Source organism: Paenibacillus oryziterrae (genome assembly GCF_042610485.1).
In the GTDB taxonomy this organism is placed as follows: domain Bacteria; phylum Bacillota; class Bacilli; order Paenibacillales; family Paenibacillaceae; genus Paenibacillus_AQ.
This window is the reverse complement of sequence record NZ_JBGJZO010000003.1, coordinates 227,951-285,621: the sequence shown is the minus strand read 5'-3', so window position 1 is coordinate 285,621 and position 57,671 is coordinate 227,951. Positions and strand designations below refer to the sequence as shown.

Sequence of the window (57,671 nt, the reverse complement as noted above, 5' to 3'; positions counted from 1 at the left end):
ATAATGGATACAGTGGTCCCCTCACCCTGCAGGCTGCTCATTTCAAGCTTCATCTGATCCCCGTAATAAGTCTTTAGCATCCGGTTCACATAGGAAAATCCGATGCCCAACCCCCGTTTCTTAGCTCCGTCATCATCAGAGAGCAACTGTTCCATAAGCGCCGGTTCAATCCCGGTCCCGTTATCCTTCACACATAACAGTACTTCGTGAGTGCCATGCTCTGTAATCAGCACATCAACCCTCCCGTTATCGCTCAGACCGTGATAGATGGAGTTCTCCACCAGCGGCTGAAGCAGAAATCGCGGGACGGCTGCAGACAGCACTTTGTCATCAACCTGCACATTGAATTCGAACTCATAATCATAACGGATCCGCTGCAGCTCCATGTAATTGCGTATCGCTTCAATCTCCTCACCAATTGTGACAATGATGTTGTTCTTGCCCAGGTTATAATGCAACACCTTCACGAGCAGCGTGACCAGCTTATCAATCTCTTTCTGACCATTTAGCCGGGCCAGCCACTGCACAGTATTTAAGGTATTATGCAAAAAATGCGGGTTAATCTGGCTGAGCAGCTTCTCGATCTCAAATTGGCTTTTCTGCTTCTCGTTATGGGCAACCGCCTGAATCAATTCATTGACCTGGTCCTTCATTTGCTGAAAATTACTGAGCACAAGGTCAAATTCCGCTACATTCGTGTATGACACCGGGACTGTAACATTTTCAGCCATCCGGATAATTTCAATGTTTACTTTTCTTAAAGGGCCATAGATCCGCTTCCAGATCAGAAACGCCAGAAAGCCGGCGAAGAGGAGCGTGGAGAGGATAAGCAGAATCATTTTGTAGACCCAGGCGTAAATTTCACTGTTAAAAACCGACTTCTTGACCACGGCAACAAGCTGCCAGCCTTGAGGACTTTCGTAGCGGAACAGATGGTAACCACTGATCTCCTCGTGTGCAAGCTGCGAACGTTCTGCTGCGGCCTTAACAATCGGGGTAGGTAGTTTACCGTCAATTTCGTAGGAAGTGCTGCCCTCCTGGTTCACAAGCAGGTGATTCACTTTCATTCCATAGGATTCCTGACTAAATATTTTGCGGAACAGGCTATAATTCGTCTCCAGATAAATATAAAGTTGCTGCTGCCCGGTTACCCTTACAATCCGCTGCTCGGAAAAAACGAGATTATCGCCTACAGCATACATCGTTCCATGGGGTCCGTAATAATCCGCTCCGTTATACCGCATAAAGGACGGCAGCGTCTGAATATCGAAATTCCGCCTTGTACTCATGTTCGTGAATAGGACCGGATCTTCAGCATCCGGCATGATATAGGCAGTTAATCCAATATAAGGATTCGTGAAGTTCACCAGATTGATCTTCTCATTAATAGAGTTCATGATTTGAGATTTACGGTAAATTTGCTTCTCCTCCAGAAAAGAGGACATCTCTTCGACGATTTGTCCATCCAGCGCGAACTGCTTGGAAGCGAAATCGAGGTTATCGATCGCATTCTCCAGACTGAACGCTTCCTGCTTCAAGCTGGCACTAATCCCATTCGCTATTTTACCGGTAAGAATAGAATAAATAGAGGTGTACGTCACGATCCCGACAAGCAGAAGCGGCAGTAGACTGCCCAGAATCAGATAGATAACCAGTGTTGTTCTCAAAGATGCTTTCGCCCGGGGTTTCCCCCGCAGTGCCGCTCGTACCATCTGTCTATCCTTCTCCCTTTCCTGTAACCGCTTTTATACCATATCTTAATTTTAACATGATCAGATTTATCCTGCCCGGAAAATAAGGAGGCAGAACAGCCTCTCGCCGCCCTGCCTACTCATCTATTACATGTTATTGAACGCTCTTTCTCGCTTCGAACAGCTCTTCTGCTTTTTTAATAGAGAAGTCCATAACATCCGAATAACCGAGACCGTTCACCTTATCATGCATCTCTTTATTCAGCTTGTCATATTGGGCCTGATCTTTAGCAAAGACCATTTTCCAGGAATATTGCTGAATAACCGTACCGATTTGCTTATTTTTTTGTTCCAGTGTTTTGTCCATCATCAGCGGCTCTTTGCCAGTGAAGCCTTGCGGCGCTACAGCCAGGAGATTGTTTTTCTCAAAATACTCTTTAGGTGTCAGCACGCCCATCGCTGCTCTCCAGTCACTGTCAAGCTTCGACGGATTGCGCTGCAGTGTCGTCGTCCACAGATTGTGATCATAAGGTTCATTGGTCTCAGGATTAACCATGGCCGGAACGACAAAGGAGAAATTCATCTGGTTCGAACCATAGTAGTAATCACCGCCACCGTATTCTGCAGGGACTTGAGTGTTCTGCTGATCTGTGAAAGCCTGCCAGCCAAAGTCGGTGACAATCGGTTTCCCGCTGCTGTCAATATCCCAAGTAAGACCCTTAGGACCGTTCGGTACTGCCGTACCGCTTCCTGCCGAGATCATCGCACCTTCCGGAGTATACATCCAGTTGATAAATTCCATAATCCGTGCCGGTTCTTTCGCTTTAGCGCCGATGGAGATAATACCGTTACCGCCGTATACGTTGAAGCCAGTGGAATACATCAGCTCATCCTTGAAAGGTACAAGCGCGAAGCCTTTACCTTCAGCGGTTCTCTCCGGCGTATTGTAGTTCGCAGCCCCAAGCCAAGGGAACCAGGAGAACAGAAGACGGCCGTCTTTATATTTAGCCACGACATCATCAAACTTCTGAGTCAGCGAATCCGGGTCCAAGAGCCCCATTTGATTCGCATCATAATAAAGCTTCAGCGATTTCATATACCAGCTGTCATCGGAGAGGAAATCGTAATATTTCTCCTCATCAGCCTTCACATAAAGCGCTGTATCCGGGATTTCGTCATAACCCAGCATGTTCGCGAACTGCTTGGCAAGCGTCATTTTATAGTTGCCGTCCCAGTCAGACCAGAGTGAGAATGCATAAGTTTTCTTGCCTTGTTCATTCTTAGGCTCCAGCTCCTGCATTTGCTTCAAGACCGGCAGATAATCTTCAATCTTAGTAATCTCGGGAGATCCGATTTGTTTGTACAAATCCCAGCGCAGATCCGGTCCCCAGGTCATATCTTTACCCTCTGAAGGTCCTGTAGGGTTCGTGGCTACACTATTCCCCATACCGAAGACCGACTGGCCTCCGCCGAAAGCAACCTTCGCTTTCTCAACGGCTTTAGGGAAGCTCGCAGTAATATCTTTACCGTATTTGTCTAACAGACCGTCCTTGTTCCAGTCCAGCAGCAGATTACCTTTAATCGCATTCGGATAATGGTTCTTGTCATCTCCGAAGATGATAATATCTCCAAGGTCGCCTGAGGCCATCATTGCGGAGATTTTGGTATCTCCCCCGGTCAAGTTGGATGCGACGATGTCGAGCTCAATATTGAACTTATCCTTAATAATCTTTGCGAACCAGCCGGTTTGCGGCCCCGCATAGTTGGCTGTTGTAGAGAAAACAGTTAACTTCAGCGGTTGGGAATGATCCAGCGCACCGTCATCCGCAGTACCTTCTGCTGCATCTGTAGCCGCTGCCGTAGGCGTGCCGGCATTGTTATCCTTGCCCGAATTAGCGGAGTTTCCATTATTCCCCCCGCCACATGAAGCCAGAACGAAGACCATAATTGCAGTTAACATGAGCAGCGATATTTTTTTTATTCTCATTGCTGTGTGCCCCTCCCTTAATATCTTGCTATAGTCCAACCCCGCTTCCCGCGGAGATAAACCCGATCTCACACCTGCCTGCATTAACTCGTAGAGAACTCAGCCCTTGACAGCGCCGATCATAATCCCTTTGACAAAGAAACGCTGGAAGAACGGATACACAATCAGAATCGGCAGAACGACAATCATCGTCACTGTCATCCGCACAGAGGTTGGTGTCTGCATGTTCTGGATGCTGGCTGCCATGTCCGGTGAATTCCGGATCAGCGCCGCCAGTGAACTGGACTCGTTCAAGTAACGCCATAACAGAAACTGCAGTGTGTAATACTTGGTATCTGTCATCAGAAATGCCGTATCAATGAAGGAGTTCCACTGCGTTACCGCAGAGAATATCGTTATGGTAGCCAGAATGGGCGTAGTCAGCGGAACAATGATACTCCAGAACACTCTCAGGTACCCCGCACCATCCATGGATGCCGACTCCTCCAGAGAGGGCGGTATCGCCTCGACGAAGGTTTTTACAAGAATGATGTTAAAAGGCGTTATAATACTCGGCAAAATATAAGCGAGATAGTTATTGGTCAAATGCAGATTATGCATGGTGATATACCACGGAATCAGGCCTGCGCTGAAATACATGGTCACAACTACGCTGCGGTACCATATTTGACGGCCCCACATCTCTTTTTTAGTGAACAGATAGCCCAGAAATGCAGATGCCCCTACGGTAAGAAGTGTTCCCACGAGCGTTCTGTAGACGGAGACGAGTGCCGCATGGCTTAATCCGCTGATCCGGAGTACTTTGAAATAATTATCAAAATGAATCTCCCTCGGGTAATACTTGATATACCCCGCCGCACTAAGATCATTGGAGCTGATGGTATTAATGAACAGATAATAGAACGGATAAATACAGCTCAGCGTAAACAATCCAAAGAGCACGTAATTAATGGTTTGGAATGCTAGACCGCCGGGTTTTATTCTTTTGCTTCTCAATTTGGATCACCCCGCTTAAATAATGGATTCGTCACGGACCAATTTAGATAACGTGTTAGCCGCGAACAGTAAGGCAACGCTGACAACCGACTTCAGCATGCTGACAGCTGTTGCGAACGGGAAGTTGTTGGCGAACGCGATATTGTACACATAGAGGTCCAGCACTTCAATCGAATCCTTGTTCATCGCATTTTGAAAAGCGAAGTATTGCTCCATCCCGTTATTGACAAAGTTACCGATCGAAAGAATCAGCAGAACGAAGAAGGTCGGGATGATTCCGGGAACGGTGATGTGCCATATTTTGCGGAAGCGGCTCGCTCCATCCACTTCTGCGGCTTCATATAATTCCTGATCAATCCCCGCGATGGCAGCCAGATATAAAATTGCCCCCCACCCCAGCGACTTCCACCAGTACCAGGCGATCATCGTGACCCACACATGCGAGCTGGACGCCAGGAAGTTGAATTCCTCATTCACCAGGCCAAGCTGTATGAGAATATGATTGATGACTCCGTTGTCTACGGAGAATAAGGAGAACGCGAGCGCATATACCAGAATCCAGCTGATAAAATTAGGAATTGTGGTCAGCGTCTGCACCAGCTTACGATACCAGCCCGTTCTAACTTCAGAGAGCAGAATGGCAAAAATAACCGGAAATACAGAAGTAATTAAGCCCAGCGAACTCATGGCAACGGTATTCTTCAGGACCCGCATGACCTCGGCGGTCTGTGTTGGATTAGATACAATCGTCCTGAACCATTTCAGGCCCACATAAGGAGTATCCGAGAGCGGTATGCCGGGAATAAAGTCGTAGAAGGCATAAATCCATCCGCTGATCGGCAAATAATAGAAAATAAAGGTTATAACAAGAAAAGGAAGCGCCATAAAAAACAGCTTATACTTGTTCTGCATCTTCCTGCGCGGACGCTGAGCCGGCTGTACTTTATGAACAAGCTCACCAGATGATAGCCCCATATTGGAATCTCCTATACCCAGATTTTGATTACGCTTTCATCGTATCAGATCATGAATAGCGGGCGAGAGAGACTGGCGGACTCCCTTGGGGGATGACTGTTCGCTCCTCGTTGACCGATTTCACAGAGAAACGGACCATTTTCTACCCTGACACACACTTGTCCAGTTCCTTGTGGTAATCTTGCCGTATAAGAGGAGGTTAACCCATGAAATATGAATGGAAGAAACAAGACAAGCACCTGTACCTACCTAAAGCGAAGCCAGAATTCATCACGGTTCCCAGCTATAACTACTTTATGCTTCGCGGTCAAGGCAACCCTAATCATGAGGATTTCGCCAATGCTGTTGGCACTTTGTATTCTCTATCCTATGGGGTTAAGATGCTGCCGAAAAAGGGAGTCATGCCGGAAGGCTATTATGAATATTCCATTTTCCCGCTGGAGGGGGTGTGGGATTTAACCGAGGATGGCAGAAAGAAAGAAGTTCTGGATAAAGATGAGCTGGTGTACACCATCATGATCCGTCAGCCTGATTTTGTAACCGCTGAATTAGCATCAGAGGTTCTGGAGGCTGTTAAACGCAAAAAACCGAATCCGCTTCTCGATCAAGCAGTCTTCGGTATTTGGGAAGATGGCCTCAGCGTCCAAATGCTGCACAACGGCCCTTTTGATGATGAACCGGCGAGCTTCGCACTCATGGAGCAATTCTGCCTTGATAATTATCTGCTGAGAGCATCGAAGATTCATAGAGAAATCTACATTTCGGATGCCCGCAGAACGCAGCCCGCAGAGTTAAAAACGGTTCTGCGGTTTGCGGTTACGGTGAACAATTAGTTGCTTAATGACCTGCAGGCTGGCTCTGAGCTTCCATCGTCTCATCCAGCTTCTGCCGTCCCATGAAGAACGAGAACAGGAAGGCAAGTCCTGCCGGAATAAGCGCCCATCCAAAAGTATGGACGATGGAAGATGATAAGCCTTCCGTTATTTTCCCCAATATTTCAGGCGGTATCATGGCTCTGGCATCCTGTGACAGCAAGGAACGCGGATCCTTGAAATCAAATCCTCCCGCAGCCCCCGAACCTCCGCCAGAAGCAAACAGCTCACCGAGTTTATTGGTGAAATAATGGCTTTGGATAATGCCAAATATGGTAATTCCCAGTGTCATTCCAAGTGAGCGGGTAAAATTAAGCGTAGCACTGGCTGAACCGCGCTGATTCGCGGACAATCCGTGAATCGCCGCATTGCCTAACACGGAGAAGGAAGCCCCAATGCCAAGACCCATGAGAATCATATATAGCGTGACCTCCAGCCTTGATGAATCCGGGCTTAGTGTAGAGGCAAGCCCCACTCCAACCACCAGCAGCGCCAGCGTAGGGATCATAAGATTGCGGTAGCTGATCTTGTTCATCAGGAAACCGCCTGCGGTAGCCGTGACCACAGAACCGAGCATCATCGGCAGTAGTACCAGCCCGGAGTTGGTGGCCGAGCCGCCCAGTACTCCCTGAATGAAGATCGGAATGTAGACAGACGCGACGATAAAGGAAGCCCCGCTGAACATGGCACAGAGGATGCTGAAGGCATATAAATTTTGATGGAACAGCTTAAATGATATAATCGGCTCCGTCGCCTTGGTTTCTACAAAGAAGAAAGCTGCTGTAAGTACGGCAAAAACCGCGAATAATCCAAGAATGACTGAAGAATCCCAGGCATATTCCTTACCGCCCAGTTCCAGTGCGAACATCAGGGAGATTACAGCGCCAATCAGCGTGCCGGCACCCAGCCAATCAATCCGCTGTTTGGAATGCTCATGTGATTCCTTGTAGAAGAAGACAACCATTGCAAAAGCCAGCACTCCTAGCGGCAGATTAATGTAGAACACCCACTGCCAGGCGATATGATCCGTAATATACGCTCCCAAAAGCGGACCAAAGATACTGGATAAGCCGAACACCGCACCGAATGCGCCGCCAAGCTTACCCCGGGCTTCCAGCGGTACCGCGTCAAACATAATAGCAAATGCGATTGGAACCAGTGCTCCGCCGCCGACTCCCTGAATGGCCCGGTAGGTTGCCAATTGAATAATATTGTCTGCTGTACCGCATAGCGCCGATCCAGCCATAAACACAATAAGACCAAAGATAAAAAATTTCTTGCGCCCGAACATATCTGACAGCTTGCCGAAGATCGGCATACCCGCCATTTCCGCCACTAGGTACGCAGAAGTAACCCAGACGAATTTGTCCATACCTCCCAGTTCACCCACGATATTGCCCATTGCTGTTGCGACAATCGTACTGTCCATGGAGGCCATAAGGATTCCAAGCAGCAGACCGGCTATAACAATGCCCAGACGGGACGATTTAGCTGAACTCATGATCTCCACCCCTTTGATACACTCATATTTTTATTTGCTGTTTCACGACTGCACTCTTATGAATCTCCAGAGAATCCCGGTATTCCACAAGCCCAATCTCCGACTCTGCACCTATAATAACACGCCCGCCCCGTACAATAGCAGCCTTTGTATGATACAGGTTAAGATTATCGCCTTCAATCAGATCCGCTTCAAAATACACATTTGTGATGTCTGAAACCCAGCCCTTGAGCTTGGCAGCCGTGCTGCGCTTGATCTCAATGGTTCCGCCTCCCACTTCCTTCGCCCGGGAAGGACCATATAAACTGAGCTCCAGCTGATCAGCACTCAGCAGGCCATCCACCTCCAGCGCACCGAAAATATGCAGTTTCTCCGCTTCACAGCCGCTGGTTGAGATCACGGAACCTTTAAGATTGATATCCTCGATTCTAATACCGGAGAATGCCCGGATTTCACCCGTACCACGTAAGACACGGCCCTCAACCCTGCCGGCAATGTCGCATTTGCCTGCCAGTTTCAATGTATCTGCCTTTAAGTCGCCATTTATATTCAGTTCCCCGGTCAGGCTCAGCTTCTGGCATTCGACGTCTCCTGTGAATTTGGCTTCACCGACAACATTCACATTACGGAAGTATCCTCCGACTGAGGTAGTCGTCCCCAGAATCTTCAGGTTGTTGCGTGACGTTTCATTCACCGGTCTTCTCCTCCTGTCCAATCACCGCATCACGGTGCACGGTCAGCTCCGAGCGATATTCCACCCGCCCAATAGTGCACCCCTTGCCGACAATAACAGCATTGCCCCTGACAACCTCGGCTTTCGTATACTCCAGATCCAGCGTATCCCCTTCGATCACTGCTGCTGAGAGCTCCGGTTTCAGCTTTGGAAATATCGAGCCGAGCATCCTGTTCCAGCGCCCTTGGGGAATCTGGCGGACCACAAGGCTCTCCACTCCGATCTCCTTGGCGATTCCGGCCCCATGCAGCTTGATGTCCACATGTCCTGCGCTCAGTAAGCCGCCAATCACGAATCCTCCCACACCGGTAAAGTTCTCCAGTTCACAATCACCTTTGACCCTCAGCAACCCATTAAGCACACAAACCTCACCCCTGGCTGCCCCTCCGATCCCGAGCATACCATCTGCTTTCATGTTGCCAAAACGGAGGTCACCGTTCACATTCACCATGCCGTTGCATTCCAGCTCTCCTGCTGCAAGATCACCCTTCACCCGTATATTCCCGTTGCCCTTAAAAGTATTTGCAATCACACTGCCAGTGGCTGTGCCTACTCCCTCTATCTTCACCTGGTCATACGTGCCGCCTGCGGCGCTGCTGACACCTTCGCAGATCAAATCAGGCAATTTCGCCATTTCCATCATCCTATCCTCCTCATGAAAGCTTTCCTTTCAACTTCTCGACAAGATCATCCAGATTAACCCTTGCAACAAGCCGCACCCCTTCATCAAACAGCAGCTCCGCAGGAGAAAGGGCCAGAAGGAAAGAAGACACACCCATTTTCCGGATAAAAAACAGCTCGCAGCTTTTGCCCTCCAGACGTGGAATCCTTGTTCTCAGCGTACGGTACAACAGTCCCGCCTCTTCCAGATTCAATTCACCCTTCCCTAGCAGAACATCCACTGTGTATAAATGCAGCAACTGGTCAAAATCGTAATCTACTCTCCCGGCAGGAAGTTCACCGAACTTATCCATCGTCACATTCGAAACAATGTTACGTTTCACCAATTCATCCCTATACCATGTCATTGTGTATAATGCTGACGAATCTGATAGTTTACCTGCCAGTTCATCCAGCGAAAGATCATCCTTCATATTCACAATGTTATGAATCCGGGCCAAAATCATTTCCTTCGGAAAAAAGGTTTCCTGTCCTGTAAAGGTTGATTTACGGATAAACCACTCTTCAGGTATTAGCTGTTTCCGCTTCCAGCGGTACAATTGTCCATAGGATATGCCGGTTACATCCAACAGATCTTTCTTGGAAATCAAATCCTGTTCCATCATCTCACCTCTTGAATGGATTGTAACATAACACTGTTACGCTGTAAACCTCTCCATCTCATCCCTATGTAAAACAAAGAAGCAGACATCCTCCCCGGGGAAGATGCTGCTTCTCGAACTAGAAATCGTATAGTCTGCTTGCTCTTATGCTTTAGCCCGCATCGCTTCCAGCGGCTGCTCCAGCAGCAGACGCTGCCGAATCCGCTTCATCAGCTTCAGGCTCATCCTGATTAACTGGAGCTGCAATCCGGACGATAAGCGTATCTTCCGGAGTTAATATCGTCCAGCCTTCATGCTTCGGAAGGTCGGATACCATCAATTGGTCGCCAATATTGAGGCTGCTAATATCGACATCAAAGGTTGCCGTCAGCTTGTCCGGCAACGTACGGATGTCCAGTTCGTATAGCTCAACTTGCTGGGCACCGCCAGCCTTTACACCAACGGGTTCTCCAGTAAAGTGAAAAGCTACCTTAGTGTCTAACTCGGCTTTCATATCAATCTGCTGAAAATCTACATGCAGCAGTTGTTTAGACAGCGGCTGACGCTGTATATCCTGAATCACAACATTTTTCACCCCAGAACCTGGAAGCTCCACCTTTAGGATTGCATGCGGGTTTCTTCCGAGAATCTCATTGACTGTCTTCGCATCCGCTGCAAAGGACTTCGTATCTGAACCTGCACCGTACACAACAACCGGCACATAACCTTTTCTCCGCTGGGAAGAAGACGTTCCCGATCTTTCAGTCAAACGTACTGTCGTATTCATGAACATTCCTCCTATTAGTATGCAAGATTTACAGACAACCCCGTTAGGGCTGAAACTCCAATCAGTCTCTTATTAACCATGTTAGCGTGACATGGAATCACTATAGCACTGTCCCATTACCAAGTCAAAAAAGGCATAAATACAAATATAATCCATTTAGAGTTAATGACATCCATTTTTTAAATCGATTTATTGTGGCTTGATAGCAGTATGTACAGGTATCTTTGTGACCTTTCTCGCTTTTTACTGTTAAGGGTAGTAAAATAAAGGAAATATTCTGCCGGGAGTGATGAACATGGTTCAAATCAATAGTGAAAATGGACGTTTTTATGTTGCTGGTGACGGTAAGGACCTTGCCGAGATTACGTTTAAGTTGGATAAAACCTCAGGAGTGCTGGTAATTGATCATACCTTCGTCTCTGAGGATCTCCGGGGGCAAGGTACAGGCGAAGAATTAGTTCGGGCTGTTGTAGATAAGGCACGCTTAGAGAAATTGACCATTGTACCCGTGTGCCCTTATGCGGCGCATCAATTCAAGAAGCATCCGGAATATGCAGATGTGCTTAGCGGCCAATAATGTATTCATAACTATTCCGCTTTAGCAAGAATTCTATATTGCCGGTATTACCATTTAGGAGGAATTCGGGTTTGAGCACAATAGACACCTTAAAGGAAATTGAAGAACTGCAGCAGCGCTGCGAGCAATATGAAGGCATTACACTAAAATTGAACTGGGATATGCTGCGGCAGCCGCAGTCTCCTGGCGGCACCGAGTGGCTGGTTACGTACGAGGACGAGCTTCTGGTCGGCTTCATCGGACTGTACGGCTTTGGGAGCAGCATGGAGGTATGCGGGATGGTTCGGCCAGGGTATCGGCGCAGAGGCATCTTCACCTCTCTTTGGAAACGCGCATTGCCCATTATTGCCCGTAATAACATCACCGATCTGCTGCTTAATGCGCCTGCAGCATCAGCTTCAGCCAAAGGGTTCATTTCAACCCTTCCCCTGGCATTTAATCATGCCGAATATCAGATGAAATGGGACGGAACTGCCGTTACCTCCGATGCAAGCTCAGCTTCCAGCACCATCATCATGCGCCCCGCCCGTGAGGATGAAGCTCAGATTCTAATAGAGCTGGACCGTGAGGGATTCGGTATTTCGCAAGAGGATGCCGCCGATGTATTCGAGCTGCAGAAGCAGGAAGGCTTGCAGGAACATATCATTATCGAAATGGACGGGCGGCCTGCAGGCAAAATGCGCTTGTGGACCGAAGATAATGAAACTTGGATCTACGGGTTCACCGTGGACAAGTCCTTGCGCGGACTTGGAATCGGACGAAGTGCGCTCCTGCAGACCATTGAACGGGAGAAACGAAATTACAACGGCATCAATCTAGAGGTCGCCCTTGATAATCCGGGCGCTCTCAAACTATACGAGAGCTGCGGATTTGTTGTGTTGAACAAACAAGATTACTACAAATATAACGGAATTATCTAGCACCGGAATGATTTTGTCTATACAAGCCAAATCCCCCTTACTTGCCCTAGAAATGGGCCGAGAAAGGGGGATTTATTATTGCAGCCTTATCACATCACAGTTCCGTCATAGTGTTGCTCTCTGCGCTCTTTATATCCCAATATTGCAGAAACGAATGAAAGGCTTCATCCCGCTGCGGCCACCTGCGCTCCACGAGAGATTGAATTGGAGTCTCCCGGCGAACTTCAGGTGATAAGCTGTAGAAATCGTTAAGTGTGTGACCCACTGTATATTGCACCTGCTGTTGCCAGCGGGGAAGTCCCGTTGCCGGGTTATCCTTGCCAGGTACGGCTGCACCACCCATCAGGATGTGCTCAACCCGGTAATCCAGCAGCCTTTTTGCATTCCCCGCCAAGGGTGCAGCCTTTCTGCACATAAAGTTCGTTCCGGTTGGCCCGCCCATATCTTAAGAAACCGCCATACAGGCTTCAATAAACTGGCGTCCAAACCGGCGGCATTCTTCTTTTTCCGGGGCGGTTGGGCCATATTCGATCTTCAGACTTTCCTGCGTAATAACCGCACCGCGCTCCTTCAATTTCTGTTCAATAAGGTCCACGGCACCGCAGTAGATTTCATATCCTGTATCCCCGCTGCCAAAAACTGCGGATGGTACCGAACCCAGTTCCAACTCATCCATCTCTTCGTAGAAATCAAGAAACTCATCCGGAAGCTCACCATCTCCCCAGGTATAAGCCCCGAGAAGCACACCATCATATCCTTTTATCTCAGACGCATTGCAGTCAGTTACCGATCTTAGAACAGCCTCTCCGCCTGCATGGCGCACTCCTTCTGCAATAAGTTCTGCAATTTCCTCTGTGTTGCCGGTTAAACTGGCATATGCCACGAGCACTTTAGCCATGAATCTGTACCTCCCTAAATTTAAGCATATATAGCATACCCATATACTCATTCATTTTATTTAATAATGATTTTCATTGTCAATACAATCTAAAAACACCCGGGACCACCGTCCTTCACGGCTTTCCCATGGTGTTCTTAAAAGTGATTTATTCCATTGGCAGACCGTTAATAGGCACCCTGAAGCAAGGTAATTCTATTACCGTCAGGGTCAGAGAAATTCAGCTCCTTACCTCCATATTCCATCATGGCCGGAGGCTCGCAATCAAGCCCCCTAAGTCGGAGTTCTGCATATGTCTCATCCAGGCTGCTGCAGGAAAAAACCAGGTTGACTTCACCAGTGGTAAGCTTGTCCCATTTGTTCTCATCCCAAATAATAATCCCGGGTATACCCCGTTCAAATCCGATCTTTGCCCCGTCAAAATTACCAAACCTCTCAAAAGCAATAGGGATAGACAGCACTTCAGAATAAAATGCCGCAAGTACGGCGGTATTTCTGCTGTAAAGATTGATGCCTTCAAATGATGAAATCATCGGTAAATCCCCTCCCGATACAGATATAGTAACAGCAGGCAGCGCCTGTCCTGAGAATATTGTAACGGAATATAGAAGCTACGTATTGCAAAAAAACGACATCTAAAGCCTTGCATGTGCAAGAGCTACAAGCGGAGTTCTACCCGCATATTTCCTGAAACTGTTTATAAAGTGAGACTGGTGGCTGAAACGGTAATCAAAGATTATATCCTGAATGTCCAAGTTGGACTCCGACTGATAATGAATATAGATGTCCCTCCAAACATTCTGGAAACGGACCAAATCGGAAATTTTCTTAGGGGAAAGCCCAATGTACTCCTGAAAAAGCCTCTCAAGCTGGCGGCTGCTAAGCCCGGAGCTGATCTGCAGCTCTGCCGCACTAACTACACCCTTGCTCCTCACCAGGGTATAGACGGCATTCATTAGGCTGTCGCTCGAATACCGGGATCGTTCCAAACGCCTCAGTAAATAGGATTCGGCTGCGCAGATCCGTTCCTCCATAGAGTTCATTTGAGCCAGTAAACCTCCGAGTTCGTTACGGAACGAACCGAAATACACATCCACATCAGAATTGCTATTCAGGACATCTCTCATGTGGTTATCAGCAAAATAATGCACGGCCCAAAAATGAAACCGGATGCCAAAACGGATGGTTCCATGACTTTTGGGATGACTTGGCACTTCAAACGGCGCATCATTGATCCCGCAAAAATAAATCCGGGGTTCTGCCTTACCTTTCTCCAGCTCCCATATGATATCCATGCATGTGTCGGGAATAATAGTTTCTCTCTCAGCCTGCTGGCTATCGCGTATAAGTATTCCTTCTGCCGCTGAGTTCCCAGAATCTGAACCCCAATAACAGCGGATGTAAGGCCGTAAGAATTGGGACGGCGGATACTCACAGGTTGTGCCGGGACTTGCCGTTATCGGCTTATACATTTGTGAGAGATTGAACATACGGCACAACCTTTCCGTTCCTGAGCATTATTGTGGCATCGTTGTCCTTCTGGGAACCAGTTCATAAATCGCATATCCGCCATCCGATGTAGAGCGAAGAGGCTTGATTTTGTCTTTTAACAGGATATCCTCATTGTACTCCCTGCTCTCTCCTCCAACCGTATAATGAATACTCATATGAAGTACCGATTTGCTGTCCAGGCTGATGCCACTAATGACCTTACCTTCTGCCACCGGATTTATATCACTTCGGTAAAAAGGTTCTCCAGAAGTCCAGTCAAACAGACGCACCCCCGACACTCTCCCGTCAACATTGACATTATCCACGGAAGTGTCATTGCCGGTCAGCTCCATAAAGTATCCCCCTGCCAAATAGACATGGTTCGGAGTAGACACCAGATTAATATTGTTGATGGCAAAATCCTCTGTACGAATGTCAAAGTGATACTGCAGCGGTTCCTGGTGAAGTTTAACCTGATCATACACAATCAGGGCGGTCAGTGCCAGTAATATGGCAGCAACCAGTCCTCTGGTAAGCGATTTGCTCTTTACCATTGCTCTCCCTCTTTCCATTCCATCTACTTTGGAAGTATTATACAGAGCACAGAGAATGGTTAAAATGAAAATAGTCTCAGGCATACTGGTTTTTTGTTTGTAGGGGCCGGGTGAAATGTTGTACAATTAAAGCTAAATGAATTTTTGAAGGATGGATAAATCATGTTTATAGCAAGTAGCTGGAAAGACTATGAAGTTCTCGATACTGGAGGCGGAGAAAAGCTGGAACGCTGGGGAGATGTTATCCTGCGCCGTCCGGATCCGCAGATTATATGGCCACTCGAGCAAGAAACTCCGCAATGGACTAATGTGCATGGACACTACCACCGCAGTTCATCCGGCGGCGGTCAATGGGAGATGAAGAAACCCATTCCCGATCATTGGAATATCGGGTACGGCAAGCTGAAATTCCAGCTTCGTCCTACCAATTTCAAACACACGGGGCTCTTCCCTGAACAGGCAGCGAACTGGAGCTGGATGATGGACAAGATTGCTTCTGCAGGACGTCCCATTCAGGTTCTGAATTTGTTTGCGTATACCGGAGGCGCTACTGTGGCAGCAGCAAGTGCCGGCGCATCAGTAGTACACGTAGACGCAGCTAAAGGAATGGTTCAATGGGCAAAGGATAACGTCAAACTATCCGGCCTCAGCGACAAGCCCGTCCGCTTCATTACCGATGATGTATTCAAATTCGTACAACGTGAACAGCGCCGCGGCAGCAAATACGACGCCATCATTATGGATCCTCCATCTTATGGTCGAGGTCCGGGCGGCGAAATGTGGAAGCTTGAAGCCAGCCTTTATCCCTTCCTTGAGAGCTGCATGGAAATTATGAGCGATAAGCCGTTGTTTATGCTGATCAATTCCTATACCACAGGCATCTCGCCAACGGTGCTTCGCAATATGCTGTCCATGACTATGGGCAAGCGTTACGGGGGCAAGCTGACGTCCGGGGAAATCGGTCTGCCGATCACGTCCACCGGCATGAATCTTCCCTGCGGCATTCTGGGACGCTGGGAGGCGTAGCCCATGGCACAGGCGCCGCTTGAGATTCTATATGAGGACAACCACCTGCTTGGGGTGGTGAAGCCGGTCAACATTCCTGTCCAGGAGGATTCTACAGGGGATTTAGATCTGTTGACCATCCTGAAAGAGGATGTCAAACAGCGATTCAATAAACCCGGTAATGTCTATATGGGATTAGTCCACCGCCTGGACCGCCCGGTTGGCGGCGCTATGGTGTTCGCTAAGACCTCCAAGTCTGCTTCAAGGCTATCGGAGAGTGTTCGCAGCCGGAGCTTCCGCAAGGTATATCTGACGGTTGTACATGGCAAGCCACCGGCGATGCATGGACGGCTTATAGACACCCTTCTGAAGAATGAGAAGACGAATACGGTTACCGTCGTCCGGAAAGGCACTCCCGGAGGCAAAGAAGCCATTCTGGATTATACCGTGCTTGGCACCTCGGAAGGCCTCAGCCTGTTGAAGATTGATCTGCACACCGGTCGCTCCCATCAGATTCGTGTACAGCTCAGCTCGCTAGGTTGTCCACTGTATGGAGATCAGAAATATGGTGCCTCCGTGAATAAGCCGGGGCAGCAAATTTCATTATGGTCTCTGCTCGTCGGGTTTCCCCACCCTGTCACCAAAGAAGAAATAGAACTAATCTCCCTGCCGCCGCAGAACTATCCATGGAACTGCTGGTCTCAGGATACACAAAAGCAGGCCGTCCGATAAGGACGACCTGCTTTTGTCATTCCACTACATTTTGTTTCTGACATATGTATTACTAAGCTTCCATTATAGTTTGACTAATGCTGCAGCCGGGGGTTCCTGGGTTGTGTTATTGACGACCATCTTACCCATTAAGTATAGCAGCAGCTGCTGGTTGTGTGATGAAATCGGATCCATTATTCCGGCAAAAAAGTCACTGCGGATTTTTAAGCCGCGCTCTGTTTCTTTCTTACCATTCTCTGTAATACTGATCCATACGATTCGACGGTCCCCGCCATCGCGTTCACGGCCGATTAATCCATGTTTCTCCATCCGGTCAAGAAGCATTGTTACCGCCGCCGGGCTGGTTGCCAGATGCGGTGCCAGATCAGAAGGCTTCATGACATCATGCTCCTGAAGCAATTCCAGCACGGTGAGCTGTGCATCCGTCAGCGTTGGAGCCAGCTTAGTCTCCATATAGAGCTTATAGTCTTTCATAATTTTATGCCAGATTTTACTGAAATCAGAAGAGTGCACACTTATTCCTTCCTTTCCTGCGTACGATCCGTATCCTTACAAGTTCGTGCAAAGGTTCGAATTTCCTGCAAAAGGGAAAAAATAAAATGAAGTCCAAACCAAAAACGACGCCTGAACTTCGATGTGGAAGTCCAGGCGCCGCTATTATAGAACCGAAAGTTCAAACCAATTATTTCACTGCAGGAATTACGCTAATGATTTCATCCTTCTTCTCAACCGGAACAATAAGTTTACCAATCGAACGACGATCACTGATTGGAACTGCCTCAGAAGAGAAGTTAAAGAATGCCCCTTCACGGGTTATCGCTGTCAATTCCAGCGGCTCCTTGCAATAGAACGCACCCGCAACTCTGCTGCCGTTAGGACGTACTCGTTTGCCTTCTTTAAACTCAAAGGTTGGCATTCCCTTACCACCGCGGCTCTGTGACGGATAATCAACAAGCAGAGAACGTTTTGCATGCCCGATCTCAGTGATCGCTAGGATCTCACCTTCATCCTCACCAACCCAGAGCGATGAAATCACTTCGTCACCTTCCCGCAGTTGAATCCCGCGTACTCCAGTCGCAACCCGGCCCATTGGGTTCACTTCATTCTCACGGAACCGGATGCTCATACCCTCGCGTGTAATAAGGACAATATCCTTATCTCCACTACTGATATTCACGGACAGAACCTCATCGCCTTCACCGAGCTTACAAGCAGCTACAGCTCCGGAACGGGTAGTCGAGTACTCCTTCAGTTCAGTACGCTTCACTTGACCCTTGCGGGTGATAAAGACCAGACTTTGCTGCGATTCTTCAATATTGCCCACTGGGAGTACACTGATAACCCCATCGCCCTTTGATAAGCTGATCACATTAACAATTGCAGTTCCTGGATCTTTCCACTTGAACTCAGGAATCTGGTGTACTGGCAGAAGGAAGTATTGGCCCTTGCGGGTGAATACGAGCAAATTATCTCTCGTGTTCAGCTCGAACAGCTTGACGATGTGATCGCCATCCTTCACTCCTGAGGTACTGCGCTCGCCGCCCGAGCGTGTAAAAGAAAGCATTCCCGTCCGCTTAATGTATCCATCTGCAGAAAGCGCAACGAGGACATCCTCCGCATTGACAAGTACCTCAAGGCTAACCTTGATCTCTTCCACTTCCTCCTGAATCAGGGATCTGCGGTCGATGCCGTATTTATCGCGAATTTCAATTAATTCCTTGCGGATTACAGCAATCAGCTTCTTATCGCTGTCCAGAATCCCTTGTAAGACCGAAATCTTGGCGTGTGTTTCGTCAAGCTCCTTCTGAAGTGATGTGATCTCCAGATTGGTCAACCGGTACAACTGCAACGTCAGAATGGAATCCGCCTGGCGTTCGCTGAAACCGAACATCCATACCAGATTATTCTGGGCATCCTGCCGGTTCTTTGACGCCTTGATGGCTGCAATGACTTCATCCAGAATATTCAATGCCTTAACAAGTCCTTCGAGTACATGGGCCCGGTCTTCGGCACGCTCCAGATCATATTGCGTCCGGTGAGTAACTACCTCGCGTTGATGAGCAATATAAGCCTGCAGGATATCTTTAAGGCCGAGCTGTTGAGGGGCTTTATTCACAATCGCAACCATATTGAAGTTATAGGTGACTTGCAGATCCGTCTTCTTAAGCAGATACGCCAGAATCCCTTGAGCATCGGCATCTTTTTTAAGCTCAACGACAATGCGCAGCCCCTCGCGACCACTCTCATCACGAACTTCGGCAATACCATCGATTTTCTTCTCCAGACGAATGTTCTCCATCGCTGTAACGAGCCGCGACTTCACAACCTGGAAAGGAACCTCGGTAATCACGATTTGTTGTTTACCACCGCGCAGATTCTCAATCTCCGTCTTGGACCGCAGATAAATACGGCCTTTGCCGGTACGGTAAGCATCCATGATGCCCTCGCCACCCATGATGGTACCGCCTGTCGGAAAGTCAGGACCTTTAATAAAGGTCATGATATCTTCCAGTGCAATTTCAGGCTTCTGCATGACTGCGATACAGGCATCAATGACTTCACGCAGGTTATGCGGGGGGATCTCTGTGGCGAACCCGGCGGAGATTCCGCTTGTGCCGTTCACCAGCAGGTTCGGATAACGGGAAGGAACCACTACTGGCTCTTTAGCCGTATTATCAAAGTTATCTTTGAAGAGTACGGTCCGCTTCTCGATATCACGCATCATCTCCATCGCAATCGGAGAAAGACGGGCTTCCGTATACCGCATGGCCGCTGCCGGATCATCATCCATCGAACCCCAGTTGCCATGTCCGTCTACAAGCACATGACCCATCTTCCAGGGTTGTGCCATCCGCACCATTCCATCGTAGATGGAGGAGTCCCCGTGGGGATGGTAGTTACCCATTACGTCCCCGACGGTTTTGGCGGACTTCCGGTACGGCTTGTCCGGAGTATTGCCGGAATCATACATTGCGTACAGAATACGGCGCTGCACCGGCTTGAGCCCGTCACGGACATCGGGGATTGCCCGGTCCTGAATAATATATTTGGAATACCGGCCGAAGCGGTCACCCACGACCTCTTCCAGAAAAGCCGGTAAAAATTGCTCTGATAAACTGCTCACTATGCTTCACCTTCTGTTCCTCAATCTATCCACTTATTTAACCGGTGGTGCGATCAGGGCGCTCCACCTGCGGATTGTTCTTCCAGTCGCTGTTGTTCTCCGATTCTCTGATTCAAGCCGCTATCCGCGGTAAGAATCGGAGAACAAAGGCGAACGCTGCGCTCCTACAGAACAATTCCGCCTGCTCCGCTTATCCGCACCAAAATTAAAAGCAGGGGAAGTTCTCGTCACTAGCCGAAATACTGCAAATCTTCATTGCCGATTTCCTTATTACCTGTACCTTCGGCGTTACTCCACGATCTCGGTGAAATCAACATTCTCGACGATCCAGCGCTTACGCGGGTCTACTTTATCGCCCATCAACGTGGATACACGGCGCTCCGCCTTGGCGGCATCCTCAATCTGTACCTGGAGCAGCGTACGCGACTCGGGATTCATGGTAGTCTCCCACAATTGATCGGGATTCATCTCTCCCAGTCCTTTATAGCGCTGCAGCTCAAAGTTTTTGCCGAATTCCTTCAGGTAGTTCTGCAGCTCCTCGTCGCTCCATGCATAACGGACCGTCTCCAGCTTGCCTGTTTTGCGTGTCAGCTTGTACAGCGGAGGCTGAGCGATATACACCTTGCCTGCATCAATCAAAGGTTTCATGTAACGATAAAAGAAGGTCAACAGCAGCACTTGGATGTGTGCACCGTCTGTATCCGCATCGGTCATAATAATAATCTTGGCATAATTGCTGTCTTCTACGGCGAACTCCGTACCGATCCCGGCGCCGATTGCAGAGATAATGGCCTTGTACTCATCATTCTTCAAGATATCAAGCAGCTTGGCTTTTTCCGGATTCATCGGTTTACCCTTAAGCGGCAGAATCGCCTGAATCTTGGAATCACGTCCCTGCTTCGCGGAACCACCCGCAGAATCCCCTTCCACGATGAACAGCTCCGTACGTGAGAAATCTTTGGATTGTGCAGGTGTGAGCTTACCGCCCAGATTTGAGCTTTCACTCCGTTTCTTCCCGGTGCGGATTTCATCGCGTGCCTTACGGGCTGCTTCACGGGCTTTGGATGCTTGAATCGATTTCTTCAAAAGACTCTGACCCACCTGAGGATTCTCCTCCAGGAACCGTGCCATGTGTTCTGCAACAATGTAATCCACAGCACTGCGGGCAGATGAGCTGCCGAGCTGGTCTTTTGTCTGACCGACGAATTCAACCTCGCTCATTTTGACACTGATTACAGCCATCATTCCTTCACGAAGATCGTTACCTTCCAGGTTCTTATCTTTTTCCTTCAACAGCTGAGTACGGCGGGCATAATCGTTCATTACGCGTGTGTATGCTGTCTTAAAGCCTGTCTCATGTGTACCACCGCTGCGGGTAGGAATGGAGTTGACGAAGGAAGCAAGTGTTTCTGTATACCCCGCATTGTATTGAAGCGCCACTTCAACCTCAATATCGTCCTTCTCCGCGCTAAAATGAATGACATCATGCAGAACGTCCTTGCCTTCATTCAGGAACTGAACGAACTGGCTTGCGCCGCCTTCATAAATGAATTCATCTTGTTTACCGCTCCGGTCATCCGTCAAGGTAATCCGCAGGCCTGAGTTCAGGAAAGCGATCTCCTGCACTCTTTCTGCAAGGGTATCGTAGTTTAAGGCAATTCCATTCGGAAACACGCGAATATCCGGCTTGAAGGATATCTTCGAACCGGTCTTATTCGTATTTCCCAGAATCTCAAGTCCCGTCACTGGCTCTCCGACATGCTCCTTGCCGGTCTTGGGATCCACCCAATATTCGAAACGCTGCCGGTGAATCTTGCCTTCCCGGTAAATTTCAACTTCCAGCCATTCAGATAATGCATTGGTGACAGAAGCACCAACGCCATGCAGACCGCCAGATTTCTTATATCCGGAACCGCCGAATTTCCCTCCGGCATGCAGCATCGTAAAAACGACCTGCGGCGTAGGAATGCCCGTCTTGTGCATTCCGGTCGGTATCCCGCGTCCGTTGTCGATTACAGTCACCGAGCCGTCTTTGCGCAGTGTAATATCAATTTTGGAGCAATATTTGGCCAGATGCTCATCTACTGCGTTATCCACAATTTCCCATACTAAATGATGTAAACCCGAGGAACTCGTACTGCCAATGTACATACCAGGCCGTTTGCGTACTGCAACGAGACCTTCGAGCACTTGAATGTCGTCAGCATCGTAACCAGTACGGCTGTTTCCACCGTTCTTTGATGACTCTGCAAACAAATCGATCTGTTCGAGCATTCATGCTCCTCCTTCTTTTTCAATACCAAAAGGCAAACAAATGTTTTGGTCACTTTGTTCATTCTAATTCAAAATATCCCTTTTCGTAAAGACGGTGAATGAAATGATCACCGATATTATGCCCCAAACGGCCAGCACTGCCATCGAAAAGGGAAGTGTCATGCCTTCGATTGGCGCAGGTGTACCCGCCAGATAGCTGGTTAAGCCTAGGTTAACCATAAATAAATATTTGGCAGTGGTCCAGGCTGAAGCCATATTGGTTAGGATGGTTCCCGCGATAAGCGTGGCCATCATAACGACAATGCTGGCTGCCGTGCTCCGCACCAGAACTGAAACCATAAATGCGAGCAGTGCAACGACGATACTGACATACCAGATCAGTCCGCACTGCATCAGCATATATTTCCATTGAGGCAAAGCATGTACCGTAGAAGTATTAACCGTGTCACCACTCAACTGAAAGCCTGTAAACACCGGCACATTAAAGCCCTTATAACCAAAGGCCAATCCCGAGATAAGGTAGCTCAGCAGGAATGTGGACAGCACGATGAGGGACACGAACATAATCAAAGCGGTCATTTTGCTAAAAAGAATCTTCCAGCGTTTCACCGGCCTTGTGAGCAACATCTTGATGGTGCCCGTGGTCCGCTCACCTGATACAAGATCCGAAGCTACCGCCATAATCAGGAGCGGGATGAACAGCGTTATGGAATTATCCAGAAACTCACGGGTAAAAGTGACCCCGCTTGGTTCATTCGGATTCACATCATGATCCAGGTAATACTGAAGCTGCTGGACAAATATTTTCCGGTATGACTTCCATTCCTCGGGTATGCGGTCACTGCTGAGTGAATTCTGGTTATCCGTGATCTGCTGCTGTACCTCAAGCCGCCAATCAGAGTTAAACTTATCCCGGCTGCGCTCGGCGATCCGCAACTGCGCATAAGTAAACATAGGAACTAGGACTGCCAGAATAAGCAGAATAACATAAAATCGTTTCTTTTTCAGTATCTTAATGCACTCATTGCGGATGAGCGGCAAGAGATTATTCAATGGACTCACCCTCCGTCAGTTTCAAGAATAGCTGTTCCAGTGTTGGGTTGATTTTATGCACGGTCCTGACTTCGATATCCGCAGCTACCAGCGCGGCGACAAGCTCCGGGATAAGTTCATCCTCCATAATAGTGACCACGGAATTCTGCCCCATTCCGGCAGTAACGGTATCGTCCAGAGTAATTCCGGCCACATCGGCGATATGAATCTCCGGATGCTCATCTAGCAACTGATGACCGCGGTCAAACGGCTCAAGCTCCCACAATACATAGGGAGAATTACGGGCGACAAGCTCTTCGACTCCACCCTCGGCCAGTACCCGACCTTGCCCGATAATTGCGACTCTATCGCAGAGAAGCTGGATCTCACTCAGTAAATGACTGGATACAAAAACCGCCATCCCCTCGTCGGCAAGCTTACGGATGAACTCCCGCAGCTCCTTGATTCCTTTGGGATCAAGCCCATTTGTCGGTTCGTCCAATATCAGCAGCCTAGGCCGACCTAAGAGTGCCTGGGCAATACCGAGGCGCTGCCTCATACCAAGTGAATAGGTTCTCACTTTATCGTGAATACGCTGGTCGAGTCGTACAATATCTACTACCTCTGCAATACGCGCCTTATCCACTCCCGGCTGCATACGGGCAAAGTGCTGCAGATTCTCCCAGCCTGTCAGGTAGGAGTAAACTTCAGGATTCTCCACAATAGAGCCTACATATTGCAGAGCTTTCTCCGGATCACGATTGACATTGTAGCCGCATACGGTAATCGTTCCTTCACTTGGACGGATTAAATCCACGAGCATGCGGATCGTTGTTGTTTTACCTGCACCATTTGGACCCAGGAATCCAAAGATCTCTCCTGCTCTTACATTAAATGAGACATCGTTGATGATCCACTTGCGTCCGATTCTTTTGCGAATATGATTGACTGACAGAACGATATCCGAGGTGACGCCTGAATTTCCCTTGTTCATCCCATTACAACTCCCTTATCCCTCTATACCTCTGGTTCATCGTACCGCTTGTGCTATCCGGTCTGCTATCCGCTGATAACCTTCTCCGCTGGGGTGAAAATGATCCGATGACAAATATTTCTCCAGATGATTGTGAAACAGGTCAAAAGTCGGCACGAGTGTCATATTGCTATGCTTGTTAATAATATCCATGGCTGCATTATTCCAAGCGGTAACCGCCTGATTGCCGGGAATCTGAAGCTCTGGTATATCCCCGAAAGGATTATAAAGACCCAAATAGTATATTTGGGCATCCGGATTAATCTCCTCTATCTGCTCCAGCAGCTTCCGCAGGCTCACAGAAGCTTCGGGCAGAGCTGCCAGCAGTGATTCTGGGGTCAGCTCCTCTTCTGAAGGTACATTCTTGTTACCGGCACCTTCACTTTGGATTATTCCTGCTCCCCGGAACAAATCATTCCCGCCGATTGAGAGCAGTATCGTATTAGCCTGACGTAATGTATACTGGACACCTTCATCCTCCAGCCGGCTACGCAGATCCGCTGTGGTAAGCCCGTTGATTCCCAGGTTCCCTAACAGCTTCACCTCGTTACCACTCTTTGAAAGTCCTGTTACGGCCCTTCTTACGAATCCGTCTCCACTGTTATCTCCTGTGCCTTTAGCGAGGGAATCTCCGATTGCAACCACTTTCAAGCTTCCATCCTGTGCTGCGGGTGCAGCCGTTTCCCGGGGCAACGAGCTAAGCGGAGTGTCTCCTTGCGGCTTCATAATATCCTTCACCGCGTACCCGAAGCCCAATAGAAAGACTAAGGTTGATGCTATAGAAATTAGGCTTATGAAGCGCCAGGTCCATTTGGAATCATTCAATGTAATCCCTCCGTATAGTATCTATTGTGCCACTTTTTCCCGTATATTTAACTATGTAGTTAAACATAATTCTTCTATCTTTAATTTGCAAATTTCACGGACAAAATCTCATGATGAGCATCAGAATTACTCCGCGAAAACTTTTTTTTAAAAAAGCTGGCTTTTTCTGAGTCTACGTTATATAATATCTTTTGTTGGTTCACCACACGGGTAATTAGCTTAGCTGGTAGAGCAGCCGACTCTTAATCGGCAGGTCGCAGGTTCGAACCCTGCATTACCCATATTGAATTGAAAGAAGCCGGGAGATCCCGGCTTCTTTTTTTGTTATTTTCGAGAGCCGCTTGGGTATAATAAAAAAAGCTCTCTGCCCGAAAGCAGAGAGCTTTATGAGTTATTTACTTAGATACATCCCTTATTTACCTATGAATTCCTGAACCCAATAGTTATTGTCGAAACCGACACCAATATAGTTGAAATTCTTACTTAGAATATTGGCCCGGTGTCCAGGACTGTTCATCCAGGCTTTCATAACCTCTTCAGGTGTACGCTGTCCCATGGCAATGTTCTCACCAGCAGCTTTGTACGAAATCCCGAAAGATTTCATCATGTCAAAGGGTGAACCGTACGTTGGCGAAGTATGCGAGAAATAGTTATTAGTCCGCATATCTGTAGCTTTGGTCAGCGCAAGCTTATTCAAGCTGTCAAGTCCCGTTACCGGACTAAGACCGGCAGCGCTACGCTCTTTGTTAACCAATACAACAACCTGTTGGGTGAACGTTAATTTAGTGCTTGCTGCTGCAGTCGTGCCGCTTGTTGCAGGCTTAACGGCAGGAGCAGTTGTAGTCACGGTGGTGCTCTTCACCGGCGCTACAGTAGCCTGTGGTGTGGATACCGTTACATAGGTAGTTTTACCCGCAGATACCGCTGTGTTGCTATAGTAAGTCTGAATATATTTCAGTACTTGCTGATATTGGATGGCAGCCTGATCATTGGCGCTTGCGGCAGATACGCCAGCCCCTGCAGGAAGTGTGATGCCCAGTGCCATAACGGCCGATATGCTTCCACCTAACAGTGCTTTCAATGCGTTGCTTTTCATTATTCCATCTCCTTATCTGGATGTAGTTTCTAAGCTGTTGCAGTTACTAGAGCAATGATTACGAATTTGTAACTTTTCGACTCCTAAGTCATTGTAACACACTTTAATCAACTGTGCGGTGTTAGTTTTTGTCAATTATTAAGAGCGAACTCCGCTTATGTCAAACCTGCTCAAAACTAAAAGGGGCAGTCTGGAGCCATTTTCATGGTCTGGACAGCCCCTTCGTATAAGATCAATTCGCAGCCACTAATAGAAATATCGGCTTATAGTGATTGAGATTTCAGTGAAATGACTGCCAGAAGTCACCTTCTGTTGAGATTAAGCCCATAATTTCGGCATAAGGGATTCGGAAGGTAGGAAATCCTGCTGAATACGGAGCAATTTCGTAGGGAGCGAAATAAAGATAAAGTGCCTCTGCGTCTACATAAAACGGCTGATCTGCTTTTATGCCGGTGTAGGCTCCCGGGAAAACGTAAGAATATTGCGGATCTGTTGCTATCTGCTTCCCGACGATATCACTCAATTTCTCTACATATTTGCTTCCCGGTTTGAACAAATCACTTAGCTTATAAAATTTTCCGTTACGCAAATTTATATGCACATAAATTTTCGTCGGCATACCATGTGCGGCCCCAAAAGGAAAGTTATAGCCGTTAAGCTCTAACACAAGTAAGTTCTTACGGAAGAAGGCTACTGAGAAATCACCCGTATAGCTGGCTTCACGTGGAGTCCCACCGCCTCCTCCTCCTTCAACAAGAGAAAGCTCCTTCAGCTTATTATTCACATCTCTGGATACTTCTACATTAGCAATGCCTTCAACAACCGGATAGTAGACCAAATAATCCATATTCGGTTTGTATTTCTTCTCTATCACGGAATATGGAGGCCGTAATGGAATCACAGTATTCTGCTTCCATACCTGTCTCCCCCGCATGATATAGTATGATGTTCGCAAATCCACATCTGCTCGGATCAAATTCCCACTGAACGAGAGTGACCCCGATCCGGGCACTACCGGTGGCTGAGCTGCACGGTTACCGCTTTTATCAATGAAATAGGTGTCTTTCTCATCATAGACGGAAGCCAGCCCTTTCATGTAATTATTCACACCAAGTAAAGGGTGGCTGCTAAGTATCCGTCCTGTAACCGCATCTGCAATCGCATAACGCGTACCAATGTAAGGCTGATCCGGATATATTGGAGTTCCAAGAGCCACACGGTCCTCTCCAAGCTGTTGAATCACATAATACTGCGCTGGAATTACCATTTTGCCCTGCATGTCAATCAGACCATATGCATTTCCATAATTCTCTGCAGTATTTACGACTGCTCTACCGTCCATAAACGGTAAGGCTGACGTGAATTGCGGCTGGATGGCAATGGTCCCATCGGTCCGCAGGTATCCGTATTTACCATTCTCCGTCGCCTGAAACGACAGCAGTCCATCTCCAGGGTTCCCTACAAATGGGTGCTGATACGTGTGCAGACGGTTTCCTTCCTTATCAATCAGCGCAAACTCTCCGCTTCCTATCTTCACAAGCGCCATACCATCCATGAAATCGCCTGCATCTTCAAAGGTCGCCGGTATTACCTCTTTGCCGTTCTGATCCAGATACCCGTAACGGATCGCGTTACTGTCAAGCCCTGTATAAAATAGCGCACGTCCTTCATGCAGAGAGTTCAGAAAATCATATCTTTTCGTAGTTACAGGTTTTCCGGATTCATTGATCATAAAATATCCTTTAGTATCAGACACAACTGCACGGCCTTCTGCAAATGGAGCGATAAATGAATATACCGGTTTCACCTTTTCCCGGCCGGAGCTGTTAATGATTCCGCTGCGTCCATTAATCTGTACAATCGCAAGCCCGTTATCCTGAAATTCTTCAGCATAATCATAACGCGGTTCGATTGCAGTCTTTCCGTCATCCCCGATATAACCCCAGCGCATCCCGTCTCTAAGCATAAACGGTGCTGGATGGAGGGCAGTGGCCCGTTGATTAAGGCTAACTTCCTCCTCGGCCGTAAGTGTCTCCCAAGTCTTATTGAAGTAATCCACACGGTATAACCCCGGCTCCGCAGGGATTGATACAAACCGTTCCTCATCCGCACGAACCAGTTCTTCCTGCTCCGAAACAAAGCTGTTCCAGCCGATCCCGTCCCATTTCCATACCTCAGCATACAGCAGGTTATCCTCCTGCCCACCAGCCAGCTCACTCAGCTTGATTCTTATCATACATTGTCTCCCCCTGCACAAAGGCATTTGCCTATAGGATATGGAGATTACATCAGCTTGGTGTCTGCCAAAATTAATATTGCGCAATTACTGTTTATACAATATACTGTGTACACATTAAACTGTTTATATATTAAACAAAAGGAGTTGTGACATGAGCATTTATGCCATTGAGATTAATAATCTGCACAAAAGCTTTGGTACTCAGTCCGTATTGGGTGGAATTGACCTTAAAGTTCCCAAAGGCATTGTATTTGCACTACTCGGCCCCAATGGTGCAGGGAAAACCACATTAATCAACATTCTATCCACTCTGGTCGATGCCGATGAAGGATTTGTACGTGTCGAAGGATTTGATCCTGCGACAGAAAGAAACCAAGTGAAGCAGTGCATCAGCCTCACCGGACAGTTCGCTGCTGTTGACGATGTATTAACCGGCGAGGAGAACCTGCTAATGATCTGCAGACTAAACGGACTTAGCGCGGAGGAGGCTAGAGTCCGGACAGCTGAGTTACTGAAACGATTTGACCTCGTCGCTGCAGCCCGCAAGCGGGTCAAAACATACTCCGGAGGCATGAGACGGCGTCTCGATCTGGCTGTAAGCCTGACGGTTACTAGACCGGTACTGTTCCTCGATGAACCTACAACGGGTCTGGATACCCGTAGCCGACGGGAATTATGGGATATTGTCCTTCAATTGAAACAGCACGGGATCACCATATTTCTTACAACTCAATATCTGGAGGAAGCTGATGTACTGGCAGACCAAATTGCAGTGATTGAAAACGGAGTCGTCATCGCGCAGGGAACCGCCGAAGAGCTTAAATCCTTAGTAGGCGGCGAAGTCATAGAGCTTCGCAGCGCAAACGATGAGCTTATCCGCAAGATCCCTACAAACGGCAGTATAAAAGATATACAACAAATCCTGAACAAGATCGCTCCCGGGTGTTCTGCAGATTCGCGTGTTGTAATCAGCAGGCCGAATATGGATGATGTGTTTATCGCTTTGACTTCAACAGAGAAGGAGGTTTCATCTATATGACAACAACATACACCACCCCTAAAACGGCATCATTTGCTGTAACTAATGTTATGTTTATCAGGCGCAGCCTCCGGCACAGCATGCGTAACACAGAGACATTGGTTATGTCTGTTATGCTTCCTGTAATGCTCATGCTCCTCTTCACCTATGTTTTTGGAGGTGCTATTGATCCTGGGGGAGATTATGTGAACTATGTCGTTCCGGGAATTATTCTTCTATGCGCAGGTTTCGGTTCGGCAAGCACGGCTGTAGAGGTTTCCGGCGATATGACAAGCGGAATTATCGAACGTTTCCGTACCATGCCAATCGCTAGCCTAAGTGTCATCACCGGACATATCGTTGCCAGCGTCCTGCGTAATCTGCTCGCGACTGCTGTGGTTATCGGAGTAGCCTTGCTTGTGGGCTTCAGACCTTCTGCAGGCTTCATAGAATGGTTGGAAGCGCTTGGACTAATCACATTATTCATTCTAACCTTTACGTGGCTGTATGCCGCCATTGGCTTAGTCGCCGGAAGCCCGTCTGCCGCGAGCGGATACGGATTTGCACTGCTCTTTCTCCCTTATCTCTCCAGCGCCTTCGTTCCGACGAGTACAATGCCAATCTGGCTGCGGGGTGTTGCGAACCATCAGCCGATCACTCCGGTTATTGAGTCTATCCGTGGCTTACTGACGGGAACACCGATACAGGATCAGATTTGGTGGGCTATCGGATGGTGTGCCGTCCTGCTGCTAGGCTCGTTGGTATGGAGTACATGGGTATTCCGAAGAAAAGCGGGACGACGCTGAGGACCAATTATGAGTCTTGGTAAGATACCTGAGCTCCAGAACCCTTATGTATAACAAAGAACCCATCTTCCAAGTTGCGGAGATGGGTTCTTCGTGATTCCCAGACAATTTTATCTTTATTTTATTTATTTTGCTTACTCATATAACTGCCGATACCGTCTAAAATCCGTTCAAGGCCGAAGTCAAAGTCGTTGTCCACAGGGTTGTCCGCTTCATTCTCTCCGGTATAGACACCAGACATGACAACCGGATGCAGGTACGGGAATTGGCTGGGCTTCACAAGCGCCTTAAGCGCCTCGGTATAATTAAGTCCGCTGAAGTCCTCAGGACTTGAACCCGCCTGAACTGCCCGGACCATATCCCGCTGGATGATTCCGCATGACCGCGCATAACTGCTTAGAAGCAATAATATGGACATTTTCTCATAATCACTTAAAGGAAAATCCCTCATGGTCCGAAGAATCCAATCTACATACTGGAGGTTGTTAGGAGTCACAGGGACACTGCTGATTGGAATATCGCCAAACCAGGGATGGTCTCTAAAGACTTTTATCGTCGCATTTACATATTCACGCATATTTTCGCGCCAATCCGCTGGCTCCTTTTCCGGAGGTATCGTGATTTCAGAGACCGCCTCCTGCATAAGCAGGAGCAGATCGTTTTTACTGGGAATATATCTGTACAGCGACATGGCTGTAAAGCCTAATGCCGAAGCTACCCGGTTCATCGACACAGCAGCTATTCCATCCTTATCTGCAATGGCAACGGCTGTCTTAACAATCTGTTCAATGCTCATTTCCCTTTTAGGACCCCGTTTGGGGGGCTTAACCAAACCCCAGCTGATAGCGGCCCCAACAGGCAGGTTCAAGGCTTCTAGTTGATTCGCTGCTTCGTCTTTGCTCATTTATCCAGTCCTCCCGAGGCCTTTGACACTTCGTTTAATTGTATACTCAATAAACAGTATACCATATTTAACCTTCTGAAATACACGCATGGACTCCTATAAACAAAAAACCGCCCCACCCGGAATCCGGATGAGGACGGCTTGATTGTATTATCTTATCCGCTGTTACTTCTTCGAAGAATATTTACGCATATCGAAGGCAACGGCTGCGATGATGATCATACCTTTGATGATCAACTGGTAGTTCGGGCTGATACCGATAAAAGTAAGACCGTAGTTGATGATGGTGAAGATGATAACACCGACCAGAACGCCTGGAACAGTACCGATACCGCCTGTTGTGGATACGCCGCCGACTACGCAAGCCGCGATGGCATCAAGCTCGTACATGTTACCATAGTTATTGGTTGCTCCACCTGTTCTTGCAGCTTCAAGCACACCAGCCAGACCGTAAAGGGCACCGGCAATTGCATAGATGTATACCAGGTATCTGGATACGTTGATACCGGATACTTTGGCAGCTTGCATGTTACCGCCAATAGCGTACATATTTTTACCCAGCTTGGTTTTGTTGAAGATTACCCATACCAGCGCTGCAACGACCAAGGCAATAATAACGATATATGGTATCGAATATTTGCCGCTGCCGATAAAGCCGGAGCCGATATCGGTGAAGTCACGACGCAGACCGCCGATTGGTTGGGATTGGTTCGGGTCTGTATCGAAATACAGGGAGTTAACACCCAGTACAATTAGCATCGTTCCCAGTGTTGCGATAAATGGTGGAACATTCAACTTGGAGACAATTAGACCATTGATTAAACCGCAGATCAAACCTGCAAGAATCGCAATCAGAATCGGCAGAAGCACATTGATCTGTGGCAGATCCGGGAAGAAACGACGTGAGTAATCCGGAACTTGCAGCATGGAGGCTGAGATAACTGCCGTGAAACCTACAACCCGTCCTGCGGACAAGTCAGTACCCGCCGTAATCAGGATAAAGGCGACACCAAGGGCAATGATGATACGGGTGGACGATTGAATCAATACGTCACGTACGGTGTTAAAGGACATAAATCCTGGTTCGTACAGGACAATACCAAAAATCAGTAGAACCAAAACGATGTAAATCGCATTTTGGGTGATAAAGGACTGAGCTTTTTTAACGTTCATTAGTAGTGTTCCTCCTTAAAGTTACGCGAAGCGTAGCTCTCTTCGTAAGCATAAGCTGATTTGCGAAGTAAAACTGTCTTCGAAAGCATAATCTTTTCTTCCTATCCTAGTGCTGTGCAGCGAGACGCATAACTTCGGTTTCCGTAGCCTGCTCGCCTTCTAGTATGCCTGTAAGCTTTCCTTCCGACATTACCATTACCCGGTCAGACATTCCGAGGAGTTCAGGCATTTCAGAAGAAATCATGATGATACTCTTACCTTGTTTCGCCAAATCGGCAATGATCGTATAAATCTCGAACTTCGCACCTACGTCGATACCGCGAGTAGGCTCATCGAGGAGAAGAACTTCCGGCTCGGTAAGCAACCATCTGGCAAGAAGCACCTTCTGCTGGTTCCCCCCGGACAGGTTCATGATTGGTGTTTTAGTTGTAGGTGTTTTGGTGCGCAGCTTCTCGATCATTTTATCTACTTCTACTTTTTTCTTCTTGCCGTTAAGCAGAAGATAAGGAGTTGTATACCGGTCGAGGTTAGCGATTGCACCATTCTCATGGACGGACAGAACCGGGAAGATACCCGTTACACGGCGTTCTTCCGTCAGCAGCGCCAAGCCATACTTCATAGCGTCTTTAGGAGAATTAATTTTAACTTGTTTGCCTTCAATGGAGATGGAGCCGGACTGAATCGCACGGAGACCGAACAAAGCCTCAATTACTTCAGTACGCTGCGCACCAACCAGACCGCCGATGCCAAGAATTTCACCGCGTCTTAGAGAGAAGGATACATCTTTAAAGGATCTTGGTTCCGGAGAGGTCAGTCCATCTACTTTCATGTAGACTTCACCAGGAACGTTATGGCGTTCAGGGAAGCGGTTAGTCAGATCACGGCCAACCATTCTGGAGATAATCAGGTCGGTTGTCATTTCAGCAGCCGGCCAGGTACCGATTTTTTTACCGTCACGCATGATGGTAACGTCATCGGAAATCTCAAGGATTTCTTCCATCTTGTGAGATATATAAATAATGGCAACGCCCCGTTTTTGGAGATCCCGGATAATCCGGAACAGATGCTCCACTTCCACGCTGGTCAGGGATGAAGTTGGTTCATCCATAACAATAACGCGGGAATTAAAGGACACGGCTTTCGCAATTTCGATGGATTGGATTTTGGATACGGACAGTTTGCCCACCAAGGTTTCGGGATTCAGATCAAGATCCAAATCTTTGAATAGATTCTGCGTATCATTGTACATCTTTTTGTGGTCAATAAACTGAAGCGGCCCGATTCCCTTGGTCGGAAAACGTCCTAACCAGATATTTTCCATAACGCTACGGAAAGGTACTGGATGCAACTCTTGGTGAATCATGGAGATCCCGTTTTTAAGGGCATCGTTAGAATTGTTAATGTTGGCTTTCTCGCCATTCAGGTAAATTTCACCGGCATCCGGTGAATAAATTCCGAAAAGACATTTCATTAGTGTTGATTTACCTGCACCGTTCTCGCCCATAAGAGCATGAACCGAACCAGGTTTTACTTGCAAGCTAACACCGTCCAGCGCTTTTACACCGGGAAATTCTTTCGTGATATTTTTCATTTCCAGCAAAAACTCGCTTTGAGCCATTTTCTTACGCCCCCTACGTTTTTTTCTTTTTTAATGAGAGGCACAGTGGTTCCATCCTGTTCCCTACCCGAAAGGAAATTCAGGGAGCGCGAACGCTCCCCGTTCATTCCTCAGTACTCTAATTACTTAGCGTCAGCAACGTTGTCTTTAGTGATCTTTTTGTAAGAGATCCATACATATTGGTTGTCAGTGATGTCGAAACCAACGTTTTCTTTAGTTGGAGTTTCGCCTTTAGCAAGCAAGGAAGCTACAGTGATAGCTGCTTTACCTTGGTTGTTAGCATCATTCAGAACAGTACCAAGCATAGTTCCTTCTTCAAGAGCTTGAACAGCTGGAGCAGTTGCATCAACACCTACTACCGGCATGTATTTGTCGCCAGTGAAGTATCCTTGTGCTTTCAAAGCTTCGATAGCACCGAGTGCCATGTCATCGTTGTTAGCAAGAACGGCTTCGATTTTGTCGCCGTGGGAGCCGAGGAATGCTGCCATTTTTTCTTGACCTTTTACGCGATCCCACATTGCAGTATCTTCAGCCAATTTCTCAACTTTGATACCAGCATCTTCGATAGCTTGGATGGAGTAAGTTGTACGAAGCTCAGCATCTTGGTGTCCTGGTTCGCCTTTAAGCATTACGTATTGAAGAACGCCGTCGCCGTTTTTGTCAGCTTCTGGGTGTGCTTTCCAGTAGTCAACGATCAGTTGGCCGGACATTGTACCGGACTCTTCTGCTTTAGCGCCTACATAGTAAACTTTGTCCCATTTCTTCATATCTTCAGGAAGCGGTTCGCGGTTCAGGAATACAACCGGAATGTTAGCTGTTTTAGCTTTGTCGATGATAACGCCAGCTGCTGTACGGTCAACCGGGTTGATCAGCATGCCGTTGTATTTTTTAGTAATGAACAAGTCAACCTTGTCATTTTGTGTTGGTTGGGAGTTTTGGCTGTCAACGATATCTACATCAGCAATACCTTCAGCGGAAGATTCGATTGCGTTACGAACACCAGTCATGAAAGTGTCATCAAATTTGTAGATGGCAACACCTACTTTTGGAGTTCCTTCAGCGGCAGGAGCAGCAGTTGCTTCTGCACCGTTAGTAGCGTTACCTGTGTTAGCGTTATTAGCAGCGTTGTTGTTGCCACCACAGCCTGCAAGAGCAGCACCCAGCAAAGCGCTGGCAAGTAATACGGAAGTGATTTTTTTCATTATTCATTGACCTCCTGATTAATTCTTTATTTGTATGTCCCGTGTTGTTCCGGGTACATTGTTATTATGCCTTACCTGAAAGCGATTGCGAATATAAAATCCTACTCATTTTCATGAAAATTCTCATATAGTAACCAGGAATTTTATATTTTTTTCCCGTTTTATGTCGTTTCCCCCTTTGCATATTTCATTATCTGACGAACGGAAATAACAGCTTTTGATTCTCTGGCCACAACATGTTATCCAGATCAATCAGCTTGGTCCCGGTATCCACTCGTTCAGGCACATCAATGCCCTGGATGACCTCAACCGCATGCTTTACGGCCAGATAGCCGTTACTGAAAGGATTCTGGATTACAGTGGCCTGAACAGTACCATCCTGCAAAAGTTCCATCATGGATGGAGAACTGTCGAATGCGACCATCTTTATATTGCCCATCTTTAAGTTTTGTATGACTTTCGCAGCACCTTGTGATGCAGTTTCATTCAAAGTTGCTAGTCCACGCAAGGACGGGTGCTTCTCGACCATATCTTGAGTAAGTCTCTCTGCATCCGCAATCTCTGAAGAGGTATAGGCGATTTGAACAACATGGATATTAGGATACCGCGCGGCATAATTCAAAAAGCCCTTCTCCCGCTCATCCGCATCACGTGCCCCGATATCAATAGTGCTTGCAGAATTCGCTTGTTCACGGGAAGTGGAGTTCGTAAAATTGATAATGCCGATTTCACCATAACCCTTAAGAAGCTGTATCAGTCTTTCTGCAGATTTCTGGCCGGCCTCATATCCGTTAGAGCCGACATAGGTTGTTACTCTAGCAGAACCCACCTCGGCATCCACCGAGATGACCGGAATTTTGTAATAAGCCGCTTTATCTACCACCTGCGCCAGACCCATATAACTGCTGGCTGCTAATATAATCACATCAGCTTTGTCTGAAATTGAGTCCTCTACCATTTGGATCTGGTCATCCACATCGCTTTCAGAGTCAGGAGCCTTAAAGGTCAGACTTACATTAAACTCTTTGGCTGCCGTCTCAGCTCCCTGCTTGACGGTATTCCAATATTCACCTTTGTTCATCTTAACGATCATGTGCACTTTACGGGTTTTGTTAGTATTCATATAATCAGGAGCAGTATTGAAGCAAGAGGTAACCGATACCCAAACCGCCACACATAACAGCAGTGTCAGCCCAAAACGAATGGTTCTCATACGGAAGTCCCCTCCTCCTTCTCATATTCCCCGGCGCCCTTCTGTTCCATTAATGCTGGAAATACGATGATGACCGTCGTACCTTCTTCAATTTCGCTTTCAAAAGATAATCCGTATCCACGGCCAAAATAAAGACCGATCCGTTCGTTCACATTTCTCACGCCTACCCCGGAGCCACCGCTTTTGCTTCCGCCTGTCAAAATACCGTTCAGTGTCTCCTGGGACATTCCCAGTCCGTTATCCCTGACGGTAATGACTACGTTCTTATCCGCAAGCTCCGCTCTAATGGAAATAAACCCTTCATCCGGCATCATTTCGATCCCGTGATACAGCGCATTCTCGACAATGGGCTGCAGGATAAGCTTCATCGTCTGGCACTGAAGAACCTCTTCCTGCGCTGATATTTCATAGCGGAATTTGTTCTTGAACCGGAAGCTTTGGATGACCAGGTAGTGACGGACATGATCCAACTCCTCTTGTACGGTGATAATATTCTTCCCTTTGCTAAGAGAAATCCGGAAGAACCTTGACAAGGACTGGATCATGGTAACCACCTCGTCTGTTTTTCCGCGCTCCGCGAGCCGGATCACTGAATTCAAAGTGTTATATAAAAAATGGGGGTTGATCTGGGATTGCAGTACTTCGAGTTCGCCCTTACGTTTGGTTTCCTGTTCATAAATAATCTGGTCCATCAGTTGGCGGATGCGCTGCAGCATCAGATTAAAGCGCTTGGACAGCTGCTCCACTTCATAAGCTCCGCTGACATCGATAGGAGTATTTAAGTCACCTTCTCCCACCTGTTTCACCGTCCGCTCCAGATTACGGATCGGGCTGGCGATCAATGCGGACATCAGGACCGAGACAATGATTACACAAAGAATAACGACAGCAAGGAATCCCAGCAGGAACTGGTTAAGGTCACGTTTGGTCGTTACAATCTCATCATAATAAGCGACTCCAACGATTTTCCACCCTGTCTCCGCCAGAGTCCGCACGGTAATAAAGCGTTTCTCTCCCGTGGAATCATCGACATAACTCCGGTAGGCATATTCAAGTACCGGCTCCACATTCTCATATTTTAAACCCGCATAAATCAGTTGCTGCTGCGGATGATAGACGATATTTCCTAACGGGTCCAGGATGTAAGCGTAACCTCTTTTGCCCAGCTTAACCTGCTTGCTGAGTTCATCAATGGTACGGAAATTGAAATCGATCAGCAGAATGCCTGTCTTCAGCGAACCGTGGTCACGGTATTCCACTAGCTTGCTCATGGATACCACCCAGGTATATTTGTTCTTGAACAAGTTCTGGATATGCGGCGCAGAGAATGAAATCTCCTTCGTCAGTGACGGCGCCGTGAACCAGCTTTGATTCTCAAGCTGGGTATTATTGCGCATGTCTGACTTGGGGACATCCAGAACAAGCTGGCCCTGCGGCGTGAATAAAGCCACAGAGACAACATCTTCACGCGTTTCCAGAAGTGAGTTGAGCCTCTCCTCCAGGAGGGAATCATCGATCGAAGAAGTTTCGGAGATTCGCTCCTCCGCCTTTTCATAAATGTTGCGCATTCCATTGACATACAGCTCCAGATTGTAATTTACCTGTTCGATAATCTGCTGCATGTTCAGGTTGGCATTCGCTTCTGCCGTTTTGGCAAACTTGTTGTAGAGCATAAAGCTTACGATTACCGCTACAAGAACCGCCACCGTTGTAAAGGTAACGGTAATAATAAACTGAATGCTGCGCAGCTTGGAAGAAAGCTGAAGCTTTCCTCCTCCACGCCGCTGTGGCCGCAGCGGATAAAAACGACCTTTTTTAATCGACATGTCTAGCCTCCCCGGGAGCTGTTCTTATACTCTTTAGGAGATTGTCCGTATTTCTTGCGGAAGCAGAAGCTGAAGTAATTGGGATCTGCAAAACCGATTCTTTCAGCAATTTCAAACGCTTTAAGCTCCGTTGAACGCAGCAGATCCTTAGCCGCCTCCAGACGGATTTGCAGCAGATAGCTGACGAACGTCATTTTCATTTCTTTTTTGAAGATGCTGCTGAAGTAACCGGTACTGATGTGCAGATGCTGGCATACCTTGCCGATAGAAATATCAGATTCTTCATAATGGGCACGGATATAATCCTTGGCCTGCTCGATCAGCATTTTATAGCTGGACTGCCGCTCGGTAGCGATATTGTCCATAAGCCGGCTGCATACGCTGATGATCCACTGCTTGGCTTCCCCCATATTGTTGAACCTGTTCAGAACCATAAGAGATGAGAACCCGGGACCGAACAGCTCAGTGGTTTCGCTACCTGCTTCCTTGGCCACACGCAAAATGGATGTAATAATCTCCAGCAAAAAAATCTGATAGTCCTGCGTAGACACCTGCTCCACATCAAGACCTCCGAACAACTCATCTATTGTCTCGGTTAATTCCTGTACTGTCCCCAGTTTAATTGTGCGGATCAAAGCCTGTTCAGTCAGTTCATCATACGCCAGCATCCGGTTAGAGCGGGATTCGACATCCTCAATCCAGATCACTCTATTGTTACCGAGAATGAGGCGATAATCCAATGCCTGCACGGCATCGGCGAAGGAGTTAAACAAGAGCACAGGTGACTGGCATACTGTCCCTGCACCTGCCGTTACAGTCAGCTTTAGGAATCGCTGTACGTTCTGGCGGATTTCCTCCAATATCGCGAAGGTTGTGCCCGTGATTTCCGTTTCAGTCTCCGCATCACTTACAGAGAGCATGACGATATCATCACGGTGAATAAATACTTTGCCGAAACCATGCTTCATGCAGATTTCCTCGGCAATATTAAGCACGGCGAACAGCTGCAGATTTCGATCCCCGGTATCCCGGAGGGAAACGGGCTTGCGCGCTGCACTCGTCGTTCCATCCCCGCGGATATAGTCAACCCCGATAACTGAGGCCTGAAATAACGTTCCGGTAAGATTGATCCCATATTCCATACTTTTCTCGGCAATTTCTGCCGTACGGAGCCTGCGGGATACCAGTGAAGAAAGGAATTGTTCCCGGAGCACCGGCAGACTTTTGCGGTAATGTTCGCTAAGGACAAACACATTTTCTTTTTCGGCGATTTCGGCTTCAATCTGTTCCCGGACTTTCAGCAGAATATCAATCAGTTCTTGAGCGGAAAAAGGCTTCAGCACATACTCATCAATCTGCAGCTTAATCGCCCGCTGTGCATATTCAAATTCGTCGAAGCCTGTCAAAATAATAATTTTTGTATTGGGATGACGGCTGCGAATCCACTCGGCAAGCTGCAGTCCGTTCATAAAAGGCATCTGAATATCGGTCACAACAACATCCGGCAGGTGCCGGTCAATCGATTCTGCAGCTTCTCTGCCGTTCTCGGCCTGGTCCACCACTTCAAAACCGTACTTTTCCCAATCGATCTGGCCAATAATCCCTTCTCTTACATCTTCTTCGTCTTCTACAAGAATCAATTTATACATGAGTCATCCCTCTTCGGATTTGATTAAGGTTTTGTACCAACATAATGGCTACAACCTCTAAGTTTAATTTAAAGTATTGATTTTAACCAGTGCGTTTCCCAAGAATAATGACATTGTTCATACTTTTGTGGGCAAAATACATATTACTAATTTTTAACTAGGCATGATTCATGGAGGATCAATGGAAAAAATAATAAGGTGCCGGGAGGGATGCATGGATAAGCAGTGCTGTTTCAACCCTTTCGGATCGTTCATTATTGCTATACACATCATTTCAATGCGCTTACAGCCCGGATTAACGCTTGTACATCCTTACATATCTTGGTCACGACTCTTGCGGTATTCGTAGGAATGATGTAGGCCTGTTTATATTGGGAAAAGCGCCTTCAAAATATATATGAAAATAAAAAAAACCATCCCGCCTGAGCCGGGATGGGGATATTCGGTTAAGTTATGTTCTATTTGAGTGTTTTGGTGAAACGGTAGCCCGCCTTATCAAACCCGATATGACGATAAAAGGCACGAGCAGGAGCGCGTTCCACACGGTTTCCGCTGCGAAGGAACAGTTGGCAAGAGCCTTGCTGTCTGGCCCATTCTTCCGCGGAGGCTACAAGTCTTTTTCCGAGTCCCTGTCCTCTAAGCTGTTCCGAAACGATAAGTGCGGTAATCTCTGTGATACAGTCTTGTTGTTTATAATAGGAGCTAATTTGCCGTATTCCGACCATACCTACAACTTCGTTGTCTACCTCGGCCACGAGTGTGCAGTGGAGAGAATTATTCTCCATGCTTTCCATTCTCTCTTTCATCACGCTGAGCGTTGTCGGATATCCGAACTCACGCAGGAGCGCAGTTACTCTTTCCAGATCATTCAAGCAGCATTTTCGAATTTGCAGTACCGGTGCCTGAGTACTACTGTTCATCCTCATATACCTCCACTTTTAGCATAGACGCCGCCTGTTTGGCTGTCGTCCTCGCGTTCTCCACAGTTTCCGCTGCGCTCAACGTAACAGCCATCCGTCGGCCTGGTCGTGCTTCCGGCTTGCCGAAGATCCGGACCTGGGTGCCCGGGAATGCCAGCGCCTCATGAATTCCGGTTACTGCAAAGGCTTGTCCGCCGCTTTCCGCCTTGAGGGTAGCCGAAGCTCCCGGGGTGAGCAGCTGAATAGATGATACGGGGAAACCTAGAATAGCCCGTACATGCAGGGCAAATTGCGATAGATCCTGAGTAGCCATTGTCACCATTCCGGTATCATGCGGTCTTGGCGACACCTCACTGAACAATACTCCATTATTCGTTAGAAACAACTCTACGCCAAAAATGCCTAATCCGCCTAACTCATCTGTAATCGCTTTAGCCATGGACTCTGCTTCTTTAAGTAAGCTGGGTTCCATACCATGCGGCTGCCATGATTCAACATAATCGCCGTCCTTCTGAATATGCCCGATGGGCGGACAAAATACGGTTCCATCCACAGTACGCACAGTAAGCAGGGTAATCTCACTTTCGAAGGTGACAAACGCCTCAACGATGACGCGGGTGCCTTTGGCTCTTGCACCTTCAAGTGCACTGCTCCAGCATTGCTCTGCATCCTCCGGCTTCCGGCATACACTCTGCCCTTTGCCGGAGGAGCTCATGATCGGCTTCACTACACAGGGTGTACCGAGTTCCTGAACCGCTTGCTTCAGCTCATCCAGACTATCCGCGAAACGGTATGCCGCGGTAGGAAGGCCCAGTTCTTCGGCTGCCAGCCGGCGAATACCTTCCCTGTCCATAGTCAATCGGGTTGCACGGGCGGTCGGAACCACTCTGAAGCCCTCTTCTTCCAGCTCAACTAGAGCCTGGGTGGCAATGGCTTCAATCTCCGGTACAATGACATCCGGCTTCTCCGCACGGATGAGTGCTTTAAGTGCTTCAGCATCCAGCATATCAATCACATGTGAACGATGGGCCACACCCATCGCAGGTGCGTGGTTATAACGGTCTACGGCCACGGTCTCTACGCCAAGGCGCTGAGCCTCAATAATGACCTCCTTACCCAATTCACCACTGCCAAGCAACAGCAGCTTCCGGCTTTGAGCTGAAAAAGGAGCTCCCCACATTGTCGTTTTCGACCTCTTTCGGCAATTCCACTGTCATTTATCTTTCTTTCAGGAAATCATGACAGTTTCCTTGTAAATTTTCAGGCACCTTTATTTTCTTCCATCACACCACAGATTGCAAGTCTTCTTCGACATTTTCCTACAATCTTCACACTTCACCGTCCACGATTTCGTCGAAAGATTTCTCCAATACGTGTAAATCATGGATTAGCAGGCTCCAGTGTTCAGCGGCATCCCCTCCTTCCCGGTTCAGGGACACAGCCTGCTCCTGCTCTGCAAGTAAGCTATGGAGCCGGTCAGCTGCAGCTTGAAGAGATGTTCTCAGGCAGTGTTTATAATGGGTTATCATAGCCGCCTCCTGAATGCCAGCAGCCTCAGCAATGGCTTCCTTCAACTGCGGTTCAGCAGAAGTTTTAACCTTGTCGCGGCCGGGTCCCTCGAAGAAATAGCGCGGTGATTTGAAGTAATTCCATAACACCAGCCAATCCATCTCGCGTAGCGGTGACTCCATACTGACTGGTGCAGGCCAATGCTCCTCTACTTCCCACAGCAATTGAATCTCGCTTTCAGAAAGCATCAGATCTTCAGCGGCAGCAGTGAAGGCAGAGCGGACAATCTGCTGTCCGGCAGCTTCCAGCCTGAGGGTGGTGGCCCAACATTCCTGCTCCAGTTCCCGCTGGACTGTACGCCAGAGCTCACGTCCACAGGCGGCAAAAATATCCTTCAAATTGCCCGCATCCTCCCGAAGCAGAGAAGGATGGAAGGACTCCTGAAAGAACCGGCCCCATGAGAAACTGAGGCGTTGGCGGACATGGTAGAGCAGCTCTTCCACCTCCCGGCGCAAATCAACGGCAGGCCGTTCCTCCAGCAGCAGCTGATTCATCCGCTCATTAGCAACATGGTGACGATCTGCAAGACGCTGTCTCGTTACCTCCAGCTGGCTACTCTCCCGCGAAGCCAACTCCCGCCATTCCTCCACCCGATGGCGGACCGTGACCATACTCTCCTTAGCTGCGGCAAGCGACAACCCGGGCAGTTCGTCCCCGGCAAAGTTAGCAAATGCGGATTCAAAGAATGCGAACCGGGAACGGTCAAAGAGAAGATCATCCCCTCTGCTCCGGCCTTCCAGCGCCTGCAGACTGGAGAGGCAATAAATGCGGGGTGCCGTCAGTCCTCCGGCACGGAGATTGTTCTCCACATGCTTTCGAACCTCCTCGAGTTCAGCATCATTTGCAGCCAAGTCGGAAGCATTAATCACAAAAAACATTTTATCGAGCGCAAAGCTGTCTTTGATCCGTCCGAGCTGAGCAAGCAGGCTCCGGTCCGCTTTCGAAAATGCGTGATTATAATACGTTACGAAGCAAATCGCATCTGCTTCTTTCATATAGCCAAAGGTAACCCCGGTATGTCTGGCGTGTAAGGAATCTGCTCCCGGGGTGTCCACGAGGATAACTCCACTCTCTGTTAAGGGACTGGAATAAAAGAGGTCGATGCTCCTCACAAAGCAGGCCCTTTTCTCCTCTGCTACCAAAAGACGGTATTGCTCCATATCCACCGTACGAACCTTGCCCAGCCAACTCTCAGCTTCTCCCCAGCCAGCAGCAGCGGCGCGAAGAAATCCGGCATGCGGCTGCGCTGACGGGTGAATCCCCCGTTGCGGCAGCCCTCCCAGCACAGAGACCCAGGTTCCAGCCTGCGGCTCTCCTAGCTGCAGCACCTGAAATGAATGCCGGATATCATTCCAGATTTCCTCCGGCGACTTCATCGTTACTGCAGCCGTCCCGTGCTTGCTGTCCCCTTCCGGTGCTAGAATGCGGTTGACCGCGGCCGTGGCGGGATGGGGAGACACGGGAAGGACATCTTCGCCCAGCAAGGCGTTGGCGAAGGAAGACTTACCGGCGCTGAACGCTCCGAACAGCGCCATCGTGAAGCGGCCGCCGGCGAGGTCTCCCGCCCGCGCCGCCAGGCTGCGCGCGGCCGAGGCCATGCCCGGCTCGCGGTGCAGCCGCTCCGCCGCGGCGCCGAGCACCGCCGCGGCTGCCCCCAGCCTGCGGCGGCCTCCGCCCGCAGGCGCTGCACTTCCCGCCGCCGGGTCTGCGGCGGCGGGAAGTCTCCCGGCCGCTGCCGCTTGCGGCGGCCGGGGCCCCGAGGCGGCGGCGCTGTGCGCGCCGGTCCGCGGGGTGTCCCTCACCTCCGGCAGGGTGCCGGGGGTGAGGGGGCGGCGCGGCGGTAGCAGCGCCGCGAGTTCCTCCGCGCGGGCATCCTCCGCGCGGTTCAGGTCAGCAAGCGCGGCGAAAGCACGCGCCTGCTGACCGAGCTGCTCTTCGCGGCGCGTGAGTTCCGCGCGCCGCTCTTCCACCAGCGGCGGCAGCTTCGCCAGCAGCTCATCTGCCAGCTCAAAGGCCGCGCGCCGGTACCGGCTCTTAATTTCTGCCGCAACCCCGCGGCAGAAATTAAGCAGCGCTTCACCCGAGGCGCCCGTTCCCGGCTTAACCATTCCGGCCAGCCATTCGGCAGAATGGGCTGGCTGCTTCTCCTTCAGCGAGGCTTCTGCGGACTCGCTCCAAAGCTCAAGCTCCTCCCCCCATGAGCGGAGAAGCGAAAGCAAATGCCACTCCAGTTCGCCCTTTATCCTCTCGTTCAAATGTTCATAAAAAACCGATAAACGTAAGGTTTGCTCTTTCAAACGTTTGGCAGGCGTGAACCAAATGCCTGTACGGAATCCCGGATTCAGACTCTCCACATATTGCCCGGCAAGCTCACGTACATCCGCGGGAATCAAATTGGCATTCTCCAGCAGACTATCCAGACTGCTGCGAAGCTTGAGTCTCGATGTCTGGGCCAGTTTCTCGAGATCAAGAAGCTGTTCCTGTACAAGCGCCTGCTCCGACAGCACTCCCCATTCCTGAAGATCCGACAATCCGGACAGTAGTTCTTCCTTCTGTTCGCGTTGCTCTTCACGGTATGTGGAGAGTGCAGAATCCGCCGCATGATGAATAGAGCAAGAGATGCTATATTCGAGCAGCTCTCCCCGTGCCTCCAGCAGTTGACCGATAAGGAGCTCCAGGCGCTCCCAATGATTTAGAGGATGTTCCTTCTCTTTGAGCGAAGTGAATAATACACCAGCACATTGGATATCCCATTGTTTGAAAGCGGTTACCATTTGATGTTGATATTCTTCAATCGAAATTTCGCTCTCCCGGTGCTTGTCAATCTGGTTGACGACCAGATAGAGAGGTTTGCCCCAATCACTAAGATTTTTGGCAAAAGCCAGATTCGTCTCGGATTGCACATGATTATAATCCATCACATAGAATACTACGTCCGCCAGGTGAAGCGCCGAATGAGTGGCACTATGGTGGCCGTCATCCGTTGAATCCACCCCCGGAGTATCCATCAGCACTCCATGTGTTCCAAGCAGCGGGATATCCTCCCATACCTCAATCGCTGTATATTCTCCGCCATTCCGGCAGTACTCTTCAAGTCTTTCAGGTGTTGTCTCCCAAGGGACGTTCTCTTTCTCGCCATCTGCTCTACGCGGATAGACTACAACCCGTGGATTACCGCAGCGGATGGAGACAATATTCGCACTGGTCGGGACTGGGCCTGAAGGAAGCACAGACATCCGGCATAGCGAGTTGATCATACTGGATTTCCCTGCAGAAAAATGACCACAAAAGGCTATCGTCAACTCTTTCGCCAAATCCTTGCGCGATAATTCCGCAAAAATTCGCTCCGTATTAACATCGCCCCACAGCTTCATCAGCTCCTGCAGCCGGCTAAGATCTGAACGCTCATCCGTTGCAGCAGGTTTATACTTCGCTTGTTCCGCTCCCATCCGCACTCCACCTCTGACAATTCCTAATGTCTCAACAAACTACCCAAGAATAGAATAATTCTATTCTATCACCAGATCGTCACAAATCAAACACTTTGACCTACAACTCATGTTTCATCAACCACAGCCTTCCGTTACCCAGATCTTTTCCCTTCATATGCAAAAACCGGCAACCCTCCATTGGAGAGATGCCGGTTTAAAGGTTCTACCGTATATGTTGGGTTTAAGCGATTTCCAGGACTGGCAGCAGAATTTCAAAAACTTTGCCGTGCTGAAGGATCGTAAGTCCGCGGGATTTGTCTTTCATTACGACAACTTCCGGTTTTTGAGCCATACGCTCCAGGTAATGTTCAGGAACATCGCCGGAGTGACTGATTGTAATTCCTTCAACTTCCTGCTCTTCATTCTCTTCAAGCGGGCTTTCTACCACGCGTTCGAAAATGTCTGAAAACACTTCAAAATTGTCCGTATACACAGAAATGCACTTCATCTCTATCCCATCCTCTTCTTCATCTCTTCACCGCATGACTCTTATCTTTCCTGTTCAGCGGTGTTTTCATACGTTTCTTGCCTTCCCGGCATACATCCAGCAGCGGACATTCCTGGCATTTAGGATTCTGTGCTTTGCAGTGATATCTCCCGAAGAAAATTAGCCGATGATGTGTTAATGTCCACTCCTCGCGGGGAACAGCCTTCATGAGCTTCTTCTCCACTTCCAGCACTGAATCATCCCAGCCGGCAAGCGCGAGCCGTTTGGCGACTCGTTCAACATGCGTATCTACAGCAATAGCAGGCATTCCGAAAGCGTTGGATACCACTACGTTTGCAGTCTTTCGTCCGACGCCAGGCAACGTTACAAGCTGGTCATGAGCCTGCGGTATTTCGCCTCCATACCGGTCAATCAGAATGGAACACAGATTCTGAATATGCTTGGCCTTGTTACGGTATAAACCGATACGACGGATATCCGCTTCAAGCTCCTCTACTGGAACTGAAATATAATCGAGAGGCGTTTTATACTTTTGAAACAAATCCGCCGTTACTTTGTTCACCGTAGCATCCGTGCATTGCGCCGACAGCAGCACTGCTATTGTCAACTCAAAGGCATTCTCATGATTCAATTCGCAATGCGCATCCGGGAACAGATCATCGATGGTATCAAGAATGTGGCGGACATCTGCCTTTTTCATAAACGTCCCCTCCACGTAGGGTATACGTCCCTGCGATTATTTGGAGCGCATACTCTAGAATTAAGGAAATATAAGCAAAGTATGTATTATACATTACATGTTCATACATTACAAGCGAATGACACCGCCCTTATATTTCAAAAAAAACGTCTTGCCGCAGAAAAGTCTCTGCGTCAAGACGGTGTTTCACACGGAGAGCCACCCTAGCATTATTGTTTCACAATCTCAACAATGACATCATTATTGAAATATACAGTAATCTTATCATTTTCCTTGAGAGATTGCACGGTTAATGTCGTGTCACCTTGGTGAATATATGCATTCGATGCAAGCAGGAAGCGGTAATTCTCATCATTCAGATCCTCACGTTTGACCACAATCTGATTCGCAGAACTATCATAACGGGATAGCGTACGGCTCATTGCCGGCAGCACTCGAATGATGGTTGAACCATCGAAATCCTTCCTTAGTTCTACTCTTTCAGTAACAGTGAGAGTACTCAGGGAGGTGCTTGTGCCGCTGCTTCTAACTACTTTTACACTGCTGCCTGTCAGGAACGTTTGGGTGATACCTGAGAAGTCCTTGATCGCCAATGTACCCGCAGTTGCATCCAAGGACAGAACCTGCCCAGAAGTGACTTTTACCTGTTGGATGGATACCGTTGAAGATCCGTTTGTCACGATATTCACGTAATCCCCGGCTTTATAATCAGCAACACTCAGTGTTTTACCCGTTTCATTCGTCAATATGGCACCCGATGTATATACAGTCGCGGTACCGCCAGACCATTTCACGTTAACACGATTATTAGGAGCATCCGTTGTGGTAATAACCGCCTGCACTACCGATTTCAGGCGCAATACGGAGATGGAATCCTGGCTCGCGGACAATACTGCGGATACCGTATTACCTACTGCAATATCTGCGATGGTAGCACCGGTACGGCCGAATATGTCTATTGAAGTAGGATAAGGAAGCGACAAAGTTTGTCCGTCACTCGTCTTGATCTCGATCTTTTGGCTGGCCGTTGAAATCGCTGTTACCGTTCCTTCATATTTCGTAACAATATCCAGACTAAAGGTCCGCTGTCCAATCGCATTAACGCTAATTTTACGGCCTTCTGTCAGATAAGTTCCGATAGAAGTCAGCGTAGGAACTGCTCCCTCATACGTGAGCTTCGTTTTATCATCAAGTGTGAACAGACGGGCTTTATTATTGTTATCGATGGCAGTAAGCAGCTTATTCTTAACGTTATAGGACACCACACTCAAACTGTTATACAGCTCGATCTGCCGACTGAGTACTTCAATTTTGGTAACCTGGTCACTGCTGTTAAGCGTAAATCGGATGTTGTCTCCGCCTGTTGCGTCAGCAATCAAATCACCAGCCGCAGGATTTGTAATTCCCGGGATCACAATAACCGGTGAGGCAGCGAGGAGTTTCACCTCACGGGTACCGTCACTTTTCTTATATACAACAGTAGAAGTGCCAATTTCATAGAGGGAACCTTGAACCGTACGTTCAAGCGCCTCTGTTACTTCAACCGATTGAATCATATTATTAGCAATAGTGTACTTCACAGCCGAGCCGGCTTTAAGTTCTGAAGTAGCCAGAATGGTATCTTTATAGCGGAATATGGAGGTATCATCCCACTTGAAGCTCTCTTCAACGCCAGTACTGGTCTTGAATGTAATGCTTTTTCCGGTAAGATCAATGCTCTTCAGTGTTCCGATTGCACCGGTCTTATTAACAATTCCGGAAGTCACCTGTACGCTGATTACTTTATTAGTACCAGTGTAAGTTTCACGCAGCAACGTAATCTGGCTATCAGCGGCTATCGACGATGATTCAATTGCAACGCCGTTCACATCAAGAAATACTGTGCTGGCATCAAATGCATATTCGGGATAACCATCTGCCGTCTTCATGAACAGCTTATTATTTCCAGTGATTCTGGCGAAGCTGCCCTTGATGGTTTCAACCTGCTGCTTGGCATCCGTAAGCTCGACATAAGATGCATTGCCGCCCGTGCCGATAATCATAACCTTTGTATAAAGCTTGATGTCACTTAGACTAGCCTTCGTTTCGGAAGCACTGGTGAAATACGCTGTGCTTGTTCCAATGTTAAATGTAGTAGACTTACCATTCTCATAAAGAGTAATCTTGCCGTCCTTCAGTTCAGTGACGATCCCTGTTGCAGTGTTGTCATAGACAAGACTGTTCTTAGCTTCTGCGCGACTAAAGAAAGTAGCCAGCTGGGCACGGGTTACAGCACCCTGAGGATCAAAACGGTTGCCATCAAGTCCTGTGGCCAGTCCTAGATCAACGGCGGCATTGATAAATCCGCGTCTTCCGGATGATACCTTGGCGTCATCAGCGAAGCCGGTCGGTTCATTCGCTACCGCAGCAGCATCCGCATTTTTACCGAGGGAACGGATTAGAAGCTCGGCAATCCACTCTCTGGTTGCTTTACGCTCTCCCCAGGAGGTCTTCAGATTACCCTCAGCCATTTCTACCGTTTTATCCAGAAGCTTCTGTTGGAACGCCAGAACAACATAGGATTTATAATAATTGGATACCTGGAAATTAGCCGGAAGTGCGACCTCAGTACTGGTGCTTGTCTCATTCTGCAGCTTCATGAACCGAAGAGCCATCAAAACGGCTTCCTGTTGAGTTACGGAATCCCCGGGACGGAACTTCCCGTTATTGCCGACAACAATTCCCTGTCCGGCGAGCTTGTAGATATGTTTTTCTGCCCAATATCCGCTTTTCACATCACTAAACGCAGAAGAGACCGCAGCAGTTGTTGTGGTGGTTGTTGTGGTTGTGGTGGTACTTGCAGCCAAGGCAGACCCTGCACCTCCCAAGGTTATAGCCCCCGCAAGGATGACGGTAAAAGCTTTTGCTGCATAATTTCCTGCGGAACGTTGTGTCCTATTCTGTCCAGACAATATGATATTCCCCTCTCTGCATCACATATAAGTAGTATTAAAGTAGGTTCGCCGGACAACGTCTATATTCCTGCCCAGGGATCAGCTGTTATCTCTAGTCATGGGGTGCTCTAAATCCACATGTCCCATTAGACTTTCGACCTGTTCTCCGTCTACAAGAAGTTCAACACTCTGAACCTCAGGGAATTGGAATAACGTTTGGGTAAGAGCACTAAGCGCAAAAGCTTCGCCGCCCGCACCAAGCTGAGCTTCATCCGGTTTATGGATGTCCATGACAATTTGACCGTCTTCAAATTTCAGAGAATTTAACTCGATTTTGCCCCATAGAGGGATAAGTTCAGGGTTATCACTGCTTTGCAGACCCTTAAATGCCTCGGTATACTTGCTCACAGCATCTGTATAACTAATAGAAACCTCAGCCTCAACCAGATCCAACAGTTGGGGATCAGTGAAATATACTTTTATTGTCTCATTCTGCTTCTGAGCAGCTTCTTCAGTAGGTGCCGGATCGTTAGCCCCTGAACTGTTGTTCGTGGGCTCAGCCGTAGCCTCGTTACTTCCCTCATTACCCGAACTGTTCTCTCCGTTCGCGCCTGCTCCGCTGACAACAGCAGGACTCTGAATACCGTTTGATCCGGAAGCAGCCGGTTTGTCCCCACATCCAGACATGACGAGTAGCAGAAGCACCGATAAACCAGCGAACCCTAACTTTTTATTCAACATTGTAACGCCTCCCTAGATGAATACGGACAGACTCGTGCTGCAAAGCCACCTTTATTACTAAGAACGTAAAGGGGCTCTGCGGCGCTTGTCTGCCGTTTAGCTGTTATTTGATACCGAGATATTCCTTGATTCCTTTAACCATAGCTGCAGCTACTCTATTCTGCAAGGCTTCTGTAAATAGAAGAGCCTCATCACCCTTGTTGCTTAAGTATCCAACTTCCAGGAGCACTGCTGGCATCTTGGTTTCACGTATCACGTGGAAGTTGCCGTACCTTACGCCGCGGTCACTGAGTCCGGTTGCCTGCACCAAATATTTATGCATTACATTTGCCAGTCCCTTGCTCGCTTCGCGCTGGTAATATGTCTCGGTTCCGCTTGCCGATGAAGAGGCGCCACTATTGGCATGCACCGAGATGAACAGATCCGCCTGCAAATTATTGGCAATCGCAGCACGTTCCTTGAGTTCCAGGAAGGTATCATCACTGCGTGTAAGAACTACGTCAATATTGCTCTCTTTCTTAAGCAATGCCGCTGCTTTTAGAATAACAGCCAGATTGAATTTCTTCTCGTATTTACCGGTATAGCCCACGGCCCCGGAATCCTTCGCACCATGGCCTGCATCCAGAACAACCAGCTTTTTGCCGGAGCCAATAGTTGTATCTACCGGATCAGGTGCGTTCAAATCAACGATAACCAAACTTCCTTCATCCCCGGTAGCGCTAACGGTATAATTCTTGGGATAGTTCAAATCAATGACAAAGCGCACCTTATAAGGATTACTGCTAAATAGTGAATAGCGTACACCTGAAACATCCGGATAACCCGTTACATCAAGCTGTCCATTCAAGCTTGGGTCCAGCAACTCACCATTCCCAAATACATCGGAGAAGGTGGAATTCGGAAGATCTACAATAATCCGGTCTGGGTTACTGAGTTTCGAAACCATGGGCTTAACTGTGCCTTCCATTGCGATGATAAGCCGGTTCTCGCTGAAACTGACACCGTTCACCTTGGAAAGCTTGTCTACAGGAACTGAACCCTGAGTCATCAGAGTAACAACTTTCTCTGCGTTATCCCAGGCAACGTCTAGTCCAAACTCCGTACTGATGAATCGGATCGGGACGAGTGTTATGTTGTTTCGCAGATATGGAGCAGTATTAAGAATGACCGTTCTGCCATCAACCGAAGCTGATTTTTGATTGAGCACTAGCACAATGGTCTTTCCCTGTTGTTCAACGGTAACCTGCTGAGTTTTTTGATCCCAATTGACCGAGTATCCCAGGTTCGTAGTGATCATTTTTAATGGAACCATAACCGAGCCGTTGACGTTCTCTACAGGGACATCCTGCCCTGCAGTAATATCCTGACCATCCAGGTAAATCTTGTTGTTTCCAGAGGCATGTCCTTTATCGGGAAAAACTAATACAAAGAGCAGCAACAACAACATAAAACCAAATTTCTTCATTCTTCACCTCTAAGAATCTAGTATTCCGCCGGTGAACGGCGTTCATGATGACTAGGCGACAGACGACTTCAACCTCTATTTAGACGCCCCCGCTGTTTAAAAGTTGCGAATATATTCCATGCTTCCTGAGGATTCGCTGGCACTTGATGTCGACTACATCCCCAAATATTCCTTGATTCCAGAAACGATTTCCCGCGCCAGTGCGTCCTGAAGTCCTTCTGAGTATAACGCAGCCTCGTCACCGGAATTGGTTAAATAACCTGCCTCCAGCAGAACGGCTGGCATACTGGTTTCACGCGTAACATGGAGACTTTTGCTCCTTACACCGTTATCCTTAAACCCTGTTCCCGCTACAAGGTGTTTATGCATGATTTGTGCGAGCAGAAGACTTTCACTGCGGGTATAGTAGGTTTCACTGCCCGTTACTTTATTCCAGCTGGGATACGTGGTTGGCATTGCATTCGCATGCAGAGAAATGAACAAATCCGCCTGCATGGCTTCGGCAATATCCACCCGTTCCTGCAGACCCAGTGTCCGGTCATCGTTTCGGGTAAGCACAACTGTGATTCCTGACTCCTGCTGCAGTAATGCCGCCGCCTTCAGAATAACAGCGAGATTGAAATCCTTCTCCAGCCTCTTTGTCAGACTCGTTGCTCCCGGCTGGGTGCCTCCGTGTCCGGCATCAAGTACTACAACAGGCTGGCCCGTTCCCGTATAACCACCGCCAGTCACCGGACCTGATCCTGGCATATTCAAATCAATGGTAACAAGACCCGATGCCTCATCCGCGATGACTTGATAAGGATAATTACCGGTCATTTGAATGACAAAACGAACAGTTGCGGGACTTTGGCTGAAGAGCGAATACCGTACCTCAGATACTTGCGGATAACCAGTCGTGTCCAGCTTACCTGCCACAATACCCCCTGCAAAATCCGTTGAGAAGATAGTATTCGGGAAATCCACTACAATGCGGTATGGATTATTCATAAGCGTAACCACTGGTTTGGCGCCCGCCGCAGAGGCGATCATCAGCCGGTTCTCGTTAAACACCGCACCCATAACCTGTGAAGTTGCCACCGGGCTAGTTACGTTGTCAGAACCTCCCGGTGCTGCCGGATTTACAGGATCAGTTCCGACGGTACCGTTATTCGGTTCGCCATTGTCAACGCCTTCATTTCCGTTTGAGGAATTACCTGTCAAATAAACGATCTTATCAACGTTATCCCAGCCGACCTGAAGTCCAAACTGCTGGCCCACAAATTTCAAAGGTACAAGTACTGTATTTTTCGTCTGCTTGGGAGCTGCCGTTAAATCCATGGAGATGCCATCTGAGTATGCGATCTTACTGCCCACTGCAAGCTCTACAACTTTTCCATTTTTTTGTAGTGTAACTTTTTGAGTCTTCTTCTCCCACTGCACGTCATATCCGAGATTTGTCGTTACTACGCGGATGGGGACCAGGATATTGCCTTTCGCATTCTCCACCGTAACACCAGCCGGCATGATCAGTTCCTTGTTGTCCATAATAATCTTAGCATTTCCTGCAGCAGCAGCATCCCGGCCAAACGACAGAAGCAATAGGGGCATTAACAGTAACAACAGCAGCAGACCGGTCTTCTTCATTCATTTCTCCCCTTGAACAGTTGATAGATACATAGATAAGGTATAGACGCCAAAATCCCCCATAAGTTACACGATAGAACGCGAATAATGCAATTATAGCAAAAAAACTTCCATTTCCGATATGCGGAAATGGAAGTTTTGTGTAATAATTACAAGGTTTGCGAATCAAGTTGCTTGTTATCGCTACGAGAATAGTTTTGCGGCATGCTTCTCTTCATAAGCAGTGATTTCGTCCGCATGCTGAAGAGTTAGACCAATATCATCCAAACCTTGCAACAGGAATTGGCGGCGGTGCTCGTCAAGGTCGAAATCAATATGAAGGCCGTAGTCATCCGTTAGTGTTTTGTTCTCGAGATTGACATTTAATTCATATCCCTCATGGATATCTGTACGGTTGAACAGGTCATCCACCTGCTCCTCTGACAGCTTGATTGGCAGAATGCCATTTTTGAAACAGTTATTGTAGAAAATATCTGCAAAAGAAGGTGCGATAACCACCTTGAAGCCATAATCCATGATAGCCCATGGGGCATGTTCCCGTGAGGAGCCGCAGCCGAAGTTGGCACGCGAGATGAGTACCGAAGCGCCTTTATATCTCGGTTTATTCATTTCAAATGCGGCATTGTCATTGCCTGCTTCGTCAAAACGCCATTCGTAGAAGAGAAACTGGCCGAAGCCCGTCCGTTCAATACGCTTCAAAAACTGTTTTGGTATGATGGCATCCGTATCTACATTCACCCGGTCGACAGGTGCTACAATTCCCGTTAATTGTTTGAAAGCTTCCATTTCTATACCCTCCCGGTTCTTCTCGTTCTATGCATTTACGGCTTCTGTCTTATAGTTCCAGTCACGAATATCTGTAAAATGGCCTTTAATCGCAGCCGCTGCCGCCATTGCCGGAGATACGAGATGCGTACGTCCGCCGCGTCCCTGGCGACCTTCAAAGTTACGGTTTGAAGTCGATGCGCAGCGCTGTCCCGGTTGAAGAACGTCCGGATTCATAGCGAGACACATGCTGCAGCCCGCTTCACGCCATTCAAAGCCCGCTTCTGTGAAGACTTTATCAAGCCCTTCTTTCTCTGCCTGAAGCTTAACACGTCCCGATCCAGGAACAACAATAGCTGTTACGTTAGCTGAAACGGTATGTCCTTTGGCAACCTGTGCTGCAGCCCGCAGATCTTCGATCCGGCCATTCGTGCAGGAACCAATAAATACATAATCAATGTCGATTTCAGATATTGGGGTACCTGGTGTTAAAGCCATATATTCTAGCGCTTTTTCAGCAGCTTTGCGTTCATTCTCCGTGGTGAAGTCGGCTGGGTTCGGAACAACAGACGAAATATCCGTGCCCATACCCGGACTTGTTCCCCATGTAACTTGTGGAATCAGTGTTTCTACATCAAATTCCACCACTGTGTCATACTGGGCGCCTTCATCACTTACAAGAGTTCTCCATGTATCGACAGCTTCATCATATGCAGCACCTTGTGGCACATACTGACGTCCGCGCAGATATTCAAAAGTCGTCTCATCAGGGGCGATCAGTCCCGCTCTTGCACCACCTTCAATGGACATGTTGCAGACCGTCATACGCTCTTCCATGGACAGTTCGCGGATGGCCTCACCGGTGTACTCAATAACATATCCGGTAGCAAAATCCGTTCCGTATTTAGCGATTACGCCAAGGATCATATCCTTTGCCGTTACACCAAGGTTGCGTTTACCGGTAAAGCGGATTTCCATCGTCTTAGCTTTCGACTGCTGCAAACACTGGGTTGCCAGCACATGCTCTACTTCACTGGTTCCGATTCCGAATGCCAGTGCGCCAAATGCGCCGTGCGTGGAGGTATGGCTGTCACCACAGACAATCGTTTTACCTGGGTGAGTCAAGCCGATTTCCGGTCCCATTACATGGACAACACCTTGGTCAATATCATTTAGGTCAAACAATCTCACGCCAAAATCTCGGCAGTTCTGTGAGAGGGTGTCGATCTGCTGTTTAGAGATCGGATCGGTAATATTAAAACGGTCTTTAGTAGGAACGTTATGATCCATCGTAGCGAAAGTCAGTTCAGGACGGCGAACCTTACGGCCGCTCAGCCGGAGACCTTCAAAGGCCTGCGGTGAAGTCACCTCATGCACCAGATGCAGATCGATGTACAGAATCGACGGCTTGCCTTCTTCTTGATGGATGACGTGATTATCCCAAATCTTCTCAAACATTGTCTTGTTGCTCATGAAAGATTCACCTCGTTATTTTATCGTTCATAGGAAGAGAGCGTGGAGTCTCTCTTGAATGTTCTAAATATAACATGGCACTCTTTATAATTCCAAGATATGATTTCTATAATTCCTATAGGTTGGACCTATAAGTGATCTGAATATAGACAACAATCCACCTATTACTAATCAAGTGGCTTATAGGTTATAATTATAAGAAGAATACCCCAATATAGTATTTTATATCGATTAAGGAGCATTTATCTCATGGAACTCAGACAACTGCAATATGCGCTGCAAATTGCCGCCGAACGCAATTTCTCACGGGCTGCCGAGAAGCTCCATATTGCACAGCCCTCCCTTAGCCAGCAGTTGTCCAAGCTGGAGAAGGAGCTTGGTGTACTCCTGTTTCAACGAAATACCAGTACGGTAGAGCTAACCCACGCAGGAAAAAAATTCGTGGAACAGGCACAGGGAATTATCGATGCGGTAGAACTGCTCCGCCAAGAAATGTCGGATATTTCCCAGTTACGGACCGGAAGAGTTGTCGTTGGAAGTATGCCAATTACCGGAGCCCATCTGCTTCCGCACGTCCTGCCTGTCTTTAAGGATACCTATCCTGACATTGAGATTGCTCTGCTGGAGGATTCCTCCATGAACCTGGAGAAGCTGACTGCAAGCGGCCAGACCGATCTTAGTCTGCTGTCACTTCCACTAGGCGAGCCTTCCCTGGCCTATGAAATCCTTGGCGAAGAGCCCATTGATCTCGCCGTTCCTCCAGGACACCCGCTTGCAGCCCGTGTACAATCCGGACTCCGCACTTCGCTGAACGAATTAAGGAATGAACCCTTTATCGTCCTGAAAGAAGGACAGGGCTTCCGGAAAATTACGATGGACTTATGCCAGGATGCAGGATTCTCTCCCCGGATTGTCTTTGAGAGCAACAATATGGAAACTGTACAATCGCTGGTGGCTACCGGAATGGGAGTAACACTTGTTCCGCGTTTTATCGCCAGAGCACCACGAAGCGAATTTGTGCCTGCCTATCTTCCCCTTGCCGAGCCCGTACCAGCCCGAACCCTGGTAATTGCCTACCGCCGTGGAAGATATTTGTCCAAAGCAGCGGAAGCTTTAATTGAGACCTTTAAATCAACAGTGGCAGGACTCAGCTACTGAATAACAATAAAAGCCGTCCTCTGCCTACCGGCAAGTGGACGGCTATTTCGTTTGAATGATTTATTTACGCAAATTATGCTGGGTGATCAACCGGTTCTGGTCATCCGGAAAGCGTGATGTCCTTTCATCTACCGGTCCGCGGCCTCTTGGGTTTCCAGTCTTGTCCTCCACGAATTCACGAATCGCATTATTTTGGAATTGTGCAGCTTCGTTTGAATTTTGATTCTGTTCCTGCGGGAAATTATTGCCTTTACTCAATGATATCCACCTCCTGGTAACAGATTAATTGTATTTAACCCGTTCATTCCGAGGCTAAACACTTTTCTGCACTTTAAAGCAATAAATAGGTCCTCTCCCTTTGCAAACTCC

The 57,671-nt window shown here is 48.2% G+C and carries 49 protein-coding genes and 1 tRNA gene (1 of these 50 cut by a window edge); 9 read left to right on the top strand and 41 right to left on the bottom strand.

All coding sequences use genetic code 11. The features are described from left to right. The 4 genes from ACAN55_RS06005 to ACAN55_RS05990 all read right to left on the bottom strand — a co-directional run. Positions 1–1,712: the 5' portion of a sensor histidine kinase gene (locus ACAN55_RS06005; protein ID WP_379129472.1), read on the bottom strand. The gene continues 37 nt to the left of window position 1, outside the view; only the first 1,712 of its 1,749 coding nucleotides appear in the window; its start codon is at positions 1,710–1,712; the stop codon falls past the left edge of the window. 133 nt (positions 1,713–1,845) lie between these two features. Beyond that, entirely contained in the window at positions 1,846–3,678 is a 1,833-nt protein-coding gene (locus ACAN55_RS06000) for a type 2 periplasmic-binding domain-containing protein (protein WP_379129469.1), read from the bottom strand. A 99-nt stretch (positions 3,679–3,777) separates the two neighbouring features. Beyond that, entirely contained in the window at positions 3,778–4,674 is an 897-nt protein-coding gene (locus ACAN55_RS05995; protein ID WP_379129466.1) for a carbohydrate ABC transporter permease, read from the bottom strand. 15 nt (positions 4,675–4,689) lie between these two features. Next, positions 4,690–5,649 carry an ABC transporter permease gene (locus ACAN55_RS05990; RefSeq protein WP_379129463.1) on the bottom strand — a complete coding sequence of 320 codons (960 nt, stop codon included), beginning with the start codon at positions 5,647–5,649 and terminating at the stop codon, positions 4,690–4,692. Positions 5,650–5,855: 206 nt separating this feature from the next. On the opposite strand from ACAN55_RS05990, the gene ACAN55_RS05985 reads away from it, so the two are divergent. Continuing rightward, positions 5,856–6,482, top strand: coding sequence for a GyrI-like domain-containing protein (locus ACAN55_RS05985; protein ID WP_379129460.1), 627 nt, complete (start codon positions 5,856–5,858; stop codon positions 6,480–6,482). Positions 6,483–6,486: 4 nt separating this feature from the next. On the opposite strand, the gene ACAN55_RS05980 is transcribed toward ACAN55_RS05985, so the two are convergent. The 5 genes from ACAN55_RS05980 to ACAN55_RS05960 form a co-directional block, all read right to left on the bottom strand. Beyond that, a complete protein-coding gene (locus ACAN55_RS05980; protein WP_379129456.1) occupies positions 6,487–8,022 on the bottom strand; it encodes an MDR family MFS transporter in 1,536 nt (511 codons plus the stop codon). Positions 8,023–8,044: 22 nt separating this feature from the next. Then, complete coding sequence (locus ACAN55_RS05975) at positions 8,045–8,716, bottom strand: hypothetical protein (RefSeq protein WP_379129454.1); 672 nt, start codon at positions 8,714–8,716, stop codon at positions 8,045–8,047. Further along, the gene (locus tag ACAN55_RS05970; RefSeq protein ID WP_379129452.1) at positions 8,709–9,395 is read right to left on the bottom strand and encodes a hypothetical protein; all 687 of its coding nucleotides are present in this window, start codon (positions 9,393–9,395) and stop codon (positions 8,709–8,711) included. Before ACAN55_RS05970 ends, ACAN55_RS05975 begins: the two co-directional genes overlap by 8 nt. A 13-nt stretch (positions 9,396–9,408) precedes the next feature. Beyond that, complete coding sequence (locus ACAN55_RS05965; RefSeq protein WP_379129450.1) at positions 9,409–10,038, bottom strand: YhbD family protein; 630 nt, start codon at positions 10,036–10,038, stop codon at positions 9,409–9,411. 151 nt (positions 10,039–10,189) lie between these two features. Then, positions 10,190–10,804, bottom strand: a complete 615-nt coding sequence (locus tag ACAN55_RS05960) for a 50S ribosomal protein L25 (protein ID WP_379129447.1) — start codon at positions 10,802–10,804, stop codon at positions 10,190–10,192. Between the two features lie 295 nt (positions 10,805–11,099). Here ACAN55_RS05960 and ACAN55_RS05955 point away from each other — a divergent pair, with 295 nt between their 5' ends. Further along, positions 11,100–11,381 carry a GNAT family N-acetyltransferase gene (locus ACAN55_RS05955; RefSeq protein WP_379129444.1) on the top strand — a complete coding sequence of 94 codons (282 nt, stop codon included), beginning with the start codon at positions 11,100–11,102 and terminating at the stop codon, positions 11,379–11,381. Positions 11,382–11,452: 71 nt separating this feature from the next. Next, positions 11,453–12,301, top strand: coding sequence for a GNAT family N-acetyltransferase (locus tag ACAN55_RS05950; protein WP_379129441.1), 849 nt, complete (start codon positions 11,453–11,455; stop codon positions 12,299–12,301). Positions 12,302–12,395: 94 nt separating this feature from the next. On the opposite strand, the gene ACAN55_RS05945 is transcribed toward ACAN55_RS05950, so the two are convergent. The 5 genes from ACAN55_RS05945 to ACAN55_RS05925 all read right to left on the bottom strand — a co-directional run bounded on the left by ACAN55_RS05945 (position 12,396) and on the right by ACAN55_RS05925 (position 15,244). Continuing rightward, on the bottom strand, positions 12,396–12,695 hold the full coding sequence (locus ACAN55_RS05945; RefSeq protein ID WP_379129438.1) for a hypothetical protein: 300 nt from the start codon (positions 12,693–12,695) through the stop codon (positions 12,396–12,398). Positions 12,696–12,746: 51 nt separating this feature from the next. After that, positions 12,747–13,199 carry a flavodoxin gene (locus tag ACAN55_RS05940; RefSeq protein WP_379129434.1) on the bottom strand — a complete coding sequence of 151 codons (453 nt, stop codon included), beginning with the start codon at positions 13,197–13,199 and terminating at the stop codon, positions 12,747–12,749. A gap of 167 nt (positions 13,200–13,366) precedes the next feature. Next, the gene (locus ACAN55_RS05935) at positions 13,367–13,732 is read right to left on the bottom strand and encodes a VOC family protein (RefSeq protein ID WP_379129431.1); all 366 of its coding nucleotides are present in this window, start codon (positions 13,730–13,732) and stop codon (positions 13,367–13,369) included. A 102-nt stretch (positions 13,733–13,834) separates the two neighbouring features. After that, the gene (locus tag ACAN55_RS05930; protein ID WP_379129428.1) at positions 13,835–14,671 is read right to left on the bottom strand and encodes a helix-turn-helix domain-containing protein; all 837 of its coding nucleotides are present in this window, start codon (positions 14,669–14,671) and stop codon (positions 13,835–13,837) included. A 45-nt stretch (positions 14,672–14,716) separates the two neighbouring features. Continuing rightward, positions 14,717–15,244 (bottom strand): hypothetical protein, encoded by a 528-nt coding sequence (locus ACAN55_RS05925; protein WP_379129425.1) that lies wholly within the window; start codon positions 15,242–15,244, stop codon positions 14,717–14,719. A gap of 162 nt (positions 15,245–15,406) precedes the next feature. On the opposite strand from ACAN55_RS05925, the gene ACAN55_RS05920 reads away from it, so the two are divergent. Continuing rightward, the gene (locus ACAN55_RS05920) at positions 15,407–16,270 is read left to right on the top strand and encodes a class I SAM-dependent methyltransferase (protein WP_379129423.1); all 864 of its coding nucleotides are present in this window, start codon (positions 15,407–15,409) and stop codon (positions 16,268–16,270) included. A 3-nt stretch (positions 16,271–16,273) separates the two neighbouring features. After that, positions 16,274–16,981 carry an RluA family pseudouridine synthase gene (locus ACAN55_RS05915; protein ID WP_379129420.1) on the top strand — a complete coding sequence of 236 codons (708 nt, stop codon included), beginning with the start codon at positions 16,274–16,276 and terminating at the stop codon, positions 16,979–16,981. 63 nt (positions 16,982–17,044) lie between these two features. On the opposite strand, the gene ACAN55_RS05910 is transcribed toward ACAN55_RS05915, so the two are convergent. From ACAN55_RS05910 to ACAN55_RS05885, 6 genes are all read right to left on the bottom strand, one after another. After that, positions 17,045–17,494 (bottom strand): MarR family winged helix-turn-helix transcriptional regulator, encoded by a 450-nt coding sequence (locus tag ACAN55_RS05910; protein ID WP_379129417.1) that lies wholly within the window; start codon positions 17,492–17,494, stop codon positions 17,045–17,047. Positions 17,495–17,663: 169 nt separating this feature from the next. Next, a complete protein-coding gene (gyrA, locus tag ACAN55_RS05905) occupies positions 17,664–20,105 on the bottom strand; it encodes a DNA gyrase subunit A (RefSeq protein ID WP_379129414.1) in 2,442 nt (813 codons plus the stop codon). Between the two features lie 288 nt (positions 20,106–20,393). Continuing rightward, complete coding sequence (gene parE, locus ACAN55_RS05900; RefSeq protein ID WP_379129412.1) at positions 20,394–22,379, bottom strand: DNA topoisomerase IV subunit B; 1,986 nt, start codon at positions 22,377–22,379, stop codon at positions 20,394–20,396. Between the two features lie 63 nt (positions 22,380–22,442). Next, on the bottom strand, positions 22,443–23,432 hold the full coding sequence (locus ACAN55_RS05895; RefSeq protein WP_379129409.1) for an ABC transporter permease: 990 nt from the start codon (positions 23,430–23,432) through the stop codon (positions 22,443–22,445). Continuing rightward, positions 23,425–24,405, bottom strand: coding sequence for an ABC transporter ATP-binding protein (locus ACAN55_RS05890; RefSeq protein WP_379129407.1), 981 nt, complete (start codon positions 24,403–24,405; stop codon positions 23,425–23,427). The genes ACAN55_RS05895 and ACAN55_RS05890 overlap by 8 nt, the downstream gene beginning before the upstream one ends. A 36-nt stretch (positions 24,406–24,441) precedes the next feature. Continuing rightward, positions 24,442–25,269, bottom strand: a complete 828-nt coding sequence (locus tag ACAN55_RS05885; RefSeq protein ID WP_379129405.1) for a GDSL-type esterase/lipase family protein — start codon at positions 25,267–25,269, stop codon at positions 24,442–24,444. Positions 25,270–25,477: 208 nt separating this feature from the next. On the opposite strand from ACAN55_RS05885, the gene ACAN55_RS05880 reads away from it, so the two are divergent. Further along, positions 25,478–25,550, top strand: a tRNA-Lys gene (locus ACAN55_RS05880). A 131-nt stretch (positions 25,551–25,681) separates the two neighbouring features. On the opposite strand, the gene ACAN55_RS05875 is transcribed toward ACAN55_RS05880, so the two are convergent. Next, the gene (locus tag ACAN55_RS05875; RefSeq protein WP_379129403.1) at positions 25,682–26,365 is read right to left on the bottom strand and encodes a CAP domain-containing protein; all 684 of its coding nucleotides are present in this window, start codon (positions 26,363–26,365) and stop codon (positions 25,682–25,684) included. Positions 26,366–26,645: 280 nt separating this feature from the next. Then, entirely contained in the window at positions 26,646–28,601 is a 1,956-nt protein-coding gene (locus ACAN55_RS05870; RefSeq protein ID WP_379129400.1) for a WG repeat-containing protein, read from the bottom strand. 154 nt (positions 28,602–28,755) lie between these two features. Here ACAN55_RS05870 and ACAN55_RS05865 point away from each other — a divergent pair, with 154 nt between their 5' ends. Together ACAN55_RS05865 and ACAN55_RS05860 are read left to right on the top strand one after the other, a co-directional pair. Next, positions 28,756–29,643: an ATP-binding cassette domain-containing protein gene (locus tag ACAN55_RS05865; protein ID WP_379129398.1), complete on the top strand. Its 888-nt coding sequence runs from the start codon at positions 28,756–28,758 to the stop codon at positions 29,641–29,643. After that, positions 29,640–30,428 (top strand): ABC transporter permease, encoded by a 789-nt coding sequence (locus ACAN55_RS05860; RefSeq protein ID WP_379129395.1) that lies wholly within the window; start codon positions 29,640–29,642, stop codon positions 30,426–30,428. The genes ACAN55_RS05865 and ACAN55_RS05860 overlap by 4 nt, the downstream gene beginning before the upstream one ends. Before the next feature lie 121 nt (positions 30,429–30,549). Here ACAN55_RS05860 and ACAN55_RS05855 read toward each other — a convergent pair whose 3' ends face one another. The 18 genes from ACAN55_RS05855 to leuC form a co-directional block, all read right to left on the bottom strand. After that, positions 30,550–31,332, bottom strand: a complete 783-nt coding sequence (locus ACAN55_RS05855) for a TetR/AcrR family transcriptional regulator (RefSeq protein WP_379129392.1) — start codon at positions 31,330–31,332, stop codon at positions 30,550–30,552. Between the two features lie 165 nt (positions 31,333–31,497). Then, positions 31,498–32,505 (bottom strand): galactose/methyl galactoside ABC transporter permease MglC, encoded by a 1,008-nt coding sequence (mglC, locus tag ACAN55_RS05850; protein ID WP_379129388.1) that lies wholly within the window; start codon positions 32,503–32,505, stop codon positions 31,498–31,500. A gap of 106 nt (positions 32,506–32,611) precedes the next feature. Next, positions 32,612–34,123 carry a sugar ABC transporter ATP-binding protein gene (locus ACAN55_RS05845; protein ID WP_379129386.1) on the bottom strand — a complete coding sequence of 504 codons (1,512 nt, stop codon included), beginning with the start codon at positions 34,121–34,123 and terminating at the stop codon, positions 32,612–32,614. Positions 34,124–34,245: 122 nt separating this feature from the next. Beyond that, positions 34,246–35,325, bottom strand: coding sequence for a galactose ABC transporter substrate-binding protein (locus ACAN55_RS05840; protein WP_379129384.1), 1,080 nt, complete (start codon positions 35,323–35,325; stop codon positions 34,246–34,248). Between the two features lie 190 nt (positions 35,326–35,515). Beyond that, positions 35,516–36,538, bottom strand: coding sequence for a substrate-binding domain-containing protein (locus ACAN55_RS05835; protein WP_379129380.1), 1,023 nt, complete (start codon positions 36,536–36,538; stop codon positions 35,516–35,518). Beyond that, positions 36,535–38,364 (bottom strand): sensor histidine kinase, encoded by a 1,830-nt coding sequence (locus ACAN55_RS05830; RefSeq protein WP_379129378.1) that lies wholly within the window; start codon positions 38,362–38,364, stop codon positions 36,535–36,537. Before ACAN55_RS05830 ends, ACAN55_RS05835 begins: the two co-directional genes overlap by 4 nt. A gap of 2 nt (positions 38,365–38,366) precedes the next feature. After that, positions 38,367–40,013 carry a response regulator transcription factor gene (locus ACAN55_RS05825; RefSeq protein WP_379129375.1) on the bottom strand — a complete coding sequence of 549 codons (1,647 nt, stop codon included), beginning with the start codon at positions 40,011–40,013 and terminating at the stop codon, positions 38,367–38,369. A 458-nt stretch (positions 40,014–40,471) separates the two neighbouring features. Continuing rightward, complete coding sequence (locus ACAN55_RS05820; RefSeq protein ID WP_379129373.1) at positions 40,472–40,933, bottom strand: GNAT family N-acetyltransferase; 462 nt, start codon at positions 40,931–40,933, stop codon at positions 40,472–40,474. Further along, the gene (gene purT, locus ACAN55_RS05815; protein ID WP_379129371.1) at positions 40,923–42,113 is read right to left on the bottom strand and encodes a formate-dependent phosphoribosylglycinamide formyltransferase; all 1,191 of its coding nucleotides are present in this window, start codon (positions 42,111–42,113) and stop codon (positions 40,923–40,925) included. The genes ACAN55_RS05820 and purT overlap by 11 nt, the downstream gene beginning before the upstream one ends. A 148-nt stretch (positions 42,114–42,261) precedes the next feature. Further along, positions 42,262–45,951: a dynamin family protein gene (locus ACAN55_RS05810; protein WP_379129368.1), complete on the bottom strand. Its 3,690-nt coding sequence runs from the start codon at positions 45,949–45,951 to the stop codon at positions 42,262–42,264. Positions 45,952–46,174: 223 nt separating this feature from the next. Further along, complete coding sequence (locus ACAN55_RS05805) at positions 46,175–46,441, bottom strand: NAD/NADP transhydrogenase alpha subunit (protein WP_379129365.1); 267 nt, start codon at positions 46,439–46,441, stop codon at positions 46,175–46,177. Between the two features lie 19 nt (positions 46,442–46,460). Next, complete coding sequence (gene nth, locus ACAN55_RS05800; RefSeq protein WP_379129362.1) at positions 46,461–47,141, bottom strand: endonuclease III; 681 nt, start codon at positions 47,139–47,141, stop codon at positions 46,461–46,463. Positions 47,142–47,350: 209 nt separating this feature from the next. Next, a complete protein-coding gene (locus tag ACAN55_RS05795; protein WP_379129359.1) occupies positions 47,351–50,092 on the bottom strand; it encodes an S-layer homology domain-containing protein in 2,742 nt (913 codons plus the stop codon). 81 nt (positions 50,093–50,173) lie between these two features. Further along, positions 50,174–50,815: a GerMN domain-containing protein gene (locus tag ACAN55_RS05790; RefSeq protein WP_379129356.1), complete on the bottom strand. Its 642-nt coding sequence runs from the start codon at positions 50,813–50,815 to the stop codon at positions 50,174–50,176. A gap of 103 nt (positions 50,816–50,918) precedes the next feature. Next, positions 50,919–52,280 carry an N-acetylmuramoyl-L-alanine amidase family protein gene (locus ACAN55_RS05785; protein ID WP_379129353.1) on the bottom strand — a complete coding sequence of 454 codons (1,362 nt, stop codon included), beginning with the start codon at positions 52,278–52,280 and terminating at the stop codon, positions 50,919–50,921. Between the two features lie 153 nt (positions 52,281–52,433). Further along, entirely contained in the window at positions 52,434–53,906 is a 1,473-nt protein-coding gene (locus ACAN55_RS05780) for an N-acetylmuramoyl-L-alanine amidase family protein (protein ID WP_379129350.1), read from the bottom strand. Positions 53,907–54,089: 183 nt separating this feature from the next. Next, entirely contained in the window at positions 54,090–54,692 is a 603-nt protein-coding gene (gene leuD, locus ACAN55_RS05775; RefSeq protein WP_379129348.1) for a 3-isopropylmalate dehydratase small subunit, read from the bottom strand. A gap of 27 nt (positions 54,693–54,719) precedes the next feature. Then, complete coding sequence (gene leuC, locus ACAN55_RS05770) at positions 54,720–56,144, bottom strand: 3-isopropylmalate dehydratase large subunit (RefSeq protein WP_379129346.1); 1,425 nt, start codon at positions 56,142–56,144, stop codon at positions 54,720–54,722. A 249-nt stretch (positions 56,145–56,393) separates the two neighbouring features. Here leuC and ACAN55_RS05765 point away from each other — a divergent pair, with 249 nt between their 5' ends. Then, positions 56,394–57,302, top strand: a complete 909-nt coding sequence (locus ACAN55_RS05765) for a LysR family transcriptional regulator (RefSeq protein WP_379129343.1) — start codon at positions 56,394–56,396, stop codon at positions 57,300–57,302. A gap of 60 nt (positions 57,303–57,362) precedes the next feature. Here the strand turns inward: ACAN55_RS05765 and ACAN55_RS05760 are convergent, their stop codons facing one another. Next, positions 57,363–57,560: a hypothetical protein gene (locus ACAN55_RS05760; RefSeq protein WP_379129340.1), complete on the bottom strand. Its 198-nt coding sequence runs from the start codon at positions 57,558–57,560 to the stop codon at positions 57,363–57,365. Between the last annotated feature and the right edge of the window lie 111 nt (positions 57,561–57,671).

What these genes read in the sequence shown, in the direction of transcription:
- ACAN55_RS05940 (WP_379129434.1), bottom strand. Translation starts at nt 13,199, where the DNA reads ATGGCTAAAGTGCTCGTGGCATATGCCAGTTTAACCGGCAACACAGAG.
- ACAN55_RS05990 (WP_379129463.1), bottom strand. Translation starts at nt 5,649, where the DNA reads ATGGGGCTATCATCTGGTGAGCTTGTTCATAAAGTACAGCCGGCTCAG.
- ACAN55_RS05780 (WP_379129350.1), bottom strand. Translation starts at nt 53,906, where the DNA reads ATGAAGAAGACCGGTCTGCTGCTGTTGTTACTGTTAATGCCCCTATTG.
- ACAN55_RS05765 (WP_379129343.1), top strand. Translation starts at nt 56,394, where the DNA reads ATGGAACTCAGACAACTGCAATATGCGCTGCAAATTGCCGCCGAACGC.
- ACAN55_RS06000 (WP_379129469.1), bottom strand. Translation starts at nt 3,678, where the DNA reads ATGAGAATAAAAAAAATATCGCTGCTCATGTTAACTGCAATTATGGTC.
- nth (WP_379129362.1), bottom strand. Translation starts at nt 47,141, where the DNA reads ATGAAAAAGGCAGATGTCCGCCACATTCTTGATACCATCGATGATCTG.
- ACAN55_RS05930 (WP_379129428.1), bottom strand. Translation starts at nt 14,671, where the DNA reads ATGTATAAGCCGATAACGGCAAGTCCCGGCACAACCTGTGAGTATCCG.
- ACAN55_RS05840 (WP_379129384.1), bottom strand. Translation starts at nt 35,325, where the DNA reads ATGAAAAAAATCACTTCCGTATTACTTGCCAGCGCTTTGCTGGGTGCT.
- ACAN55_RS05855 (WP_379129392.1), bottom strand. Translation starts at nt 31,332, where the DNA reads ATGAGCAAAGACGAAGCAGCGAATCAACTAGAAGCCTTGAACCTGCCT.
- ACAN55_RS05935 (WP_379129431.1), bottom strand. Translation starts at nt 13,732, where the DNA reads ATGATTTCATCATTTGAAGGCATCAATCTTTACAGCAGAAATACCGCC.
- ACAN55_RS05790 (WP_379129356.1), bottom strand. Translation starts at nt 50,815, where the DNA reads ATGTTGAATAAAAAGTTAGGGTTCGCTGGTTTATCGGTGCTTCTGCTA.
- ACAN55_RS05820 (WP_379129373.1), bottom strand. Translation starts at nt 40,933, where the DNA reads ATGAACAGTAGTACTCAGGCACCGGTACTGCAAATTCGAAAATGCTGC.
- ACAN55_RS05860 (WP_379129395.1), top strand. Translation starts at nt 29,640, where the DNA reads ATGACAACAACATACACCACCCCTAAAACGGCATCATTTGCTGTAACT.
- ACAN55_RS05870 (WP_379129400.1), bottom strand. Translation starts at nt 28,601, where the DNA reads ATGATAAGAATCAAGCTGAGTGAGCTGGCTGGTGGGCAGGAGGATAAC.
- parE (WP_379129412.1), bottom strand. Translation starts at nt 22,379, where the DNA reads ATGCTCGAACAGATCGATTTGTTTGCAGAGTCATCAAAGAACGGTGGA.
- leuC (WP_379129346.1), bottom strand. Translation starts at nt 56,144, where the DNA reads ATGAGCAACAAGACAATGTTTGAGAAGATTTGGGATAATCACGTCATC.
- ACAN55_RS05985 (WP_379129460.1), top strand. Translation starts at nt 5,856, where the DNA reads ATGAAATATGAATGGAAGAAACAAGACAAGCACCTGTACCTACCTAAA.
- ACAN55_RS05785 (WP_379129353.1), bottom strand. Translation starts at nt 52,280, where the DNA reads ATGAAGAAATTTGGTTTTATGTTGTTGTTGCTGCTCTTTGTATTAGTT.
- ACAN55_RS05810 (WP_379129368.1), bottom strand. Translation starts at nt 45,951, where the DNA reads ATGGGAGCGGAACAAGCGAAGTATAAACCTGCTGCAACGGATGAGCGT.
- ACAN55_RS05835 (WP_379129380.1), bottom strand. Translation starts at nt 36,538, where the DNA reads ATGAGAACCATTCGTTTTGGGCTGACACTGCTGTTATGTGTGGCGGTT.
- ACAN55_RS05915 (WP_379129420.1), top strand. Translation starts at nt 16,274, where the DNA reads ATGGCACAGGCGCCGCTTGAGATTCTATATGAGGACAACCACCTGCTT.
- purT (WP_379129371.1), bottom strand. Translation starts at nt 42,113, where the DNA reads ATGTGGGGAGCTCCTTTTTCAGCTCAAAGCCGGAAGCTGCTGTTGCTT.
- ACAN55_RS05920 (WP_379129423.1), top strand. Translation starts at nt 15,407, where the DNA reads ATGTTTATAGCAAGTAGCTGGAAAGACTATGAAGTTCTCGATACTGGA.
- ACAN55_RS05890 (WP_379129407.1), bottom strand. Translation starts at nt 24,405, where the DNA reads ATGAACAAGGGAAATTCAGGCGTCACCTCGGATATCGTTCTGTCAGTC.
- ACAN55_RS05830 (WP_379129378.1), bottom strand. Translation starts at nt 38,364, where the DNA reads ATGTCGATTAAAAAAGGTCGTTTTTATCCGCTGCGGCCACAGCGGCGT.
- ACAN55_RS05965 (WP_379129450.1), bottom strand. Translation starts at nt 10,038, where the DNA reads ATGGAACAGGATTTGATTTCCAAGAAAGATCTGTTGGATGTAACCGGC.
- ACAN55_RS05925 (WP_379129425.1), bottom strand. Translation starts at nt 15,244, where the DNA reads ATGGTAAAGAGCAAATCGCTTACCAGAGGACTGGTTGCTGCCATATTA.
- ACAN55_RS05960 (WP_379129447.1), bottom strand. Translation starts at nt 10,804, where the DNA reads ATGAATACGACAGTACGTTTGACTGAAAGATCGGGAACGTCTTCTTCC.
- ACAN55_RS05845 (WP_379129386.1), bottom strand. Translation starts at nt 34,123, where the DNA reads ATGGCTCAAAGCGAGTTTTTGCTGGAAATGAAAAATATCACGAAAGAA.
- ACAN55_RS05865 (WP_379129398.1), top strand. Translation starts at nt 28,756, where the DNA reads ATGAGCATTTATGCCATTGAGATTAATAATCTGCACAAAAGCTTTGGT.
- mglC (WP_379129388.1), bottom strand. Translation starts at nt 32,505, where the DNA reads ATGAACGTTAAAAAAGCTCAGTCCTTTATCACCCAAAATGCGATTTAC.
- ACAN55_RS05825 (WP_379129375.1), bottom strand. Translation starts at nt 40,013, where the DNA reads ATGTATAAATTGATTCTTGTAGAAGACGAAGAAGATGTAAGAGAAGGG.
- leuD (WP_379129348.1), bottom strand. Translation starts at nt 54,692, where the DNA reads ATGGAAGCTTTCAAACAATTAACGGGAATTGTAGCACCTGTCGACCGG.
- ACAN55_RS05875 (WP_379129403.1), bottom strand. Translation starts at nt 26,365, where the DNA reads ATGAAAAGCAACGCATTGAAAGCACTGTTAGGTGGAAGCATATCGGCC.
- ACAN55_RS05980 (WP_379129456.1), bottom strand. Translation starts at nt 8,022, where the DNA reads ATGAGTTCAGCTAAATCGTCCCGTCTGGGCATTGTTATAGCCGGTCTG.
- ACAN55_RS05805 (WP_379129365.1), bottom strand. Translation starts at nt 46,441, where the DNA reads ATGAAGTGCATTTCTGTGTATACGGACAATTTTGAAGTGTTTTCAGAC.
- ACAN55_RS05970 (WP_379129452.1), bottom strand. Translation starts at nt 9,395, where the DNA reads ATGGAAATGGCGAAATTGCCTGATTTGATCTGCGAAGGTGTCAGCAGC.
- ACAN55_RS05955 (WP_379129444.1), top strand. Translation starts at nt 11,100, where the DNA reads ATGGTTCAAATCAATAGTGAAAATGGACGTTTTTATGTTGCTGGTGAC.